Genomic DNA, 56,672 nt, shown 5'->3' with positions numbered 1-56,672 from the left:
GCCTTCGCCGAACTGACCGCCATCGTGGTGGTCGTCCTGTTGATCATCGGCTGCGGCTATGCCTGGCTGGCTTCGGCCGCCCGCGAAATGTTCAAGAGCCCCCGCGCCCTCGGCCGCCTCAACAAGACCGCCGGCGTCATGATGGCCACCGCCGCCGGCCTCGTCGTCTGGCAGCATTGATCTTTCTTCACCTCTCCCTTCGGAGGGAGAGGTCGGCGCGCAGCGCCGGGTGAGAGGGCATTCCCACCATCTTCGCCGCCGACCAGCCCAGCCTCAGCCGAAAATGGGCCTCACCTCGATTTCGCCCTCCCACCCCGGCCAGTGCTCGGTATGGAGGTTTGCAAACCGCACCGCCCAGTCCATCGCCGCGGCCATATCAGGCACCTCATAGACGGCATAGCCGCCCACCAGTTCCTTGCTCTCGGCAAACGGCCCGTCGGTAACGATCACCCTGCCGCTGCGAATATTGATGAAGGCGCTCTGCTCCTTGCCCATCAGCCCGCCCTGCGTCACCAGTACGCCGGCCGCCTCGGCATCCGCACCCAATTGCCCGATCGCCTGCATCAGCGCCATTGGCGGCGCGCCCGCCCCGGCCTTGGTCGTCTTGACCAGCGTCATGATTTGCATCGTCTTTCTCCTTCTCTCCCAGGCCCATCCGGCCCTGCCTCCGCGACGAAGCACACTGCGCGGATTCGACAGCGGTACAAACCGGCACCAAATTGCGCAATTGATGACCTATAGTACATCATCGCCTATTTTTTGCGCAGTTTGACGCCCGATTGGGCGCCCACTGCCTCCGTGCCTCGCCGGCCCCTCCGGTGAGACGCACCAGTAAACCGCTGCCCCGTAAGCCGAATTCTCCCGCCCATCGCCGTGGCACGCTTCCTGCTTTGTAGGGGCCATCGGTGCCCAATGGCGGGCGCCACACAGGCAAAGCTGCCAACTGACAGACGCTTCGGCTTTCGGGCCGGGCGGGTCGGTTGGCGGCTTTTTTGTTTTCACGGCTGCCCGGCAGCGAAGCGGGAGAAACAGATGACCGAACGTCTCGTCATCATTGGTGCCGGCATGGCCTCGGGCCGCACCCTCGAACATATCTTCGAGGATGCTCCCGGTCGTTTCGACGTCACCCTGTTCGGCGCCGAACCGCGCGGCAATTACAACCGCCTGATGCTCTCCCCGGTCCTGGCAGGCGAAAAGGACTACGAGCAGATCATCACCCACGACACCGCCTGGTATGAAGAGCGCGGCGTCCACACCCGGTTCGGAGAAACCGTCACAGCCATCGACCGCCAGCGCAAGCTGGTCATCTCGAAAAACGGCGAAACGCCCTATGACAAGCTGATCGTCGCCACCGGCTCGGCCCCCTTCATCATTCCCCTGCCCGGCAAGGATCTGCCCGGCGTCATGGCCTTCCGCGACCTCGACGACGTCAACCGCATGGTCGAGGTCTCCCGCCGCCCCGGCTCGAAAGCCGTAGTCATCGGCGGCGGCCTGCTCGGCCTCGAAGCGGCCGCCGCCTTGCGCGCCCGCGGCATGGATGTGGTGGTGCTCCATCTCATGGGCCATGTCATGGAGCGCCAGCTCGATCCAGCCGCCGGCTACCTCTTGCAGCGCGACCTCGAAGCGCGCGGCATCAAGGTTCACTGCAAGGCCCAGACCAAGGCCATTCTCGGCGAGAACAGTGTCGAAGCTGTCGCCCTCGAAGACGGCACCGTCTATGGCGCCGATATCGTAGTCATGGCCGTAGGCATCCGCCCCGAAGTCCGCATCGCCGTGGATGCGGGCCTGCATGTCGAGCGCGGCATCGTCGTCAACGACCAGATGGTCACCTCCGACCCCGATATTCTGGCTTTGGGCGAATGCGTCGAGCATGAGCGCATCGTCTATGGCCTCGTCGCCCCGCTCTATGACCAGGCCAAGGTGCTGGCGAAAACTCTGGCCAAGATCGACGCTGCCTTCCGCCCGGTCCAGACCGCCACCCAGCTCAAGGTCACCGGCGTCTCTGTCTATTCGGCCGGCGATTTCGCCGAGGCCGAAGACCGCAACGAGATCGTGCTGCGCGACGCCACATCAGGGGTCTACAAGCGCCTCGTGCTCAAGCAGGACAGGGTCATCGGCGCCGTGCTCTATGGCGAAACCGGCGACGGCCCGTGGTTCTTCGATATGATCCGCAAGGGCACCGATACCAGCGAAATGCGCGATACCCTGATCTTCGGCCAGGCCTATCAGGGCGGCTCCCCGCTCGATCCCATGGCCGCCGTCGCCGCCCTGCCCGACGATGCCGAGATTTGCGGCTGCAACGGCGTCTGCAAGGGCGCGATCACCGGCGCCATCGCCAGCAAGGGCCTCACCACGCTTGATGGTGTCCGCGCCCACACCAAGGCCTCGGCCTCCTGCGGTTCCTGCACGGGCCTCGTCGAACAGCTTCTCCACGCCACCTTGGGCGACGCCTACAATCCAGCCGCCGTGCAGCCCATCTGCCCCTGCACCGAATATGGCCACGACGATGTCCGCCGCCTCATCATCGCCAAGGGCCTCAAGTCCATCCCCGCCATCATGCAGGAGCTGGAATGGAAAACCTCCTGCGGCTGCGCCAAGTGCCGCCCCGCCCTCAATTATTACCTCGTCGCGGACTGGCCGGGCGAATACGAGGATGACGGCCAGTCCCGCTTCATCAACGAACGCGTCCACGCCAATATCCAGAAGGACGGCACCTATTCCGTCGTCCCCCGGATGTGGGGCGGCATGACCAATCCGAAAGAGCTGCGCGCCATCGCCGATGTGGCCGACAAGTTCGCCATTCCGGCCGTCAAGGTCACCGGCGGCCAGCGCATCGACCTGCTCGGCGTAAAAAAGGAAGACCTCCCCGCCGTCTGGGCCGATCTCAATGCCGCCGGCATGGTCTCGGGCGCCGCCTATGCCAAGGGCCTGCGCACGGTCAAGACCTGCGTCGGCTCTGACTGGTGCCGCTTCGGCACCCAGGATTCCACCGGCCTCGGCATCCGCCTCGAAAAGTTCATGTGGGGCGCCTGGACCCCGGCCAAGGTCAAGCTCGCCGTGTCAGGCTGCCCGCGCAACTGCGCCGAAGCCACCTGCAAGGATATCGGCGTCATCTGCGTCGACTCTGGCTACGACATCCACTTCGCCGGCGCCGCCGGCCTCGACATCAAACCCACCGAACTGCTCTGCCACGCCGATACCGAGGACGAGGCGCTCGAAATCATCGTCGCCCTCACCCAGCTCTACCGCGAGCAGGGCCGCTATCTCGAGCGCATTTACAAATGGGCCAAACGCGTCGGCACCCCGTCCATCCTCGCCAATGTCGTGACCGACAAGGACAAGCGCCGGCACTATTACGAGCGCTTCGTCCATGCCCAGACCTTCGCCCAGATCGATCCTTGGGAAGAACGCGTCAACGGCAAGGACGCCCACGAATTCGCTGCCCTGGCCGAATTCGGCATGCCCGTGGCCGCAGAATAGGGAGATCGCCCATGAGCGACTGGATCGAAATCGGCGCCATCGACGCCATCCCCCGCCGCGGCGCCCGCTGCGTCAACACCCCGGCCGGGCGGATAGCCGTGTTCCGCACCCAGCAAGACCAGGTTTTCGCCATCGAAAACCGCTGCCCCCACAAGCAGGGCCCGCTCAGCGAAGGCATCGTCCACGGCGCCTCCGTCACCTGCCCTCTGCATAACTGGGTCTTCGACCTCGCCACCGGCAAGGCGCTCGGCGCCGACGAGGGGCAGGTCCGGACCTATCCGATCGACCTCGTCGACGGCCGCATTTTCATGGCGCTCGAAGACGCCCTGGTCGCCGCCGAATAACCCCTCCCAACCCAGCAAGCCACCGCCCCCAAGGAGACGAAATGGCCTACGTCATACCCACCGAATTTGTGACCAAGATGATCGATGCCGGCGAGGCCAAGGTCTTCATGTCCACCCGCGATACGCTGATCCGTGCCTTCATGGCCGGCGCCATCCTGACCCTTGGCGCCGCCTTTGCCGTCACCATCACCGTCAATACCGGCCAGCCGCTGGCCGGCGCCATTCTCTTCCCCGTCGGCTTTTGCCTGCTCTACCTCATGGGCTTTGACCTGCTCACCGGCGTCATGACCCTGGTGCCCCTCGCCCTCATCGACAAGCGACCCGGCGTCACCCTGCAGGGCATGCTGCGGAACTGGGGCCTGGTATTCACCGGCAATTTCGCCGGCGCCTTCACCGTCGCCGTACTGATGGCCATCACCTTCACCTTCGGCTTCACCCAGGAGCCGAACGCGGTCGGCCAGGCCATCGGCCATATCGGCGAAGGCCGCACCGTCGGCTATGCCGCCCACGGCGCCGCCGGCATGCTGACCCTGTTCGTCCGCGGCGTGCTCTGCAACTGGATGGTCTCGACCGGCGTCGTCGGCGCCATGATGTCCACCTCGGTTTCCGGCAAGGTGCTGGCCATGTGGATGCCCGTAATGCTGTTCTTCTACATGGGCTTCGAGCATTCCGTCGTGAACATGTACCTCTTCCCCTCGGGCATCATGCTGGGCGGCCAGTTCTCGATCATGGACTACCTGATCTGGAACGAAATCCCCACCGTGCTCGGTAACCTGGTCGGCGGCTTCGCCTTTGTCGGCCTGGCGCTCTACGCCACGCACAGCGCGCGGGCAACGCAGCGCGCCGCCTCCGCCAAGTTCGCCCCCGCCGAATAGCCACACCGAACGCTCCGCTCCGGCGGAGCGTTCTCCCCATGGATCGCCCATGAGCGCCAGCCTCGCCATTTCCCTCGGCCAACATTCCGACAAGGGCCGCAAGCCGGCCAATCAGGATTTCTACGGTGCCCTGATCCCGGCCCAGCCCGCGCTCGATCTCAAAGGCATCGCCATCGCCCTGGCCGATGGCATTTCCAGCAGCGACGTCAGTTCCATCGCCGCCCAGACGGCCATAAAGAGCTTCCTCACCGACTATTACGGCACCTCCGACTCCTGGCCGGTCAAGACATCAGCCCACCGCGTCATCTCGGCCACCAATGCCTGGCTCCATGCCCAGACCCGCGCCCTGGGCGCCGACGACGCCGATAGCGGCTATGTCTGTACGCTCAGCGTCCTCGTGCTCAAGTCCCGCGCCGCCCATATCTTCCACATCGGAGATTCGCGGATTTATCGCCTCGCCGGCCGCGCCCTCGAACAGCTCACCACCGATCACCGCGTCCCCGCCGCCACCAATCGCTTCTATCTCGGCCGCGCCCTCGGCATCGGCAGCAATGTCGAGGTCGATTATCGCAGCGTCCCCGTTGGTGTTGGCGATGTCTTCGTACTCACCACCGATGGCGTCCACGAGCATGTCGATGGCGCCACCATCGCCGATGCCATCGCCGCCAGTCCCGACGATCTCGATGCCGCAGCCCGGCACATCGTCACAAGCGCCGTGGCCAATGACAGCCCCGACAACCTCACCATCCAGATCGTCCGCGTGGATGCCCTGCCCGGCGGCGAGGCCGCCGATTTCCTCGGCCAGTCCGCCGACCTGCCCTTGCCGCCCCCCATCGAACCCGGCATGGATTTCGACGGTTACCACATCCTGCGCCCGCTTCATGCCAATGCCCGCAGCCAGGTCTTCCTCGCCCAGGACCATACTGATGGCCGTCTCACCGTCATCAAGGTGCCCGGCTCGGACATGCGCGACAGCCCGGCCTTCCTGCGCCGCTTCATGATGGAAGAATGGATCGCCGCCCGCCTCAACACACCGCATGCCCTCGCCATCCACAATCAGGATCGCAAGCGGCACTATCTCTATCTCGCCACCGAATATGTCGACGGCCAGACACTCACCCAGTGGATGGTCGACCATCCCCGGCCCGATCTCAACGCCGTGCGTGACATCGTCGAGCAGGTCGCTCGCGGCCTCAACGCCTTCCATCGGCAGGAAATGGTCCATCAGGACCTGCGTCCCGACAACATCATGATCGACAAGGCCGGCACAGTGAAGATCATCGATTTCGGTTCCACCAAGGTCGCCGGCATCATCGAGGCCCAGCCCGTTGGCGACGATGCCGAGCTTGGCACCGTGCAATATGCCGCCCCCGAATATCGCATCGGCAATGCCGGCACCGACCGCTCCGACCAGTTTTCGCTCGGCGTCATCGCCTACCAGATGCTCACCGGCCAACTCCCCTACGGCCCCCACGCGGCCATGCTGCACGGTTCGGCTGATCTGGCCCGCCTATGCTACCAGCCGGCCTCCACCCCACAATTCGGCATCCCCGAATGGGTCGATCGGGCCCTCGAAAGAGCCGTTCACCCCGACCCCGCGCAGCGTTACGAGGCCCTGTCGGAGTTTACCTATGATCTTCGTCACCCAAACCCCGCTTTCGCCACGCTGCCGGCCCGTCCGCTGCTGGTGCGCAATCCCCTGCGTTTCTGGCAGTTGCTCTGCCTGATGCTTGCCGGCACGGTGGTCGTTCTCCTTGTGCTATTGCTCACCTAGCCGGAACCGCCAACTGCTTGGACGAAATAAGACTTCCGGCGGGATGGTGCGGCAAGGGCCGGGCGTGCAACAGTGGCCGCATCTGTTCGTCGGAAGCCAATCATGCACCCTTTCACCGCGCAATTGCAGCAAGCCCTCCAGCACGACAAACCGGTACCGCGTCGCGAGGCCGCTATCCCGTCAGCTTGGGCCGACACCATGGCGATCCAGGGGGAACTGATCGACAGTCTCGGCGGCGCTGGCGCCTGGAAAGTATCTCCTTGGTCCGAGGTTGCAGCGATGGTTGCCGCACCCATTCCTGCAGCATGGGTATACAGGTCCGGCCAGGGTATTTCGTTGCAACCCGGCCTGCGGCTCGAGGTTGAACTCGCCTTGGTCAGCATCGGGACAGGCGGTTTCACGATCGCGCCCGCTTTCGAGCTTGTCCGCTCGCGCCTGGAACCGGGAGCCGACTGGCCGGATCTCGCGAAGAAGGCTGACCTCATGTCGACTGCCGGCCTGGTCCTGGGGTCGACTCAGCCGCTCCCCGGCGGCGACGATCCGGATTGCTCCATTCACCTCACCGCCGGTGATGGTGCGACCCAGACCGTCACGACCCCGGTGCTGCTCGATCCCTTGCTGCGCGCAGCCGCCTGGGCGGCCGACTACGCCGAACGGCTGGGGTCGCCCTTTGTTGCCGGTACGGTTGTCATGACCGGGGCGCGCATTGGACCTGTCGATATTGCTGCCGGCACCACTATTGCCCGATTGGACGGCCTGGGCGCGGTGCAATTTCAAGCGCGCTAGCAGGCGGCGACGCATCTATCCATGCCGGGCAACCGCGGCCCTTGTCGCTGGAGGCGATGTGGCGCCTCTTGTGACAGAATGTTCACATGAACACGCATCGCCCTGCAAACAGGCGGGTATCCACAGCGAGATCCGTGGAATTTCGGTTGTCATAAAACTGCTAAACCCCTGATATAGAAGCGCCAACGGGCCGACGCAGATGCGAACGGCTGCCCGCCAATGTTCAAATGAACATTTTCTGTTTGCAAAGGAATACTCGATTGCTATCAAATGACGTCAAGCATGGGACGAGGAGGTCCCTGCGCAAAAACAAGGGAGTGAGCATGTTCAAGAACGTATTGCGCCTGTCGGTAGGGCTGGCTGCCATCCTCGCGGCAACCCCGACCTTTGCCCAGACCGAAATCGCCTGGTGGCACGCCATGGATGCCGAACTCGGCCAGAAGCTCGAGGCTATCGCCCAGGGTTTCAACGACAGCCAGGACGAATTCGTCGTGGTGCCGTCCTACAAGGGCACCTATCCCGAAACGCTGACCGCCGCTATCGCCGCCTTCCGCGCCAACGAGCAGCCGGCCATCGTGCAGGTCTACGAAGTGGGTACCGGCACGATGATGGCCGCCAAGGGCGCCATCAATCCGGTCTATCAGCTGATGGAAGCGGCCGGCGAACCCTGGGATCCGTCGGCGTTCCTTGCTCCGGTGACGGGCTACTATTCCGACACGGACGGCAACATCCTGTCCATGCCGTTCAATTCGTCCACGCCCATCATGTACTACAACAAGGACGTGTTCGAAAAAGCCGGACTCGATCCGGAAACCCCGCCCAAGACCTGGGCCGAACTGGAAGCCATGAGCCGCCAGATCATGGAATCGGGCGCCGCCCCCTGTGGCTTCACCAGCGGCTGGATCACCTGGATTCAGACCGAGAACCTCTCGGCCATCCACGACCAGCCCTATGGCACGCTCGAAAACGGCTTCGGCGGCCTCGGCTCCGAATTCACCTTCAACGGCCCGGTACAGGTCAAGCACTGGGGCAACCTGAAGAAATGGGCCGATGAAGGCCTGTTCGAATATGGCGGTCCGGTGGGCGGCGGCGATGCTCCGCCGAAGTTCTATGCGCAGGAATGCGCCATATACATGAACTCCTCGGGCTCGCGCGCTGGCGTCATTGCCAACTCCAAGGAATTTGAAGTCGGCTTCGCACCCCTGCCCTATTATGATGACGAGATCGACGAGCCGAAGAACTCCATCATCGGCGGCGCCACGCTGTGGGCGCTCAACGGCAAGGATCCCGAAGTCTACAAGGGCGTAGCCCAGTTCTTCACCTACCTGTCGAGCCCCGAAGTCCAGGCCGAGTGGCATCAGGGAACCGGCTACCTGCCGATCACCTACGCCGCCTACGATCTGGGCAAGGAACAGGGCTATTACGACGCCAATCCAGGCGCCGATATCGCCATCAACCAGATCACCCGCGGCACGCCGACGGCCAATTCCAAGGGCGTCCGCTTCGGTAACCTGACCCAGGCCCGTACCGTGGTCGACGAGGAATTCGAAGCCATGCTCTCGGGCAGCAAGACCGCCCAGGAGGCCCTGGACTCCGCCGTCGAGCGCGGCAACCAGATCCTGCGCGACTTCGAAGCCGCCAATAGCTGATCCTCCCGGCTCGTCCCCACCTGGTGGGTGGGGACGACCACTCCCGGACGGCTTCGGCCGCCCGGGACCTGCAGTCGTGACCGTCGGGAGACCCCATGCAGACCAAGCGCACAATCTTCCCCAACAAGCTGCTTCCCTACGCCCTGCTGGCGCCGCAGCTCGCGGTGACGCTGATCTTCTTCATCTGGCCGGCCGCCCAGGCCGTAAAGTCCTCTTTCGAGCGGCAAGACCCCTTCGGCTTTCGCACGACCTTCATCTGGCTCGAGAACTATACCCGGCTCTTTTCCGAGCCCGGCTATGTAAACTCGCTGAGCAAGACGGCCATTTTTGCGGTCTCGGTAACGCTGCTGTCGATGAGCCTGTCGCTGCTGCTCGCCGTGGCGGTGAACCGGGTTCTCAAGTCCAACCGCGTCTACACGACCTTGCTGGTCTGGCCCTATGCCGTGGCACCGGTGGTTGTGGGTATCCTGTGGTGGTTCATGTTTAATCCCACCATCGGCATCGGCCCCTACATGCTGCGCGGCCTCGGCATCGACTGGAACCATCGTATCGATGGCACCCAGGCCATGATCCTCGTGGTGATGGCCGCGAGCTGGAAGCAGATTTCCTACAATTTCCTGTTCTTTGTCGCCGGCCTGCAATCGGTGCCGCAATCGCTCACCGAGGCGGCGGCCATCGATGGTGCCGGACCGTTCAAGCGGTTCTGGACCATCGTCTTCCCGCTGCTGTCGCCCACCACCTTCTTCCTGCTGATCGTCAACATCAACTACGCCATGTTCGACACCTTCGGCCTCATCGACGCCACCACCAATGGCGGCCCCAACCAGGCCACCAATATCCTGGTCTACAAGGTTTATGCCGATGGCTTCCTGGGCCTCAATATCGGCTCCTCGGCGGCACAATCGGTGGTGCTGATGCTCATCGTCATCGTGCTCACCGCCATCCAGTTCCGCTATATCGAGCGGCGCGTACAGTACTGAGGAGCGCAGATAATGGTCGAAAATCGCCCCTGGCTCTCGTTCCTCACCCATCTGGTGCTGATCGTCGGCGTCGTCATCGTCGTCTTCCCGGTCTACCTGGCATTCGTCGCCTCGACCCATGGCAGCGGGGACTTTCTGCGCGGCCTGGTGCCGCTTCTGCCGGGGCCCCACCTGATCGAGAACTACGGCCGGATGCTGACCCAGGGCATCTCCACCGCCGGCGCACCACCGCTCTGGATCATGCTGATGAATTCCACGATCATCGCCATCATCATTGCGGTGGGCAAAATCAGCATTTCGCTGCTTTCGGCTTATGCGATCGTGTTCTTCAAGTTCCCCCTCCGCATGGTAGCCTTCTGGATCATCTTCATCACGCTGATGCTGCCCGTCGAGGTCCGCATCATCCCCACCTTTGCCGTGGTGGCCAATCTGGGCCTGCTCAATTCCTATGTCGGGCTGACCCTGCCGCTGATCGCTTCGGCCACCGCGACCTTCCTTTTCCGCCAGTTCTTCCTCACCATTCCCGATGAGCTGATGGAAGCGGCGCGGGTGGATGGCGCCGGGCCGATGAAGTTCTTCCGCGATATCCTGCTGCCACTCTCGCGCACCAATATCGCGGCGCTCTTCGTCATCCTCTTCATCTATGGCTGGGTGCAGTATCTCTGGCCGCTGCTGGTGACCACCGAAAGTCGCTACTACACGGTGGTCATGGGCATCAAGCGCCTCGCCGCCACGGCCGATACCGAACCGCTGTGGCACCTGGTCATGGCGTCGGTGATCCTGGCCATGCTGCCGCCCGTCCTTGTCGTCATCTTCATGCAGCGCCTGTTCGTCAAAGGCCTCGTGGAAACGGAGAAATAAGCCATGGCCACGATCAACCTCGTCGACCTGAAAAAAAGCTACGGCAACGTGCCGGCGGTGAAGGGCGTCAACCTCTCGGTGGCCGATGGCGAGCTTATCGTCCTGGTCGGCCCCTCCGGCTGCGGCAAGTCCACCTTGCTGCGCATGGTGGCCGGCCTTGAATCGGTGACCTCGGGTCATATCGAGATCGCCGGCCGCGACGTGGTCAAGGCCGAGCCGGCCGAGCGCGACATCGCCATGGTCTTCCAGAACTACGCGCTCTATCCGCATATGACGGTACGCGGGAACCTCGAATACGGCCTCAAGAACCGCGGCACGCCGCGGGTCGAGATCGATCGCCGGGTGAACGAGGCCGCCGATATCCTCGAAATCGGACAATTGCTCGATCGCAAGCCGCGCCAGCTTTCCGGCGGCCAGCGCCAGCGCGTCGCCATGGGCCGCGCCATCGTGCGCGAACCCGCCGCCTTCCTGTTCGACGAGCCGCTGTCGAACCTCGATGCCAAGCTGCGGGTGCAGATGCGGGTGGAAATCCGCAAGCTGCAGCGCCGTCTCAAGACCACCAGCCTCTACGTCACGCATGACCAGCTCGAAGCCATGACACTGGCCGACCGGCTGGTGGTGATGAATGGCGGCCTCGTCGAACAGATCGGCACGCCGACCGAGGTCTACGATCACCCGGCGACGCTGTTCGTGGCCGGCTTCATCGGCTCGCCCCCCATGAACCTCATCCCCGTATCGGCCCTCGGAGCCGACGGCGCCAATGGCCTGCCCGCCGGAACCGACATTGTCGGTGTTCGCCCCGACGCCCTGCTGATCGAGCGCTCGGAAGGGTCATCCATCGCCCTTGAGGCAACCGCCGACCTGCTGGAGCCGATCGGCGGCGAAAGCCACCTTCACGTCAAGCTCGACGGGTCGGGCCAGGCCATCATCCTCAGCGTTCCGGGCCGCCCCGACATTGCCGAGTCGGCGCGTCTCACCATCTATGCGCGGCCGTCCGACCTGCATCCCTTCAGCTCGCAGACCGGGCGCCGTACCGACGTCGTCACAAAATCGTAGCCGAGCTAGACGCACCATGACAGCCAATCCAGCAACCGGCCCCAGCCGGGATGAAGTTCAGGCCCATCGCGGCGCCTCGGCCATAGCGCCCGAGAACACGATCGCCGCCTTTCGGGCGGCGGCCGAACAGGGCGCCCGCTGGGTCGAACTGGATGTCGCCCTGCTGGCCGACGACACGCTGGTCGTGATCCATGACGACAGCATCGACCGCACCACCTCGGGCACCGGCAAGCTGGCGAGTTTGCGCCGTGCCGATCTCGACCGGCTCGACGCCGGCGCCTGGTTCGATCCCCACTTTGCCGGCGAGCGCCTGCCCACCCTGGCAGAAGTCATCACTGCGCTGGGCGCCCTGGGCATGGGCGCCAATATCGAGATCAAGCAGCATCCCCACCACAAGTCGCTGGACCAGTTGGTGCGAGCCGTCCAGCATGACCTGCACCAGCGCAAGCCGGGCATGCCGATCATGATTTCGAGCTTCGATCCCGAAGCGCTCCGCGCCATGCACACGCTGGAGCCGGACCTGGAAATGGCGATGCTCTGGTCGGAGCTGCCTGACGACTGGGAGGCCAGGCTGGCCGCCATTCCCGCCACCACCATCCATCTCAACTACAAGTCGCTGAGCATCGGCATGCTGGAGCGGGCACGGCAGCGCGGCATCAAGATTCGCGCCTGGACCAGCAACGATCCGATCGAGCTCAAATCGTTCTGGCCTGCGGGGCTGACCGGTGTGATCACCGACGACCCGAAGGTCTATCTGGGGTAGCGAGGCAATGGGGCAGGACAGGCTTTCGAGCCGCCAACGCGACATTCTTGCTTTGATCGAGGCCGAAGGCGCTCAATATATCGAGCACCTGGCGGCCCGCTACGGCATGACCACGCAGACCCTGCGGCGCGATATCAACGCCCTTTGCGATCTCGGCTACACGCGGCGGTTTCATGGCGGCGTCGACCTGCCCGTCGAAAGCCGCAACATTTCGGTCAATGTCCGCGCCGCCCTCAACAGCGGCGCCAAGCAGCGCATCGCCCGGCGCATCGCGGCCGTCATCGAGCCGAATTCGACCGTGTTCATGGGCATAGGCAGCACCGTGCAGTTCGTGGCTGCGGCCTTGCGCGAACATGAAGGGCTGCGTGTGGTCACCAACAATATCGACGTGGCGCTGACGCTGTCGGAGGCCCCGCAGGTGGAAGTCCACATGACGGGCGGCCTGCTGCGCCACGACGACCGCGACGTGGTCGGCGCCGATGCGCTGCGCTTCTTCGAGAAATTCTATGCCTCCTATGCGGTGATCGGCGCCGGCGCGCTCGACCCGACCAAGGGCGTGCTCGATTTCAGCTATAGCGAGGCGCAGACCACCACGACGCTGATCGAAAACTCGCGCACGCAGTTGCTGGCGGCCGACATCAGCAAGTGGACGCGGGACGCCTCCGTGCGCGTCGTGCCCTTCAAGCGCATCGACACCTTCTTCACCGATCGTCTCCCCGAGGATGGCGCGGCCATGCGGGCTCTGGCCGAGGCCGGAACCGAGGTCGTGCTCTGCGGCGAGGATCCGGCATGAGTTTTCGTGGCCCGGCCCCCCTGCCCGAACAGTTGCGTGCAGTCCGCTATCTCTTCACCGATATCGACGACACCCTGACCACCGAGGGGCGCCTGCTGCCCGAAACCTATCAGGCCCTATGGGACCTGCGCGCTGCCGGCATCGCCGTGATCCCGGTCACCGGCGGCTCGGCAGGCTGGTGCGAGCATATCGTGCGCGCCTGGCCGGTCGTCGCCGCCATCGGCGAAAGCGGTGCCCTGGCCATGACGCTCGAGGATGGCCAGGTCGCAATGGCCTTCTGGGACGGCGAGGTGATCCAGGCCGAACGGCAGGCCCGGCACCTGCATGCGATCGAACCCTTGCTGGGCGACTTTACCCTGGCGCGCGACCAGCGCTTCCGCCTGGCCGACGTGGCCATCGACATTTCCGGCCGCTCCCGACAGGAAGTCGATGCCCTGGCCGGCCAGCTCCGTGCCCTGGGGGCCCGGGTCGCCATCAGCTCGATCCACATCAACACCTGGATGGGCAGCTATGACAAGCAGACCATGAGCGAACGCCTGCTGCGCCAGTTCGACATCGCCCAGGACGAAATCGACGACCAGACCGCCTTTGTCGGGGACTCGCGCAACGACGCCCCCATGTTCGGCTATTTCAGGAACGCGTTCGGCGTCGCCAATATTCTGCCGGTGCTCGATGACATCGCCACCAAGCCCAGATGGATATCCAGCCGCCCCGCCGGCCTTGGTTTTGTCGACATCGCCCGCACCATGATTGCCGCCCGCAATCCGGCGGCGAGCGACTGACACTTCAGGGCCGGTCGCAGCTCGGCCCGGCCCACAGCCGCGCCACTTCGCCCGCCTTTTCCCCCAGCGCCAGGCACTGCCCATCGGGGGTACAAAGCGTCCAGGGGCTGGGCGTCATGCCCGAAGCGGCGAGGTTGAGGCTGGGCAGCGGCCCCAGGACCGGCTTGTAGCTCCAGCGTCCATCCGCCCAGACGGCGTCGGGGGGCACCGCAATGCCCGCCCCCGACCCTTCCACGCTGGCCTCCACCACTTGCAGCCGGTCGCCCTGGACCACCCAGCTTTCCCGCCATTGGGTGTGTTCCACCGAGTGGGTCCAGCTCAGCGTGAAGCTGGACGCCGCCAGGGCTGCGACAGCGCCGGCCGAAGCGATGCACAACATCAGCTCACCGCGCCGGGCACCGGCCCGCGCCGCATGCGCCACCACTGCTGTCCGATGAGCAATATGGCCAAAACGAAGCCAGCTTCATCGGTCAGCGGCAGCGCCAGCATCAACAGGATGGCGACGACGAAGGCCCCGATGCGCTCCGGCATATTCGCCGGCCCGAACAGATAGCCGACCACCGACACACCCAGCAGCCCGATCGCCAGCACCGTCTTGAACACGATGTAGACCACCTCCACCGGATAGCCGAACTGCGCGGCAATCGCCCCGCCATCCTGCAGCATCAGCGATGGCGTATAGACCGCCATGAACGGCACGATGAAGCCGGCCGCGGCCAGCTTGGTCGCCTGGATCGAGATTTTGAGCCCCGAGGTCTTGGCCATTGGCGCGGCCGCAAAGCAGGCCAGTGCCACCGGCGGGGTCAGGTCCGCCATGATGCCGAAGTAGAAGACGAACATATGGCTGACCATCAGCGGCACCCCCAGTTCCAGTAGGGCGGGCCCGGCCAGCGACGAGGTGATGATGTAGTTGGGAATGGTGGGAATGCCCATGCCCAGCACCAGGCAGGTAATCATCGTCAGCACCAGCGAGAGGAACAGGTTGTCCTCGCCGATGGCGATGACGGCGCCGATGAAGGTCGAGGCGATGCCGGTCAGCGTCAGCGTACCGATGACGATGCCGACAATGGCGCAGGCAATGCCCACCGGCAGCGCATTGCGGGCGCCCTCGGCCAGCGAGTCGCGCACGATGGCCAGGGTTTCCCGCCCGCCATTGACGAAGATGCAGGCCAGCACCAGCACACCGATGACCACCATCAGCAGGTTGACGCCGAAGCGCAGGAAGGCGGCCGAGGCCAGTCCCAGCGCCAGCCAGAACACGTAGCGGAAGACCTTGGGCCCGATGGCGGCGGCCAGCGGCGTGCCCAGGATGAGCACCACGACCAGCGCCAGGCCCATCGTGCCCGCAAAGATCGGCGTATAGCCGGCAAACAGCAGGTAGACCAGGGCCGCCAGCGGCAGCACCAGAGGCCAGTTCTCGCGCAGCGCCGTCCACGGATTGGGCAGGTCGGCCTTGTCCATGCCGCGCAACCCCGCCTTGCCGGCCTCCAGGTGAACGACCCAGAAGCAGGTGGCGAAGTAGAGGATGGCCGGGATGATCGCCGCCAGGACGATGGAGCTGTAGGGCACATCGAGCGTCTCGGCCATGATGAAGGCCACGGCCCCCATGATCGGAGGCATGATCTGCCCACCCATGGACGAAGTCGCCTCCACCCCGCCCGCAAAAGCCGAGCGGAACCCGAACCGCTTCATCAGCGGAATGGTGAACTGGCCGCTGGCCACCACATTGGCGACGCCGGAGCCCGAAATCGTGCCCATCAATGCCGAGGACAGCGTGCAGACCTGCGCCGGCCCGCCCCGCCATCCGCCGACCAGCCCCAGCGCGAAATCGTTGAACAGCCGGATCATACCTGCCCGTTCGAGAAAGGCGGCGAAGACCACGAAGATGAAGATATAGGCCGAGGACACATAGACCGGCGTGCCGTAGATGCCTTCCGTGCCGAAGCCGAAATGCTCGATGATCTGCGCGAAATCATAGCCCCGATGCACGAAGGCGCCGGGCATATACTGGCCAAAAAAGCAGTAGGCGAGGAACAGGCCGGCAATGATGGCCAGCGGCAGGCCCATCAGGCGCCGCGCCGCCTCGAATACCAGCACGATCATCACCGTCCCGACCGTCAGGTCGAATGGGCTCAGGAAACTGCTGCGTTTCAGCAGGTCGGCATAGAACACCCAGTTATAGATGCCGGTCAGGAAGCCGAGCACGGCCAGCGACCAGAAGAAAACACGGCCCCACATGGTCTTGGCGACAAGGTTGCCGACCAGGCCGAAGCCAAGCAGCAGCAGGAAGCCCACATGCATGGCGCGGACCACCTGGCTGGGCAGCGTGCCATAGGCCGCCGTCCACAGCTGGAACAGCGCGAAGGCGATGGCAATGCCGAAGGCGATGCGGCCCATCAGGCCGGGGCCGAAGCCGGGCGGCAGACCCTCTACGGCCTCCTCGGCGGTAGTGACTTCAGGCGTTATCGCCGCAGATGCGGTAGACATCGAGTTTCCTCCCCAGGACTCGCAGGAATGGACGTCCGGGAGCCGCTGCTCCCGGACGCATATCGGTTAGAGCAGGCCGGCTTCCTTGTAGTAGCGCTCGGCGCCCGGATGCAGCGGAATGCTGAGACCCTGCAACGCCGTTGCCGGATCGATGCCATTCGCCGCCGAGTGCGACGCCTTCAGCCGGTCGAGATTTTCGAACAGCAGCTTGGTCATCTGGTAGGCGGTCTCGTCGCTGACGCCGGCATGGGTCACCAGGATATTGCCGATGGCGGCCGTGCTGACATCCTCGTCCTGGCCGTCATAGGTACCGGCCGGAATGACCGTCGCCACGTAGGGCGCGCCAATGCTGTCCACCACCTCGGCGGGAATGCTGACGATGGTGATGTCCATGGTTGCCGCCAGATCCTTGATGAAGGCGACGCCCAGGCCCGACGATTGCAGCGTGGCGTCGAGCTGGCGGTTCTTGATCAGCTCGGCCGATTCCGCATAGGGCAGGAATTCGACCTTGCCCAGATCGTCATAGCTCATGCCGGCGGCCGCGAAGATGGCCCGTGCATTGAGTTCGGTGCCCGAAGCCGGCGCACCCACCGAGATGGACTTGCCCTTGAGGTCTGCGAGCGTCTTGATGCCGCTTTCGGCGCTGGCGACGATCTGCACATAGTTGGGATAGATGGCGGCGACGGCCCGCAGGTCCGTCAGCGGCTGCGGGAACCCCGCCTCCTGCAAACCATCCCAGCCGGATTTGACCGAGTCGCCCAAGGCAAAGGCGAGTTCGCCCTTGTGCTGCTGCAGCAGGTTCAGGTTTTCGACCGACGCCTTGGTCGCCTGCACCTGGGTACGGACACCCTCGATCTCCTCGGCATAGATTTCCGACAGCGCGACGCCAAGCGGATAATAGACACCGGATGTGCCGCCGGTGAGGATGTTGATGAATTCCTGGGCGTTGACGGCAGCGCTGCCGCTTATGGCCAGGACAGCGCCGGCAACCAGGCCCGCTACGCGGCGGACGGGAACGAAAGACATGCGATATTCCTCCCTGCATGTTCGATGTTTCTGCCCCGACGCCTCCACGCGCAGGGACTGCCCGCCACATTGCAAAGGGCATGCCAATCGGGAGAAGCCAGCAAATCGGGCCTTTTGAATGCTGCGCGCGGCCAGCCCGAGCGCCGATCCGCCAGGCGATCCCCTGCCCTGGCGGAAATCCGCCAGCTAGCGCACGCTCGCGCCCGGCACCCTCAGGCCATAGCGCGCAATCTTCTCGTTGAGCGTGCGACGCGCCAGCCCGAGCCGTTCGGCGGCATCGGCCGTGGAGCCATTGGCCGCGCGCAGCGCCTGCTCGATGGCCGCGGCCTCGAAGCGGGCGACACGATCGGCAAGGCTGCCGCCTGCCCCCCCGTCGCTCGGACCCATGCCGCGCTGCACCATGCCCAGCACCGTCCGCTCGGCCAGCGCCCTGAGTTCGCGTACATTGCCCCGCCAGTCCGACGTTTCGAGCCCCGGCGGCAGGCAGTAAGTGCCCGTATCGGGCAGGCGGAACCGCCGTGCCGCATCGGCGGCGAACAGGTTGAACAGCAGCGCCACGTCTTCGCGGCGCTGGCGCAGCGGCGGCACGGCCAGTTCCACCGTGGCGAGCCGGAAATAGAGGTCCGGCCGAAAACGGCCTGCCTCGCTTTCGGCCTTGAGGTCTGCCTTGCTGGCAGCAATGAAGCGCACGTCGATGGGCCGGGACATATTGGTCCCCAGCGGCTCGACGCTTCGCTCCTGGATGGCCCGCAGCACCTTGGCCTGTAGCGATAGCGGCATCGACTCGATCTCGTCGAGAAACACGGTGCCGCCCTTGGCATATTCGAGCTTGCCGATGCGCTCGCCCGCGGCTCCGGTAAAGGCTCCGCGGGCATGGCCGAACATCTCGCTCTCGAACACCGTCTCGGGAATGGCGGCGCAGTTGATGGCCACGAACTGCCCCTTGGCGCGACCGCCGAAATCATGCAGCGCGCGGGCCACAACCTCCTTGCCGGTGCCGGTTTCTCCGTTCACCAGCACGTCCACGTCGATATTGGCCAGTTGCAGGATGGACCGGCGCAGCGCAACCATGGCCGGCGCCAGTCCGACCAGCCGATCCTCGATCTCGACGCCCCCTGCGGCCTGGCGCAGCCGGGCAAGCTCGCGTCCGAGCCTCCGGCGCTCGGTGGCCCGGTCGAGGATCGCCACCAGATGCTCGGCATCATAGGGCTTTTCGATGAAGTCATGGGCGCCGCTCCGCATCGCATCGACGGCAAGGGCCACATCGCCATGGCCGGTGAGCAGGACGACCGGCAGGTCCGGCGCCACCGCGCGATAGTGGTCGAGCACCTCGATACCCCCCAGCCCCGGCATGCGGACGTCGGTGACCACGCAGTCTATGTCGGCCGGCTCCACCCGTTCCAGCGCCCTCTGTGGCGCGGTGAAGCTGGAGACACTGAAGCCGGAAACACCCAGCCATTCCTCCGCCGCGGCGCAAAGCTCGGCCTCGTCGTCGATGAATACGATGCTTCCCCTGCTCATGCCGGCGCCAGCCTCTTGCGCACCGGTTCGGCCTGATAGAGCGGCAGCACCACGCTGACCAGCGTGCCCCCACCCGGTCGCACATCGAAACGCAGCGCGCCGCCGAATTCCTCGACCAGCGTTCGGGATATGGAGAGGCCCAGCCCCAGGCTCTCTCCGGTGCTCTTGGTGGTGAAGAACGGCTCGAACAGGCGTTCCCGAACCGTTTGGGGAATGCCGGGGCCGGTATCGGCAATCTCCACCGACACCCCCCGTTCGTCGCTCCGGGCCGTGACCCGGACCTCCCGATTCTCGGCCTCGGCCGTCGCCTCTATGGCGTTGAGCACGAGGTTGATGAACACCTGCTCCAGCCGCACCGCATTGCCGGCCACACGCGGCAGCTCGGGTCCCAGCGCCTTTTCCACGCGCACCGCCCCGTCCCGCGCCTGTGGCGCGACGATATCGAGCGCCGCTTCAAGCACCGTGGCGATATTGACCGCCTCGGGCGGCCCCGGCTCGCGGCGCGAGGAGAAGGTGCGCAGGTGCTTGACCGTGCGCTGCATGCGGCGCAGCAGGTTGCGGGCATTGCCGAGATTGCGGTGAACTTCGGCCGGCGCATCGCGCTGGGCATGCAGGTCCGCCGCCGCCAGCGTATTGTCGAGGGCCGAGAGCGGCTGGCTCACTTCATGCACGATGGCCGCCGACATGCGGCCAAGCGCCGCCAGCTTGGCGGCATGGATGAGATTTTCCTGCGTCGCCCGCAGCTCGGCCTCGGTGCGCCGCCGCTCCTCCACCTCGTGGGCCAGCGCCTGGGTGCGTTCGGCAACCCGCCGCTCCAGGATGACATTCTGTTCCAGCTTCAGCCGGACGATCTGCCGGCGCTGGTTGGCAAAGACCAGCGCGCCCAGCCCCAATATGGCGATGAGCGCAGCCAGGCCGCCTACCAGCCGGGCTTCACGCTCCACCGGCTCCAGCGGCAATGCCGACAGCAATTGCCAGCCATCCGGCTCGATGGCGCGCCGGCCCAATAGATAAGTGTCGTCGGGCAGATTGATAAGCAGACTCCCCGCCGCCGCCTCGGCCGGAGCCAACGGCGCCGCGGCGGCGATGTCTATGCCGTCATAGCGCCGTTCCGCTTGCAGCAATTCGATCGTATCGCCCGCCAGCGTCTGCAATGGCCGGTAGTTCCAGCGCGGATCGCCGGAGAGAAACACGATCCCGTCGCGATCCGCGACCGCACTCATTTCGCCTGCTGCTGCCCAGGTCATGGCCAACGGCCCCATATCGACCTTGGCGACCACGACGCCGATGGGCTCGCCGCCGATATCCACCCGACCCGACAGGAAATAGCCCGGCTTGCCTGTCGTTACGCCCACCGCATAAAAGCGGCCGCTGCCCGTCGCCATGGCATCGAGGAAATACGGCCGGAACGCATAATTGTGGCCCACGAAGCTGCCGGGCTCATCCCAGTTGCTGGCAGCGATGGTCTGCCCGGCAAGATTGAGGACGTAAAGCTCGTCCGCCCCCGACATGCCTCTGACAGCCTGCAGATAGCCGTTGGCGGCGCCTGACGATGTCATCGATCCCGGCTGCTGCAGTGCCGCCACCACGCGCCCGTCCTGTCCGATGACGCCCGGCAGGTAGCGGAAGCGTTCGATTTCGCTCTCGACCGAGCGCAGGTTGATGGTGAGGCGGTCCTGCACCTGCCGTTCCACCTCGCCGAACTGCCGCAGATAGGCCAGTCGCCAGCAACCCAGCGCAACGCCGGCGACCACGAAAACGGCCACCAGCCCCAGCCAGACGCGACGGCGTTGGATCGATTGCAACCCGGCATATCCTCCCGGCCCGCCGGTTCGCTCCGGCGATGCTCGCCCGCCAAGTTGAGCCCAGTTCCGCCCGCCATGCAATGGCAGGGGAGAGTCAAGCTCGCCGCGGCACGCCATGTCGCCTCAAGAGACATTTCGGATGGACAGGCCACCAAGTGCAGTATAAATTTTTGGACAGATGTCCAACCCGTTCTAATTTTGATCCCGGTCATGAATTACGAGACAACTGCAAACGCTTCCGTCTCCTCTCCGGTATCCATGCCGTTCTGGACGCGTTTCGCGACAGCATCGCGCGATCTGTCACCGTTCTGCCTGGGTGTGGATCCATCGCGCGAAGTGCTCGCCGGCTGGGGTCTCGATGCCGATATCGACGGGTTGCGCCGGTTCTGCGACGAGGTTCTCGCATGCGCCCGTGAGCATGTTGCCGTCGTCAAGCCGCAGGTCGCCTTCTTCGAGGCGTTCGGTCCCGCCGGCATGGAAACGCTGCAGTCATTCATGCGCGATGCGCGCGCCGCGGGCCTGCTGGTCATTGCCGATGCCAAGCGCGGTGACGTCGGCTCCACCATGGATGCCTATGGCCAGGCCTGGCTTGGCGACGACGCCCCCTTTGCTTGCGACGCCGTCACCATCAGCCCCTATCTGGGCCTGGGCGCCTATACCGGCTTTCTCGAACGCGCTGCCGATAGCGGCACCGGCGTCTTCGTCGTCGTGCGCTCTTCCAATCCCGAAGCGGCCGAACTGCAGGACGCGCTGATAAACGGCAAGACCATTGCCGACCATCTGGCCGTTCAGATTTCCGCCTTCAACCAGCACCGCCTCGACCGATTCGGCAATGGCCCGGTCGGTGCCGTGGTGGGGGCCACGCTTGGTGCCGGCGCCGCACAGACCATTGCCGCCCTGCCGACCTCGCTCTTCCTCGTTCCCGGCCTCGGGGCACAAGGCGCTACTTTCGCCGATGTCGCCGCCCAGTTTGGTGACGCCGTCAATCGCGCCGTTCCGTCCGCCTCCCGCTCGATTCTGTCGCTCGGCAAAAACCCGCAGGCGTTTCGTGGCGCACTGGAACGCCACGTCGAGGATGCGCGCCGGATAATGCGGCTCGCCTGACCAGCCGCGACTATCGCGCGCCACTCGGCAAAGGGCATCAGTCCAAAAATTGATACGATAGCCGGCGCATCTATGAGCCGTGATGACCAGGACCGGCTATTAAGCCGGCCAGCAGGTCACGCGGCCGCCGCCCGAGTGGCCTGCGACGAGTCTCGATTTATAGTCATCCCGTGATTCACCAGCCTGCTCTGGCCTGCAACGGCACTTGGCTGCTCCGACCACGCGAGTCGGGAAGCACCTGTGCCAACGCGGCTGCAGTACGAATGCCCCTTTCGCGGGCGAACTGCTGCCCCGCTACCCACTCGATCGCCTAAACCTTAGCCAGTTTTGCGTTCTGTCTATTTTTTTAGATTAATCCTTGACTCCATCCCGACAGGGCACGTTTACTCGGCATCGGTTCGCATGAAAGTTACCCCTCGGAGGACGTTATGACTGTCAACAGACTCGCCTTTGCCATTTTCGGCGTCGCCCTTGCTCTGGGCACGACGCCGCTGGCAGCCCAGGAATTTACCGCCCGCATCGGGCACCTGGAATCCGACCAGCAGCCGCGCCATGCCGGCCTCGTCATGGTCGCCGACCTGGTCAAGGAGCGCACTGGCGGTGCCGTGGCGTTCGAACTCTTCCCGGCCGGCCAGTTGGGTCAGGCTCGCGAAATGAACGAAGGCGTCCAGCTCGGCCTCATCGAGGGCACCGTCTCGCCGGCGGCATTCCTTGCTGGCTTCAACCCCGCCGTCTCCATTCTCGACGTCCCCTTCCTCTATCCGTCGGATCGTGAAAAGGCCGCGGCCCTGCGCGGCGGTGCCTTCGGCGATGCCGTGCTGGCCAGCTTCGAGCCGCTCGGCTTCCACGCCGTGGCCCTGTGGCCCAACGGGCGCAAGGCCATGACCTCGAACAACGAGATCGCCAATGTCGAGGATTTCGCCGGCCAGCGCTTCCGGGTCATGGACTCGGCCGTGTTGATCGAGCAGTTCAACGCGGTGGGCGCCTCGGCCATCGCCCTGCCCTTCGGTGAACTCTACACCGCCCTGCAGACCGGCGTTGTCGACGGCCAGGAAAACGCGCTCGATACCATCGCCACCATGAAGTATCAGGAAGTGCAGCAGCATCTGCTGATCTCCGAGCACGGTGCCAATGAGGACGTGGTCCTGTTCAACCCCGGCTGGTGGAATTCCCTGCCGGCCGAATACCAGGACATCATCGTCGCGGCGTTTGACGAAGTCCGCCCGCAGGTCGAACAGATCAAGGAAGCCGCCCAGGCGACCGCTCTCGAAACCATCAAGCAGAGCGGCATCGATATCGTCGAACTCGACGACGCCCAGCGTGCCGCCTTCCGCGAAGTGATGTATGGTCCTGCCCGCGACGCCTACCTGGCCGGTGCTGGCGATGCCGGCAAGACCATCGTGGACGTCTACGAAGCTCAATATGCCGAGATCGTCGGCCAGTAATCGACCACGGTCGGCGCCTCCCGCGAGGCGCCGACACATTTGGAATGGACCATGAATGGCTGCTTTGCTGCGCTTCCTACGCTCGCTTGAACACACGCTGCTTGCCGGCGTGATGCTGGTCATGGTGCTGATGTATAGCGGGTCCATCGCCGTCCGGGAAATCGCCCCGCCCTACGCGCGCTATGTCGTCTGGGTCGACGAGGCCACCCGTTATTTGATGGTCTGGCTGGTTTTCCTGGCCCTCGGCATTGCCCTTGAGCGCGGCCGGCAGATTGCCATGACCAGCTACCTCGAAATGATGCCCTCGCGCGTGCAGTTCGTGCTGCGCAAGATCATCGACCTCACGGGTTTGCTCTTCAGCCTCTACATCACCTGGGTAGGTATCGAGATGACCATGATCATCGCCAATACCGGGCAACGCAGCCCGACGCTGGGTATTTCCACCGCCTATCTCTATCTGGCGCTCCCGGCGGGCTTTGCCCTGTTGGCGCTCCGCTACGCGCTGAGCCTTGCCGGCGTCATCGATCGCTGGTCAAACAGCACCCACGAAGGGGCCGTCTGAGCCATGATTGTCATTGCCTTGTTTATCGGTGCTCTGGCGCTGCTGTTCCTCGGATTCGAAATGTTGCTGGTGCTCGGCCTGCCCGGCATCCTCACCAAGGAAATTTTCTATTCGGCCGTGCCCGAAGTGCTCTATGGCCAGAAGCTGGTGGGGGGCATCAACCACTCCACTCTCATGGCCATTCCATTCTTCATCCTGGCTGCCGAGATCATGGCGCGCGGCAATATCGCCCGCCAGTTGACCAATGTGGTCAAGGCTTTTCTCGGGCATCACGCCGGCGGCCTTGGCCTCAGCATGGTGGCCGCCTCCGCCGCTTTCGGCTCGGTCTCGGGTTCGGCTCCCGCCACGGTGGCCGCTTTGGGCCGCATTCTCTATCCGCAGATGCGCGAACAGGGCTACAGCGACAAGTTCTCGCTGGGCCTCCTCATCTCCTCGGCCGAAGTCGCCCTGCTCATCCCCCCCTCCATCACGCTGATCATCTATGCCTGGCTCACCGGTACATCGGTGGCGGCCCTGTTCGCCGCCGGCCTTGTCATCGGGCTCTTCCTGTCGGCGGCCTTCGCGGTCTATGTGCTGATCTATGCCCGCCGCCACGGCCTCGGCGGCACCGCGCGGCTGCCCTTCCGCGAACGATGGCATGCGGTGCGCAAAGGCATGTGGGCGCTGGGATTGCCCGTTGTGCTGCTGGGGGGCATCTATTCTGGCTTTTTCACGCCCACCGAGGCGGCTGCCGCCAGCGTCGTCTACGCCCTGCTGATCGAATTGCTGGTCTATCGCGAGATGAAGTTTCCCGATGTGGCCCGCATAGCCACCAGTGCCGCGATCACCACCGCGTCCATCTTCGTGCTGTTGGCCGTGGGCAGCCTTGTCGCCTACTTCATCACGCTGGCGCAGGTGCCCAACATGGTGATCGGCTTCATGGAGAGCATCGAGGCCAACTGGATCGTCTTCCTCTTGATCGTCAACCTGCTGTTCCTGGTGGCCGGCATGTTCATCGATCCCAACTCGACCCTGCTGATCTTGGTGCCGGCGCTCTACCCCGTTGCCGTCAGCTTCGGCATCGACCCGATCCATTTCGGCATCATCGTCTGCCTCAATACCTGTATCGGCATGATTACGCCGCCCTTCGGCCTCGACATCTTCGTGGCGTCCTCGACGCTGAACGAGTCCGTCGCCAAGATCATCAGCGGCGTCACTCCGTTCATCGTGGTCAACCTGCTGACACTGGTGGTGGTGACCTACGTGCCCGACCTGTCGATGTTCCTGCCGCGCCTGCTGGCACCATAGCCGAACCAGACAAAAAAGAGGCGGCCGCTGGGCCGCCTCTTTGCCTGTGCCCCCGTCTCAGGAAGCGGTCGGCGCGAATTCGGCGATCCCGCCATGGGCCGACGACCAGGCCGCTGGATTGTTCAGGAAGCTCTCGACTTCATCGAGCGTATTCTTGTCGAAGTGCTGCATCTCGCGCGCCACTTCCAGCACATCCCACCAGGTCGCCAGGTAGTGCAGCTCGACGCCGAGCTCCTTCATCAGCTCGGCACTATTGGGAAAGATGTCGTAGTAGAACACCACGAAGCAGTGATCGACCTTGGCACCTGCCCGCCGCAGCGCATCGGCGAACATCACCTTGGACCGGCCGTCCGTCGCCAGGTCCTCGACCAGCAGCGTGCGCGCATCGGCCACCACTTCGCCTTCAATCTGGGCATTGCGGCCGAAGCCCTTGGCCTTCTTGCGCACATACTGCATCGGCAGCATCAGCTTGTCGGCGATCCAGGCCGCGAAGGGAATGCCGGCTGTCTCGCCACCGGTAATCACGTCGATCGATTCGAAGCCGATTTCCGCCGTGATGGTCTGGGCCGCCATGTCCATCAGGGCCGACCGCAGCCGGGGATAGGAAATCAGCTTGCGGCAGTCGACATAGACCGGGCTCGCCCAGCCGGAGGTGAAAACGAATGGCTGGCTCGCGTTGAAATGAACCGCGTTGATTTCCAGCATCATGCGGGCGGTCTGGCGCGCGATTGCCTTCTTCTCTCCGCTCAGGCGTAATGTGCTCACTGTAGGTATCCTCATCATGGGGGCCACAACAGGTCGCGCCAAGGACCAGCCGTCGGACGCTAACGCCGCGGTGCAACTGGTTCGAGTTTGAGTGCAACCGCCTCGCTATAGCTGCTGCTGCAAAGTCCAGTCAACGGAAGTGCCGCCGAAGAGCGGGATTATTTCGTCGTTTTCGACAGCAATGGACGCCTCGACCACATGCGGCGCCTTGCTATACGTCACGCGGGTCTCGCTCGGAGCGAAACCATAGAAGGCCGGGCCGTTGAGCGAGGCGAAAGCCTCGAAGCGGTCGAGCGCACCATCCTCGTCGAACACCTTCAGATAGGCTTCCACCGCCACCGGCGCGCTGAACACGCCCGCGCAGCCGCAATCGGCTTCCTTCAGCCGTTTCACATGCGGCGCCGTGTCCGTACCGAGGAAATAATGCGCCGACCCGCTGGTCGCCGCCGCGCGCAAAGCCACCTGGTGGCGCGCCCGCTTCAGCACCGGCAGGCAATAAAGATGCGGCCGCAACCCACCCTCGAACAGCGCATTGCGGTTGTAGAGCAGATGCTGAGGCGTGATCGTTGCCGCGACATTGGCGCCACGGCTGGCAACGAATTCGGCGCCCTCCTGGGTGGTGATGTGCTCCATCACCAGCCGCAATTGTGGAAACCGCTCCAGCACCGGGATCAGCACCTGGTCGATGAACAGCTTTTCGCGGTCGAAGATATCCACATGCGGCCCCACCAGCTCGCCATGCGTCAGCAGCGGGATGCCATGCTCGCTCATCGCCGCGAAGACCGGGTCGAGCCTGTCGATCGAACTGACCCCGTGCTGCGCATTGGTCGTGGCATGTGCCGGATAGAGCTTTGCCGCCACGAAGATGCCGTCCCGATATCCGGCCACCAGATCGGCAGGATCGGTATGGTCGGTCAAGTAGCAGGTCATCATCGGCACGAAATCCTGCCCCTCCGGCACCGCCGCCAGGATGCGGCTGCGATAGTCCGCGGCCATTTTCGCCGTGGTGACCGGTGGCACCAGGTTGGGCATGACGATGGCCCGGGCAAACTGCCGCGCCGTATAGGGCACCACCTGCCGCAGCACGGCCCCGTCGCGAAAATGCACATGCAGGTCGACGGGGCGGCGGATCGTAAGTGAGGTCATGTCAGTTTCCAGCGGTAACCAGCCCATGCAGCACATCGACTCCCTTGAGGAAGTCGGCAATTTCCATGGCTTCATCAGGATTATGCGATCCGTTGCGATTACGCACGAAAATCATGCCCGACGGCACCCCGGCATTGGCGAATACCGCTGCATCGTGTCCCGCGCCGCTGGGCAGCACCTCCAGCGGCAGCCCGCAGCGCTCGGTCATCTCGCTCAGCCGGGCGATGATCCCGTCATCCATCCGCGCCGGTTCGGCGACCACCCGCTCGTCGAACTCAAACCGCACGCCCCTCTGCGCCGCCACGGCGCGGCACTCGCTGCGGAACAGTTCATAGAACGCCTCCAACGTGTCCCGGCTCTGGCTGCGAATTTCGAAGCTGAAGCCGATCTCGCCCGGAATCCGGCTGATGGCATGGTCGGCCGCGTCGGTGCTGACCACCCCGCTGGTGACGACCAGGTCCAGCCCGCGCTCCAGCAGCGTGCGCCAATGCTCGTCCAGCCGGCCGATCAGTTCGGCAAAGGCGAATACTGGATCCTTGCGCAGCCAGCGCGGAATGGCGCCCGAATGGCCTGCTTCGCCCCGGCACACCACCTTGCGATGCCGGATATTGCCGCGAATCCCGCTCACCACGCTGGTCGGCAGGTCCCGCGCCACCATCACCGGTCCCTGCTCGATATGCAGTTCAAGATAGCTCAGCGCCCCCTTGGCATCGAACAGCACTTCCCCCTCGCGGATCGGCCCAAGGTCGATGCCCGTGGCTTCCATCGCCTCGCCCAGCGTGCGGCCCTTGCCGCGCGAGCGCGCCTCAAGATCCGACGGATCGAGCAGCCCGAACAGCACGCGCGAACCGATATTGGCCCGCCCGTAAAACGCGCTCTCCTCGCCGCGCAGCATGATGACGCGCACCGGCTGGGTCAGTGTCCGGCCCGATTGGCGGATGCGCGCCAGGCACAGCAGCCCGGCAATGATCCCCGCCGCCCCGTCGAAATTGCCACCCTGCGGTACCGAGTCGGCATGGCTGCCGATATAGTGGGCCGGCACCGTGCCATCATCCTCGGGCAGCCGCACGATCAGGTTGGCGACACTGTCCGCCTCCACCACCAGCCCCAGGTCTTCGGCCGCCTCCCGGAAAATGGCCAAAGCCGCATCCTCGCCTTCGCCATAGCATTCTCGCGTAATGCCGACGCCATCGCCGGTGACGGCCGCCAGGCGGTCGAAAAGCTGCGTGGCCAGCGCTTCGCTGTCGAGTACCGGAGCCGCTGTCATGGCAGGATTTCGCTATCGCCGAGCCGCAGCCCCGCATCGCTGACGGCGCCGGTCAGGTCGGCGACGCGGTCGACCCCCTTTCGCGCGCAATAGGCCGCCAGGCCGTCGATCACCTGGGTCATGGCATGTGGCTGCACGAAGGTCGCCGTGCCCACCTGCACCGCGCTGGCACCCGCCAGCATGAATTCCACCGCGTCATTCGCGTCTGCGATCCCGCCGCAGCCGATGACCGGAATCGTGACGGCGCGGGCGCATTGATAGGTCATGCGGACAATGATCGGCTTGACCGCCGGTCCCGACAATCCGCCCATGATATTGCCCAGCGTCGGCCGCCGCGTTTCGGTATCGATCGACATGGCCAGGATCGTATTGGCCACGACCAGCGCATCGGCGCCGGCATCCTCGGCCGCCCGCGCCACCGCTACCACGTCGCCGGTATTGGGCGTCAGCTTGGCCCAGAGCGGCAGGCTGCTCGCCGCGCGCAGCTTGCGCATCACCTGGCTCGTCGAGGATGCCGACATGGCGAAGGCATGCCCGTCCTCCTCGATATTGGGACAGGAGATATTGGCCTCGATCGCCGCTATTCCCGGCAATTGGAGCCGGCCGGCCAGTTCGGCAAAGGCATCAGCCGTCGGTGCCGAAATCGACACCACCAACGGGCTCTCGAATTGCCGATAGAATGGCAGCGTTTCGCTAAGGAAATAGTCCAGCCCCTTGGAGGGAATGCCGATGGAGTTGAGCAGCCCATTGCTGATCTCGGCGACGCGTGGCACCCGGTTGCCGCTGCGCAGCTCGGCCGTGATGGTCTTGGTCACCATCGCCCCCAGCCGGTTGAAATCCACCACATCCGCCAGCCCCTCGGCAAACGTGCCCGAAGCCGGCATCACCGGATTGGCCAGCGCCAGCCCGCCGATCTGCACGCCCATATCTACCATGACGTGGCCTCGGCCAATGCGAAGACCGGCCCGTCCCAGCAGACGCGCCGGCTCACCGTTTCACCCGCCACCCGGAAGTCGCGGACACAGCAATGGCACATGCCCAGGCCACAGGCCATCTGCTGCTCCATGGCCACCTGCCCGGCAATACCCAGCTCGTCGCCGAGGCGCTGCATCAGCAGCATCAGCCGGTTGGAGCCGCAGGTAAAGAAAGCGTCGGCATGACCCTCCGCATGGCAGCGCCGCAGCAGGCGCTCGACATTGTCGACGCTGCTGCTGCCATCGCTGTCCAGCACGATCTCGACATGTGCGCCGATATCCGCGAAACGCGGCACCGACAACACCTGGTCCTGGTCGCGCGCGCTGATCACGGCGGTAACGCCGATATTCCGCGCGGCCGCCATTTCGGCCAGCGGCGCCAGGGTCGCCAGGCCCACGCCGCGCCCCAGCACCACGATATGGCGCCAGTCCGGCTCCAGCGCGAAGCCGACGCCAAGCGGCCCCAGCATCGAGAGATAATCCCCGGCCTCCAGGCTGGCGAGACCGCGCGTACCGGCCCCATTGACCTTGTAGAGGAACTCGACGACGCCGCTCTGCGGTTCGGCGCGATAGGTGCTCATCGGCCGCCGCAGATAGGGCGCATCCCTGTCGGTCGTCGGGCATTGCAGGTGAAAGAATTGTCCGGCCACGGCACGGCTGGCTGGCCCCGGCGCTGCGACCACCAGCAGGTTGTAGGTATCGTTGACCCTCTCGTTGGAGAGGACCTGCGCACGAACATCGTCCACGCCGCTGCCGGGAAGCCTCAGGACGCTGCCGGCAGTATTGGCGGCCATTGCTCCGGCCGCAGTCATCGCAATCTGTCTCATTTTTGAGACGATCCCAGAAGGCAAGACCTTTGTCAATCCGCCTGGCGTTTGTCAGCCCGGCTCGACCGTGCTGTCCAGGATATTGCGCAGCATCTGGGCGCCATCCGACCCCTTATGCGCCGTCTCCCACTGCTGCGTCAGGGTGTCCTTGAAATAGCTCACGGCCTCCGGGGCCGATGTGACCAGCGCTATGCCCGAGGACACATTGGGCTGGTCGCCCAGGCGATAGGGACTAAGGGTGACCGCCGAAGTGTCCTGCCGGTCATAGACCTGGAAGGTCTGGGTCGGCGGCTGCCCGTCGACGATGCCGACCTGCACGCCGATGGGCTGGCGCAGCATGGTCTGGTACAGCATTTCCAGTTCCCGCCGGGCGGCCGCCCGCCGCTCCCGCTGCACGTCCGGCGGCAGGTCGAACCGGCCGATCAGCCCGAGTCGCAGAAATCGCTCCAGGTCCTGCGACCCCACGATACTCACTACCGGCACGCCACGACGCGTCGCGGTGGAGCGGCGCTCCTCCAGCAGGTCGATGATCTTGCCGACGAAATCCACCTGCCGGGCCCGGTCCGGCGCCCCGTCGGGAATGGCCTCGACCAGCATGGTGCGCAAATGCGCCATATAGTCCTCGGACAGCAGCAGCGACGACACCGGCGAGAAATTGCCCAGCACCTGCACCGCGTTCTCCTCGAGCTGCCGCATGCGTTCGAAGAAGGCGATGGCGTTGTTGTAATATTCGACCCCCACCCCCAGCAGCGATGGCAGCGACACGCCCAGCAGGGTCGAGAGAGCGCCCAGAATTTGGATTTTGACGATCTCGCCCTTTTCCAGCCGGTACACCGCGGCCCGTGAAATACCCAGGCGCTCGGCAACATCCTCCGCACTCAGTTCCTTGCCCAGCCGATAGGCCCGCAGGCGCTGGCCGACCTCCTCATACTGAATGTTCATTCCGCCACCCTTGGAATTTCGTCTAATTTTTGATATTGTCGACCTTTGATCATCTTGTGTCCATTGCTGACGCAGCAGGGAGAGTGGTTCATGGAGCAGCTGTGTTCCTGGCTTGAAAGCCAAAGCGGCGGGGTTCGAACCTATATCGAATTTCAGAAGAAATCTGCCTATCTGGCGCAGAAAGATCAGGCCAACGGCTCGCTCTACATCCTGTTGGGCATGGTCGCGCAACGCTTCAGCAATCGTTACGACGGCGAACCTCTTCCCGTCGACACCGCGACGGCCGCACTCCAGGAATTTGCAGTCCTGCTGCGGCGCGCCAGCGACCTGGCCAACAAGGACGCCAATCTGCAGCTGCGTTTTCTCAATGAAATCGCCACGCTCGACCTGACGGCTCAACAGCTTAGCTAAGCCCGCCTGGTCCCGTGCCGCATGCGCCGTGGGCTTCACGCCCCTACGCCGGTCAGGCATGCGCCCAACAGCTGGAATACATTCGTCCGGATCGTCTCACTATTGAGACGATCCGCCCCGGCCGTCAGCGCTAGCCCGCCAGGTGCCCGCCCAGCCGGTCCAGCATGTCGAGGCACGCATCCATCTGCGACAACTCGATATATTCGTCCGGCTTGTGCGCCTGCGCGATGGATCCTGGGCCGCAGATAACCGTCGAAATGCCGTGCTGCTGAAACAGCCCCGCTTCGGTTCCGAAGGAGACGCAGGTGGCCGGATTGCGGTTACCCGTCAGGCTGCGCACCAACGCATCGGCTTCCGAATTGCTCATCGGCTCCAATCCAGCGACCTCGCCGATGATCTGCGTGATCACGCCCGCCTCGGGCGAGACACGCCGCATCCTGGGCAGCAGGTCGGTTTCGACATAGGCCTCGATCTGGCTGCGGGCATAGGCAAAGTCGCCGGCCGAGACCGGGCGCAGTTCCCAATCCACCGAACAGGCGCCGGCAATGACATTGCGCGCGATGCCGCCCGCCATCCGCCCGACCTGGATGGTCGACCACGGCGGATCGAACCGCGACTCCGCCGGGGCGCGCGTCTTCAGCACCTCCCCGATTTCGAGCAGCCGCGTCACGAAGCGCACCGCATATTCGACCGCGTTCACGCCAAGGTCGGGCTGCGAGGCATGCCCCTCGGCCCCGGTGAAGCTGGTCGTATATTCGCAGCACCCCTTGTGCCCCTCGATGATCTGCATGTCGGTAGGCTCCCCGACAATGCAGACCGCGGGCTTCCGCCCGACGCTGGCCAACTGGTCCAGCATCACCTGCGCCCCGAGACATCCCACCTCTTCGTCGTAGGTGAAGGCCATGTGGATGGGACGCTTGAGATCGGCCGCGGCAAAGCGCGGCCCGAAGGCAAGGGCGCAGGCCAGGAACCCCTTCATGTCGCAGGTGCCGCGACCATAGATACGGTCGCCGCGCCGGTCGGCCAGGAACGGGTCGCTGGTCCAGTCCTGGCCCTCGATGGGCACCACATCGGTATGTCCCGACAGCACGATGCCGCCATCCATGTCCGGCGGGCCGAGCGTCGCGAACAGGTTGGCCTTGGTGCCGTCGGGATCGAGCGTCAGGGTGGTGCGCGCCCCGATCTGGTCCAGCCGCTGGTTGATATAGGCGATCAGTTCGAGATTGCTGTCTTGCGACACGCTGCGAAAGGCGACGAGATTCGCCATGATCGCCAGCGTGTCGTCGAGCAGGGCATGGGCCAAGACCAGACCTCCCGGTCAGCGTTTGATGACGAGTTCGCGCGACACGTCGGCCAGGCATTCCGCATCGGCGCCGGCGCGGATGCGGATGGTCTCCGAAGTCTCGAAGCCCCAATCGTCGGTCCAGATGGCGGGCATGAAGTGGAACGTCATGTTCTCCTCGAGCACCGAGGGGTCGCCGGCCCGGATGGACATGGTGCGCTCGCCCCAGTCGGGCGGATAGGAGATACCCACCGGGTAGCCGGCACGCGAGGATTTCTCGACGCCATGCCGGCGCAGTACGCCGAAAAAGGCATCGGCAACCTGGCCGCAGGTATTGCCCGGCCGCGCTGCCGCCAGGCCCGCAGCCAGCCCTTCGAGCACCGCATCCTGCGCCTTGCGCATGGCCGCCGGCGGCTCGCCCAGATAGAGCGTCCGCGACAGTGGCGCATGATAGCGCCGATAGCAGCCGGCAATCTCGAAATAGGTGCCCTCGCCGGCTTTCAGCACCCGGTCGTCCCAGGTCAGGTGCGCCGCCGCCGCATCCTTGCCCGATGGCGTCAGTGGCACGATGGCGGCGTAGTCGCCGCCGAATTCGGGGGTTCCGCGCAGGCCGGCATCATAGATTTCCGCGATCAGGTCGCACTTGCGCACGCCCGGCTCGGCCACGGCGCGAATGCGCTCATGCATGATTTCGACCAGCCGTGCCGCGCGGCGCATATAGCCCAGTTCAGCCTCCGACTTGACGGCGCGCTGCCAGTTCACCAGGGCAGTCGCGTCGCCGATCCTGGCATCGGGCAGCTCGGCGCGCAGCGTTTCGAGGCATTTCGCCGAGAAATAGTAATTGTCCATCTCGACGCCCAGCCGCGCGGCGCCGTGCCCCTTGTCGCGCAGCACGCCGGCCAGCACCTGATAGGGGTGGATGTCGGGATTTTGCACGTAGTGATCGGGGTAGGAAAACATCGAGCCCTTGTCGAGGAACGTCGTCAGGCGAGCCCCGGCCTGGTCCTGCGGTCGCCCGAACCATAGCGGCTCACCCTCGGGCAGCACGATCACCGCTTGGTGGACATAGAAGGACCAGCCGTCATAGCCGGTCAGCCAACCCATATTGGATGGATCGGTGACAACAAGGACGTCGATGGCCGCCGCGCTCATCGAGCGGCGAACCTTGGCGAGGCGCTGCGCATATTCCGTTGCGGCAAAGGCAGGCGAGGTCTCGGTCAATCACGATCTCCGAAAAACTGCAGTCAGGTTGAAAATATCTGCCCGGCGCCATCGGCCAGAGCCCGCTGGCGCGCCAGGGTGGCAATGGCGGTGTCCTGCACGCCCATCCCGGTCAGGTCCGCCATGGTGATTTCGTCCGCCCGCACCCGTCCGGGCGCCTGCCCCGCGACAACGGCGCCCAGCTCGGCGAAATCGGCGGTTTCCGCCACCAGTCCAGCCGCGATAGCATGGTGCAATTCGCCCAGCACGCGGGTCTGCGCCAGCCGGTCAGGCACATAGCGATCGACGCGCGCCAGCACCGCGGGGGCAATCTCGTTCTTGTGCTCGGCATCCGAGCCCATGGCCGTCAGATGCTGGCCCGGCGCCAGCCATTCCGCCTCGATGATCGGACTCGCCGATGGCGTGGTGGTCACGACGATATCCGCGCCCGCGATTGCGGCCTGCGGATCGGCCATCGCCGTCACCGCAAAGCCGAGTTCGACCGACAGGTCCGTGGCGAGAGCGGTGGCTCTGGCAATGTCGCGGGCCCAAATCCGGGCCTCCGAAATCGGCCGCACCAGTGTCAGCGCCCGCAACTGCAGCCGCGCCTGCACGCCGGCGCCGAAGATGGCGGCGCAGGATGCGTCCCGGCGCGCCAGGTGGTTGGCCGCCACCGCTCCGGCCGCCGCCGTGCGGATGTCGGTCAGATAGCCATTGTCGAACAGGGCGGCTTCGAGCAGGCCGGTCCGGGCGCTGAGCAGCACCATGAGGCCGTTGACCGATGGCAGGCCGAGCATGGGATTGTCGAAGAATCCCGGACTGATCTTGATGGCGAAGCTGTCGAGGCCGGGAATATAGGCCGTCTTGATATCGACTTCGCCATTGGCTTCCACCATGTCCAGCCGCAGGATTGGCGGCATGACCACCGCCTTGGTGGCCAGCGCCATGAACGCATCCTCGACGCAGGCAACGGCCGCCGCGTCGAGCGGCACCAGCCCGCGCAGGTCGGCTTCGGTGAGGATGGTGACATCAGCCATGGCCGGCTCCCGCCAGGTCCGGATTTTCGCCCATGACGATCCGCCGATGCAGCGCCATGTCGATATTGCGGCCGCTCAGCACGATCCCGACCGGTCCGCGCAAGGCGATCCTGCCCGCCGCCAATGCGGCCATGCCGACGGCGGCCGCCCCCTCGATGACCTCGCCAAGCTCCATATAGGCCAGACGGATCGCCTCGGCGATTTCCACCTCGCTGACCAGCACGACATCGTCGACCAGCCGCTGCACCATGGAGAAGGTGAACCGGTTGTCGAGGCCGATGCCGCCGCCCAGCGAGTCGGCCAGGCTGGGGACCTCCGTCACCTCCACCGGTCTCCCGCTGGCGAGGCTGGCATACATTGCCGCGCCCCGCTCCATCGTCACGCCGATCACCCGCACCGCCGGGTTGAGGGCTTTCGCGGCCAGCGCCACCCCGGCCAGCAGGCCGCCGCCCGACAGTGGCACCAGCAGGGCTTCGGTATCGGGCGCGTCCTCGATCATTTCGAGCCCAAGCGTCCCCTGCCCGGCAATGGTCCCCGCCATGTCGAACGGCGCGACATTGGTCATGCCCTCGTCGCGGACCAGCCGATCGACCTCCAGTTGCGCATCGTCCTGGCTGACGCCCACGATCCGAACATCGGCGCCCAGCGCCCTGACGGCCTCGACCTTGTTGGCGGGCACAAGGCTGGACATGCAGATCACGGCGCGTATGCCGGCCGCCTTGGCGGCGTAGGCCAAAGCCCGGCCATGGTTGCCGGTGGACGCGGCGGCCACCCCCGCCTCGCGCTGCGCCTGTGAAAGACCCAGCACCGTATTGGTCGCGCCCCGCGCCTTGAAGCTGCCGGTGATCTGTTGATGTTCGCATTTGAGGCGCACGGGAACGCCGTGGCGAGTGCTCAGCGCCAGCGCCTCGATCATGGGCGTGCGCCTCACATGGCCGGCGAGGCGCTGCCGCGCCGCCGCCACGTCGACAATCCCGATATCAGTGTCTCGCGCGGCGTTTCGATCTGGCATGTCCGCCCCTTGCCGATTGCGCTGCCGATGCGGCCCAAATCGCTCAAATACTATGCCTACGTCCGAGATAGTCGATCCTTCCAATCTGATGGAGAGGCGCAGCCGATCCGACTGCAAACTTCCATCACAAATAGATGTATCCTCCCTCGACTCGGAACCCCCTCTCCGCAACCCTGAATACTGCGATGCGACGTCTTGAGGGGGACACCAGCAGACTGCAGTTTTCGGGCCATTTATCGCTTCCGGTCCAGGTCCGACCGCCGCTTACGTCCACTCGGCCCACTGCCCCGCAACACCCCCGGCGACATCGAAATGGTTGCTTTCAGCATACCGACCACAGGGACACAGGAGTCACGATATGCGCAGAACTTTCAGCAAACACGCCACGCCAGTCTTCGCCGCCATCACTGCCCTCGCACTGGCATCCACCGCGGCCAGCGCCGTCACGCTCGAGGAAATCAAGGAGCGCGGCTATATCCGCATCGCCGTCGCCAATGAAATTCCCTACGGCTATCTCGATCCCAACGGCGACCCCAAGGGCGCAGGGCCCGACGTGGCCGTCCAGGTGGTCAAGGCCCTCGGCATGGAAGCCGACGACATCCAGTGGGTGGTGACCAATTTCAGCTCGCTCATTCCTGGTCTCCAGGCCAACCGCTTCGACCTGACCGCCTCGGAAATGGCCATCCGCCCCGAGCGCTGCCAGCAGGTCATCTATTCGGAGCCGAACACCTCCTATGGTGAAGGGCTGCTGGTCATGGCGGGCGATCCCAAGGGCATCAAGGAATATTCCGACTTCGCCGGTTCCGACCTGAAAGTGGCCGTCATGGCCGGTGCCGACCAGCTCAACATGATGCAGGCGCTCGGCGTTCCCGAGGAAAACATCGTCATCATCGCCGCCAATGCCGACGCCATTTCGACCGTCGCCAATGGCCGCGCCGACGCCTATGCCGCCACCGGCCTCACCGCCAGCGATCTTGCCAGCAAGAGCGACAAGGTGGAGCTGGCGCCCGATTTCGTCGATCCGGTGATCGATGGCAAGGTCGCCCGCAGCTGGGGCGGCTTCAACTTCAACAGTGACTCGGTGGCCCTGCGCGACGCGTTCAACGCCGAACTGGCCACTTTCAAGCAAACCGATGCCTGGGCGGAAATCCTCGCCAGCTACGGCTTTACCCCGGAAGACATTGCCGGCTCCACGGCAACGACCACCGAGGCCCTTTGCGCCGAATAGGCTCGTGACGCCATGGCCGGATGATCCGGCCATGGCTCCTTTCTGAGAGACTGCCAGAGTTTTTCAAACAGTCTCTGAGCGCGAGAGGACCACCCGCCATGCCCTGGTTTGACTATCTCAAACCGCTTGCCGACGGCGCCTGGATTACCGTGCAGCTCACGGTGTTTTCGACCATTCTCGGCGCCCTGCTGTCCTTCATCTTCGGCATAGGAAAGCTCAGTGACAACTGGGCCATTCGCGCCGTCTCGATTGCCTATATCGAGATCTTCCGCGGCACCTCGCTGCTGGTGCAGCTGTTCTGGCTCTATTTCGCCCTGCCCATTGCCGGCGATGCGATCGGGCTCGATCTGCGCCTGCCGCCCGTCGTGGCGGGCGTGGCGGCGCTTGGGCTCAATATCGGCGCCTATGGTGCCGAAGTGGTGCGGGGCGCCATCCAGGCCGTCACCCCCAGCCAGTATGAGGCGGCCACCGCCCTCAATTTCACCCGCCGCCAGACCCTGTGGAAGATCAGCCTGCCCCAGGCGATCCCCGAAATGATGCCGTCCTTCGGCAACCTGGCGGTGCAGAACCTCAAGGACACGGCGCTGGCCTCGCTGATCAGCCTGGGCGACCTGGCATTCCGGGCCGAACAGTTGCGCAACTACACCCAGGACAGCACCACCATCTACACCATCGTCCTGCTGATGTATTTCGGCATGGCTCTGGTGCTGACCGCCATGATGCGCGTGCTGGAGGCCTCGGTCGGCCGCTGGCGCGGGGCGAGGAGCTAGCCATGCTGTTCGGAATCACCTGGGACACCAGCAATGGCGACCTGGCCTTCGCCCTGTCGATCCTGCCCATCCTGCTGCGCGGCATGGTGGTCACCATCCAGGCCACCATTGCCGGCTTTGCCATCGCCATGGTCCTTGGCCTCATCTTCGCGGTGCTCAAGAGCGTGCCGCTCAAGATCGTCTCCTGGCCGACCATCGTCATCACCGAGTTTTTCCGCGATACGCCGCTGCTGGTGCAGTTGTTCTTCCTCTATTACGTGCTGGCCGACTACAATATCATCCTGCCTGCTTTCGCCACCGGCGCCCTGGCGCTGGGCGTCCAGTACAGCGCCTATATGGCCGAGGTCTACCGGGCCGGCATCGAGGCCGTGGCCAAGGGCCAGCGCGAGGCGGCCAAGGCACTCGACCTTTCGGCCTCCCGCACCTTCACCCACATCATCCTGCCCCAGGCGGTGCCGCGCGTGGTTCCGGCGCTCGGCAATTACCTGGTGTCGATCATGAAGGACGTGCCGGTGCTTTCGGTGGTCACCGTGCTCGAAATGCTGGGCGTGGCCCGCATCATCGGCGACCAGACCTTCAACTACCTGGTGCCCCTGTCCATGGTGGGCGGCCTTTACCTGATCATGACCCTTGTCGCCTCGGCGCTGGTGCGCTTCGTCGATGCCAAACTCCCCAAGAGAGGGCTGCCCTTCAAATGAGCGAGCCAATCATCAAGTTCGAAAAGGTCGTCAAGAGCTACGGCAATTACCGCGTGCTCAACGACCTCGATTTCGAGGTGGCGCGAGGTGAGAAAGTCACCATCATCGGCCCCTCCGGATCAGGCAAGTCCACCGTGCTGCGCATCCTGATGACGCTTGAAAAGATCAATGGCGGCGTGGTCTCGGTCGGCAATGAACCGCTGTGGCACGAGCAGGGGCCGAACGGCCTGGTCCCCGCGCGCGAGGCCCATCTGCGCAAGATGCGCAAGCAGCTCGGCATGGTGTTCCAGCAGTTCAACCTGTTCCCGCACATGACCGTGCTGCGCAATCTCACCGAAGCGCCGATGTCGGTGCTGGGCCTGTCCAAGCAGGACGCTCGCGAACGCGCCGAGGAATTGCTGCAACTGGTCGGATTGGCCGATCAGTTGCAGAAATTTCCCAATCAGCTTTCGGGCGGCCAGCAGCAGCGCGTCGGCATCGCCCGCGCCCTCGCCATGCGCCCGAAAGTGATGCTGTTCGACGAGCCGACCTCGGCGCTCGATCCCGAACTGGTGGGCGAGGTGCTCAATGTCATCGCCAAGCTGGCCGAGGAGCATGACCTGACCATGCTGCTGGTCACCCATGAAATGCGCTTCGCCCGCGAAGTATCCGACCGGGTGTGCTTCTTCGACCAGGGCAACATCAAGGAACAGGGCACGCCCGACGAGCTGTTCACCAACCCCAAGGAGGAGCGCACCCGGGCCTTCCTCAAGGCCGTGCTCGAAGGATGATCCGGCCTGGCGCAATTCACGCAAGCAGTTGATATGACAGGAGCCATCTGGACGCCCACCACGGAACAGCATTATGGTTCGCCGGCATCAAACGGATACCGGTCTGGCGTGAACTCATCCAAGTCCGAAACACAGAGGCTGGATGACCGGGATATAAAAATCCTGAGCATTCTGCAGCGCGAAGGCAGAATTCCCAAGGCGGCCCTGGCCGAGCGGGTCAATCTGTCGGCAACGCCATGCTGGGAGCGGCTGCGCCGTCTCGAGGAAGCCGGCATCATCGAAAGCTACGGCGCCCGCGTGTCGCTGAAGGCCTTCGGCCCCACCACCATGGTCTTCGTCCAGGTCGAGTTGGAAAGCCACCGCGCCGAGGACTTCGCCCGCTTCGAGGCCCGGATCAAGACGCTGCCCGAAGTCATCGAATGCTGGGCGGTCGGCGGCGGCGTCGACTATTTCTGCAAGATCGTGGTGCGCCTGCTGAGCGACTATCAGGCGCTGATCGACAGCCTGCTGGCGCAACAGATCGGCATCAAGCGCTACTACACCTATGTCGTGACCATGCCGGTCAAGAACGAGCCGGTCCCCGTCGAACTGCTGGCGCAACCGTCCCAATAGACGAAATGCCTCGCCGCCTCGCGGCAAACAGGTCAACCATCCTTTTTCCTCCTCCAGTTTGGCGAACGCCTCTGGCCCCGTCCCGATAGTGTCAGCGGGCAGGAGGCAATTGGCCATGTCCGTTTTTTCCCCCGTAATCACCGCTGACAGCCTCGCCGGCCTGGCTGATGCCGAGTTGTTCTGCCGCGCCGCCTATATCGGCGGGCAAAGCGTCACCACCGGCGCTAGTGGCCACATCGCCGTGCTCAATCCCGCCACCGGCGGCGAAATCGGCCGCGTTCCGGCGCTCGACGCCGCCCAGGCGCGGCAGGCCGTCGATGCCGCCACCGCCGCCTTTCCCCTGTGGTCCGGCCTGCTGCCGCAGGAGCGCGCCGCCATCCTGCGCGCCTGGTTCGAGGCCATTCGCGACGCCCGCGAGGATTTGGCGCTGCTAATGACCCTGGAGCAGGGCAAGCCGCTTTCGGAGGCGCGTGGGGAAATCGACTATGCCGCCTCCTTCGTCGAATTCTACGCCGAAGAGACCAAGCGCCCCAATATCGAGAGTGTCACGTCACACCTCCCCGATGCCGAAGTCGAGGTGTGGCGCGAACCGGCCGGCGTCGCCGCCCTCATAACGCCGTGGAATTTTCCCAGCGCCATGCTGACCCGCAAGGCGGCGGCCGCGCTGGCAGCCGGCTGCACCTGCGTCGCCCATCCCTCCTCGGAAACGCCATTCTCGGCGCTGGCTTTGGCTGTCCTTGCCGAGCGCGCCGGCATGCCGCCCGGTGTTTTCAACATCGTCACCGGCCATGCCGCCGAAATCGTCGGCGCCTGGACTGCAGACAAGCGCATCCGCGTGCTGAGCTTCACCGGCTCCACCGAAATCGGCCGCCTGCTGTACCGCCAGAGCGCCGATACCATCAAGCACCTGGTGCTCGAACTGGGCGGCCATGCGCCCTTCATCGTCTTCGCCGATGCCGATCTCGACCAGGCTGTGGAAGAGGCCATCAAGGCCAAGTTCGCCACCTCGGGGCAGGACTGCCTGGGGGCCAACCGCTTCTTCATCGAGCGTCCGGTCTATGCCGAGTTCTGCGAGCGCTTCGCCGCCGCCACCGCTTCCTTGTCTATCGGCCCCGGCCTTGAAGACTGCGACCTCGGTCCGCTCACCAACCGGAAGGCCGTCGACAAGCAGGTGAGCCATGTCGACGACGCCATCGCCCGCGGCGCCCGTTGCCTCACCGGCGGCAAGGTCCATCCGGCCGGCCCGCTCTTCTACGAGCCGACCGTATTGGTCGACGTGCCGCCCGATGCCCTCGTCATGCACGAGGAGACGTTCGGACCGGTGGCCGCCATTGCCCCCTTCGATGACGAAGCCGCCGTGCTCGCTGTCGCCAACGACACCGATTATGGCCTCATCGCCTATCTCCACACCAACGATCCGCGCCGCATCTATCGCGCCAGCCGCGCCCTGCAATTCGGCATGGTCGCCGTGAACCGCACCAAGGTCACCGGCGCGCCCATCCCCTTCGGCGGCATGAAGCAATCCGGCCTTGGCCGCGAGGGCGCGCGCCTCGGCCTCGAGGTCTTCACCGAAGTCAAATACGTCTGCCGCGACTGGCGTTGAAATAACCACCCCGAAAGGACCCACCCATGCTCACCAATGACCAACTCGGCCAGTGGGATCGCGAAAGCTTCTTCCACCCGTCCACCCATCTGGGCCAGCATGCCCGCGGCGAAGCGCCGACGCGGATCGTCACCGGCGGCTCTGGGGTCTATATCGAGGATCGCGACGGCAACCGGCTGCTCGATGCCTTTGCCGGCCTCTATTGCGTCAACGTCGGATATGGCCGGCAGGAAGTGGCCGAGGCCATCGCCGAGCAGGCGCGCCAACTGTCCTACTACCATGCCTATGTGGGGCACGGCACCGAGAGCTCGATTACACTGGCCAAGATGGTCCTCGACCGCGCGCCCAAAAACATGTCCAAGGTCTATTTCGGCCTTGGCGGATCGGACGCCAACGAGACCAACATCAAGATGGTCTGGTACTACAACAACATCCTGGGCCGCCCGCAGAAAAAGAAGATCATCTCCCGCTGGCGCGGCTATCACGGCTCGGGCCTGATGACCGGCTCGCTGACTGGGCTGAGTGGCTTCCACAACAAGTTCGACCTGCCCCTGTCGCCGGTCCTGCACACCGAGGCGCCCTATTATTACCGCCGCGCCGACCTGGCCATGAGCGAAGCCCAGTTCGTCGCCCATTGCGTCAGCGAACTCGAAGCCATGATCGAGCGCGAAGGCGCAGATACCATCGCCGCTTTCATCGGCGAACCGGCGCTCGGCACCGGCGGCCTGGTGCCACCGCCCCAGGGCTACTGGCCCGCCATCCAGGCCGTGCTCGACAAGCACGATATCCTGCTGATCGTCGACGAGGTCGTGACCGCCTTCGGCCGCCTCGGCAGCATGTTCGGCTCCGACAAGTATGGCCTCAAGCCCGACATCATCACCATCGCCAAGGGGCTGACCTCGGCCTATGCACCGCTGTCGGGCTCCATCTTCTCCGAACGCATGTGGGATGTGCTGGTGCGCGGCACCGACGAAAACGGCGCCATCGGCCACGGCTGGACCTACTCCGCCCACCCCATCGGCGCAGCCGCCGGCATTGCCAACCTCAAGCTGGTGGATTCGATGGGCCTGGTTGAAAATGCCGGTACCGTCGGCGCCTATTTCAAGGCGGCGATGAGTGATGCGCTGGCTGCCCATCCCAATGTCGGCGATATCCGTGGCGTCGGCCTGCTCTGCGCCGTCGAATTCGTCAAGGATCGCGACAGCCGCACCTTCTTCGATGCCGGCGAGAAAGTCGGCCCGCGCCTGGCTGCGGCCCTATTGGCCCGCGGTGTCATCGCCCGCGCCATGCCGCAGGGCGACATCATCGGCTTCGCTCCGCCACTCTGCCTTACCCGCGAGGAAGCCGACATCGTCGTCGGCAGCTTCGCCCAGGCCGTCAAGGACGTGCTCGGCTAACCTTGGCCGGATTTCTCCGGAGTGTTCCTGCCTTCGCGGCAATACTCCGGAGGACCTAGCCCGCCACCGGCGGGATCAGCCCAACCCGCATGTCCCGCGCGGTATAGACACATTGCCCGTCGGCAAAGACCCTGCCATCGGCAATGCCAAGCGCCAGCCGGCCTCGCCGCACCTGCCGCATGCTGACCTCATACCGCACCAGCCCGGTCTCGGGCGTGATGTGCCCCTTGAACTTGACCTCACCCACGCCCACCGCCCGCCCCTTGCCGGGCGAGCCCGACCACCCCAGCCAATAGCCGATCATCTGCCACATGGCGTCGAGCCCAAGGCATCCCGGCATCACCGGATCGCCCGGAAAGTGGCAGTTGAAAAACCACAGAGTGGGCGAGATATCCAACTCGCCGACGATAAGCCCATTGCCATATTCGCCGCCATCCAGGCTGATCGCGGTGATGCGATCCATCATCAGCATCGGGGGCGCCGGCAGCTGCGCATTGCCGGGACCGAAATACCCGCCCGCGCTTGATCTGAGCAGGTCTTCTTTCGAGTAGGAGGACTGGGGCGTGTGAACGTCGTGTGGGTTGGACAAGGCAAACCTATGAGGATGAGGGGTGGGGCAGCCGCAGCGCGGCAGCGATGAAGCGCCAGATATCGTCGGTCAGTTTTTCCGGGTCGGGGCGGGTCTCGCTGGCAAGGGCGCCAATCAGCGCCTGACGAATCCCACCGATCATCAGCGCAATGGTCAGCCGGGGATCGATATCGTCGGGCAACAGGCCATCGCGCTGCGCCGCCTGCAGCATGCGCGCGCCCGAAGCGAGCTGCCGCCCGGTAAACTCGGCCTCCACCGCCAGCACTTCAGGCGCCCGGCTCAAGGCACCCATCACAATGGGCGCAAATGGATGGGTGTAGTGAAAGTCGAGATAGACGCCGATCCGCTCCCGCTCCCTGTCGGTAAAGCTGCTCGAAACCAGCTTTGCCCCCGCAAAAGCGACGTCATCGAGGCGGGCGTAGAAGTCTTCAACCACGGCTGCAATCAGGCCTGCCTTCGAGCCGAAATGGTGATAGGCCAGCCCGACCGAGACCCTCGCCCGCCTGGCCACGCCCTGCATTTCCAGCTGCCCGCCGCCCTCGATAAGCTCCTGCTGCGCCGCCGCAATCAGCGTCTTGCGCGTTCCACCCGCCATCAATTCATCCAGTCTAAATTGAATTCAATTCAACATCAGACTCGAAAATTGTCAACCGGGCGGACGCGTCAGCTCAGCTTGTAGCTCGGTCTGGCGGCCACCTTGCCGGCCGCAGCGCCTGCGGCGATTGTCCGAGCACCCGCAGGAACGCGCGCCGCATCCGGGCGGCATCATTGAAGCCGGCGCCCCGCGCGATCTGCTCCAGGCTTCCCGTGCCGGTCTCCACGGCATGGCGCGCCGCCTCGATCCGCAGATGCTCCACCGCCTTTGCCGGCGTCGTGCCGGTATCCCGCAGGAACGCGCGTGCAAAATTGCGCGGGCTCATGATCGCGCGTTCGGCCAGCCGCTCGACCGTCAGCGGTTCGGTTAGGTTGGCCTTGATCCACTCGACCAGCGTCTCGAAGCGACCCGACAGTCCGCCCAGTTCCAGCAGGCCGGAAAATTGCGACTGCCCGCCCGGCCGGCGGCTATGCACCACAAGCTGCTGCGCCGTGCGGCGGACGATTGCCTGCCCGAGATCGTCCTCGATCAGGGCCAGTGCGAGATCGATGCCGGCCGAGATTCCGGCCGAAGTCCAGACGTCCCCATCGCGGGTAAAGATTCGATCCGGTTCGAGGCGAATTTTCGGATAGCGCCGCCGGAAGCGCTCGGCGCTTTCCCAATGGGTGGTGGCGGCACGGCCATCGAGCCGCCCTGCTTCGGCCAGCAGGAACGCGCCGGAACACACGCTGGCAAGCCGGCGCGGGCGAACATCCCGCAACCACGCGACGATACTGCGGAACGCCCCCATGTCCGTCACCAGTTGCCCGCCGGAAACGACGATCGTGTCGAACCCGTCCGCATCGAGCGGCAAGGCCGCGAGGGCCAGGCCCGAGGAACTGACCATGCTTCCGGCTTGCGGGGCCAGGATGTCGATGCCGTAGCCGTCGGGAACATAGCGCGACGCAATCTCGAATGCGGCCACCGGCCCCACCACGTCGAGGAACTGGAATCCGGGATGAATGACAAAGCCGATCCGTCTGGTCATGGCAGTATTCGCCCGATTTATGTCATTTCGGACAGGATCGCCGCTGGGTAATCTGGCGTCAACAGACAATGCGCACCAAGGAGGGGAGCATGAAGAAACGTGCCATGGCCGGTTTGGGCCTGCTCGGCGTGGCCGTCCTGGCCCTCGGCGGCTTCGGGATCTGGCTGGCAACGCTGCCTGCCGACATTGCCGCATCCCCTGCCCCGCTGGCAGCGGAGGAAGCGGCGGCCGTCGTCGATGGGTTGCGCCCGCGTTTGCGCGAGCGCCCGGTCATCGCGATCATCGGCATCAATGACGCAACCGAGACCACTGACTATCTGATGCCGGCGGGCATCCTGCGCCGCGCCGATATCGCCGACGTGTTCCTGCTGGCGACCGGGGCAGGCGCCGTAAAGCTCTATCCGGCGCTCACGGTCGACCCCGACATGACGATTGCCGCCTTCGACCAAGCCTATCCCGACGGCGCCGACTACGTCATCGTGCCAGCGATGAGCCGCGACGATGACCCCGCGGTCATGGACTGGCTGCGCCGGCAGGCGGAAAAAGGCAGCATGGTCGTGGCCGTCTGCGCCGGCGCCAAGGTCGTTGCCGCCGCGGGGCTTCTCGACGGCAAGCGCGGCACCACCCACTGGTTCTACCTCAAGGAACTGCTGCGGGAGCACCCCTCGATCACCTACGTCCCCGACCGCCGCTTCGTCATCGATGGCAAGGTCGCCACCACCACCGGTATCACCGCATCCATGCCGATAGCGCTCACCCTCATCGAGGCGATCGCCGGTCGCGCCAAGGCGCAGGCGGTCGCCAGCGAAATCGGACTCGATCATTGGGATGGGTCCCACGACAGCGTCGCCTTCCGCCTGTCGCGGCCTTTCGCCACCACGGTCATGGGCAATGTCATGCAGTTCTGGCAGCGCGAACAGCTCGCCCTGCCGCTCGAACCCGGCTTCGATACCGTCTCGCTCGCCTTGGTGGCCGATGCCTGGTCGCGAACCTATCGTTCCCGGGCCCTGACCATGGCGCCTGCCGGCGAAGCCGTCACCGGCAGCGACGGCATTGCCGTCCACCCCGACACGGCCGCGCCGGAGCCGGGCATGGCGGCCCTGACGCCGCCCGGCCTCACCCGGCCCGTCCTGGCGCTCGAAGCGGCCCTCGACGACATCGCCACGCGCTACGGGGCGCCGACGGCACATGTCGTGGCCATGCAACTGGAATATCCCGGCCGCTGACCCGCAAACACCAGCGGGCGCCCCGATCCCTCGGAGCGCCCGCAAATTATGGTGGGCCCACCAGGACTCGAACCTGGAACCAGACCGTTATGAGCGGTCGGCTCTAACCATTGAGCTATAGGCCCGCGCCCGCGTCTTAGCATTGTCCTGCCCGCTGGCAAGGGGGAACCTGAAACCGGGGTCAGGATGCGCGGCTTTTGTCACCCGTGCGCCCAACGATATTTGTTCGCAACCCGCCCATCTGTTATGACCAATCCGGCACAGCACGGTGGAGCTTCCATGCGCGAAGGCGATATCATCAACGGCCTGGTCAAGGGCCTCTCGGTCATCGAATGCTTCGACGAGGAACATGCCAGCCAGTCGATCACCGATGTCGCCAATCGTACCGGGCTCGAGCGCGCCACTGCGCGCCGCTGCCTGCTGACTCTCGTTCATCTCGGCTATGCCAGCTATGATGGCAAGTTTTTTCGCCTTACGCCACGGGTACTTAACCTGGGCCATTCCTATCTTGCCGCCACGCCGCTGCCCCGGTTGATCCAGCCCTTCCTCGAAGAACTGTCCGGCCAGATCAACGAAAGCTCCTCTGCCGCCGTGCTCGACAATACCGAAATCCTCTATATCGCCCGCGCCTCCTATCGCCGGGTCATGTCGATCAACCTCGGGGCCGGAGCGAGATTGCCTGCTTATTGCACGTCGATGGGTCGCATCCTGCTCGCGTCTCTCCCGCCCGCTGCCGCCCGCGAAGTGCTCAACCGCTCCGAGCTCATCGCCTATACCGCCAAGACCAAGGCCGACCTGCCCTCGATCACCACCGAACTGGCCGTCATCGCGGCGCAGGGCTTCGCCGTCATCGACGAGGAACTGGAGCTGGGCCTCTGCTCCATCGCCGTGCCGCTGTTCAATGCCCAGGGCCACACGGTTGCCGCGCTCAATATCGGCGCCCAGTCCGCCCGTGCCTCCACCTCGCACATGATCGCCAATTTCCTGCCCCTGATGCGGAAAGTCCAATCCGAGGTGCGCCCCCTGCTGCGCTGACCCTTGCCATCCATATTAGCGCTAACCTACGATCACGCCGACTCGCGGAGAATCCAATGCAGAAGAACAAACACGGCATGCCCCTGATGGGCCTCGGCACCTATGGCCGCCGCGGCGCCGAGGGCGTGGCCGCCATGCTGGCCGCCATCGAGATCGGCTACCGCCACCTCGACACCGCCCAGAGCTACGACACCGAGCGCGAATGTGGCGAGGCCCTGCGCCAGTCCCGCCTGCCGCGCGCCGACATGTTCATCACCACCAAGATCGACATGCCCAATTTCGGACCCGGCAAGCTCATCCCCTCGCTGCGCCGCAGCCTCGACACCATCGGCGTCGACCAGGTCGACCTGACCCTGATTCACTGGCCGTCCCCCCACGACCAGGTGCCGCTCCCGGTCTATGTGGAACAGCTCGCCGAAGCCCAGGCGCTCGGCCTCACCAGAACCATCGGCGTATCCAATTTCACCATCGCACTGCTGCAGCAGACGCGAACCATTCTCGGCGCCGTCCCCATCGCCAACAACCAGGTCGAGTGCCACCCCTATCTGCAGAATCGCAAGCTGGTGGATTTCTGCGCCAGCGCCGGCATTCCGGTCACCGCCTACCAGCCCATCGCCAAGGGCACCCTCGCCGGCGATCCGGTGCTGGAACCACTGGCGGCCGGCAAGGGCTGCACCGTCGCCCAGCTCGCCATCGCCTATGCCTTTGCCCGCGGCCTGGCCGCCATCCCTACCTCCGGCAAGCCCGAACGTCTCGCCAGCAACTTCGCCGCGCAGGACGTCATCCTAACGCCGGAAGATATGGCCACCATCGCCACCGTCGATCGCGGCACGCGCCGCATCAACCCGACCACCGCCCCGGCCTGGGATTGATCGCATCAGTGTCACACTGATGGTCTAGAGGTCGGAGCAAGGAACACCCGGAAGCTCGCTCAACCCACCGACCGCTTGAGCCGAGAACCACTCTCGACCCGGCACAAGCGGCCATGGTTCGAGCCGGGGGCGGCACTGGTCGCCCAGGGCATCGCAGGCGCGTGAGAGTCGTGGAAATCTGTCACATTCAATCGTCACAGATTCTGCGCGGCCACGGATTGTTCCAAAAATTCTATAGCGAAATCATGCGCTTGACCTGTCACAAACGCGTCACGCAACCGCAATAAAACCGTCGTGCACCGCCCATATGGTCCCCCTCGTCAAAGGGCGGCGCCGGGGAATGAACTGCCGGATCGGCCAGCCAGGTTTTGAACTGAATTCCGAAAGGGAAGTCCCCATGAGAAACGCACTCTACGCCAGCGCCGCCGTTATCGCGCTTGCCGCCTTCGGCACCACTGCCGCCTTCGCCCAGTCGCGCGACACCATCCAGGTTGCCGGCTCCTCGACCGTCCTGCCCTTCGCCTCCATCGTGGCCGAGGAATTCGGCGCCGCCTTCCCCGAATTCAAGACCCCCGTCGTCGGTTCGGGCGGCACGGGCGGCGGCTTCAGCCAGTTCTGCGCCGGCGTGGGCGACAACACCATCGACATCGCCAATGCCTCCCGCCCGATCAAGGCCGGCGAGACCGAAGCCTGCACCGCCGCCGGCGTCACCGATATCCGCGAGGTCCAGTTCGGCTATGACGGCATCGTCTTCGCCTCGGCCGCTTCGGGTCCCGATTTCGCCCTGACCCCGATCCAGGTCTACAAGGCCATTGCCGCCAACGTCGTTGTCGATGGCGCCCTGGTTCCGAACCCCTATACCAGCTGGGCCGAGGTTGACGCCTCCCTGCCCGACCAGCCGATCGCGCTGGCCGTTCCGGCCTCCAACCACGGCACCCGTGAAGTCTTCCAGGAACGCGTCGTGACCGCCGGTTGCGAAGAAGCTGGCCTGCCCGAAGGCGCTCCGGAAGATGCCTGCACTGCCTTCCGTCAGGACGTTGTGGTCGAGATTTCGGGCGACTACACCGAAACCCTGGCTCGCCTGAACTCCGATCCCAACACGGTCGGCGTGTTCGGCCTCTCCTTCTACGAGCAGAACACCGACACCCTCAAGGTCGCGACCGTCAATGGCGTCGTCCCCTCCAAGGAATCGGTCGTTGCCGGTGAATACCCGGTCAGCCGTCCGCTGTTCTTCTACGTCAAGGGCCAGCACATCGGCACCATCCCCGGCATCGAGGAATATGTTCAGTTCTTCCTCTCCGAGCAGATGGCTGGCGACGGTGGCATTCTCGAAGCTGCCGGCCTGATCCCGCAGACCGCCGAAAAGACCGCTGAAATCCTCGCCGCTTTCGAAGCCGGCGCTCAGTAAAACCGACCCTGGGCCGCGCCACCGAGGCGCGGCCCGCTTCATTCCGTCCGGGGAGCCGTCCCATGAATGCCTTGATCGTCGCCGGCCTGCTGCTGGTTCTGCTGGGCGTGGCCTACCAGTCCGGCTGGTCCCGCAGCCGGGGCCTCGTCACCGCCGATGGCGTCAATATCCACTCCCGCCCGCAATATCATGGCTCCTTCGTCGCCATCTGGGCCATGGTCCCGGCCCTCGTTATCCTCGGCCTCTGGGCCTGGTTCGGCGGCGGCCTTACCCGCGACTACACCGTGTCGCTGATCCCCACCGACATCATGACGTCGCTCGACCAGGTCGGCCTCAACGCCGCCATCGCCCGCATCGGCGCCCTGGCGTCCGGCTACGGTGTCACCGGCGAAAGCCCGGCCTGGGAACAGGCGGCGGGTGGCGCCCTGCGCTCCTTCCAGATGCTGACCTTTGTCGGCGTGCTGGTGCTGGCCCTGGTGGCCGGCGGCGCGGCGCTGATCTACGCCCGCAGCCGCATCGATGCCCGCCTGCGGGCCCGTAACGCCGTGGAGCGCGTCGTCAATCTCGCGCTGCTCGCCTGCTCCGCCGTTGCCATCCTGACCACCGTGGGCATCGTCGCCTCTTTGGTCACCGAAGCCTTCCGCTTCTTCACCTTCATCCACCCGTTCGATTTCTTCTTCGGCACGGTGTGGAATCCCAATAATGCCGGCTCCGCTGGCAATTGGGGCAGCTACGGCCTGCTGCCCTTGCTGGTCGGCACGCTGATGATCACCGCCATCGCCATGCTGGTGGCCGTGCCTGTCGGCCTCATGGCCGCGATCTATCTCAGCCAGTATGCCCCGCCCCAGCTGCGCGCCGTCGCCAAGCCGATGATCGAAATCCTCGCCGGCATTCCCACCATCGTCTTCGGCTTCTTCGCTCTGGTCACGGTCGGCCCCTTCCTGCGCGACATGGGCAATCTGGTCGGCCTCTCCATCAATGCCACCAGCGCCCTTACCGCCGGCATCGTCATGGGCATCATGATCATCCCCTTCGTGTCGTCCCTGTCCGACGACATTCTCAACCAGGTTCCGCGCACCCTGCGCGATGGCGCCTATGGCCTGGGCGCCACCCAGTCCGAAACCATCCGCAACGTGCTGCTGCCCGCCGCCCTGCCCGGCATTGTCGGCGCCTTCCTGCTCGCCGTCAGCCGCGCCATCGGCGAAACCATGATCGTGGTGCTGGCCGCCGGCAATGCCCCGGTCCTGCGCGGCAATCCCTTCGAGCCGGTCGCCACCATCACCGTTTCCATCGTCAACCAGCTCACCGGCGATACCGATTTCACCGGGCCGCAATCGCTGGTCGGCTTCGCGCTGGGCCTCACGCTCTTCGTCATCACGCTCGGCCTCAATATCGTCGCCCTCTACATCGTCCGCCGCTTCCGGGAGCAGTACGAATAATCATGACCGATACGCTCTCCACCACCCGCCAGGCTTCCCTCGATCGCACGCAGCGCATCCGCGCCGGCCTGCGCCGCCGCCATTTGGGCGAAACCATCTTCCGCGGCCTCGGCCTCGCGGCCATCGTGCTGGCTCTGGGCTTCGTCGCCCTGTTGTTTGTCGATGTGGTGCGCAAGGGCGTGCCCGCCTTCACCCAGTCCAACCTGCATCTGGCGGTCACCTTCGATCCCGAACTGCTCAAGGTCGATCCGGCCCCGGTCCGCGACGCCTTTGCCTCCCAGGCCGAATACACCGCAGCCAGCCTCAAATGGCAGCGCGACGTCGCCATGCTGAACTGGAACAAGGTGGTCGAGGCTTCGCTTCGCGCCGCCGCCCCCGCCGATGTCGAGATCGACAGCCGCCAGATTCTCACCATCGCCGAAACCGACGCCCGCCACGATATCCGTGAAATGTTCGTCGCCGATCCATCCCTGCTCGGCCAGACGGTCGAGGTCGACGTGCTCGCCTCGGCCAATGCCGCCAACTGGATCAAGGGCAATATCGACCGCTCGCTGGGCGATGCCCAGCAGCAGCTTTCGGCCCCGGCCCGCGCCCTCATCGACGCTTTCGTCGAAAACGGCACCATCTCCAACGGCTTCGCCTGGTCCATCTTCACCAATGTCGATAGCCGCGCTGCCCCCGCTTCGGCAGGCCTGCTTGGCGCCTTTGTCGGCACTGTGTGGATGATGCTGATCGTCATCATCCTCGCCGTGCCGATCGGCGTCGCCGCGGCCGTCTATCTCGAAGAATTCGCGCCCCGCTCGCGCTGGACCGATCTCATCGAGGTCAATATCAACAATCTCGCCGCCGTGCCCTCCATCGTCTTCGGCCTGCTCGGCGCCGCCGTGTTCATCAACTACTTGCACCTGCCCATTTCCGCCCCCATTGTCGGCGGCCTGGTGCTGACCCTGATGACCCTGCCCACCATCATCATCGCCACCCGCGGTGCGCTGCAGGGCGTTTCCCCCGCTTTGCGCCAGGCCGCGCTGGGCATGGGCGCCTCGCGCACCCAGATGGTGTTCCACCACGTCCTGCCGGTGACCTTTCCCTCCATCCTCACCGCCACCATCATCGGCGTGGCGCAGGCCCTGGGCGAAACCGCGCCGCTGCTGCTCATTGGCATGAAGGCCTTCGTCGCCTCGGTCCCCCTGACCCCGCTCGATCAGGCCACCGCCTTGCCCGTCCAGATCTATCTCTGGCAGGGCAATGAAAACCGCAATTTCTTCGAACCGCGCACCGCCGCCGCCATCATGGTCCTGCTTGCCGTGATGATCCTGCTCAACGGCGTCGCCATCTACCTGCGCTCGCGCCTCGAAAAGCGCGCCTAGCGAACGACAAGGATGAGTCAAATGGATATGGTCGCCGGCAAGGTTAAGATGACCCAGCAATCAGTGAAATCAGCCATGAACCCGACCGACATGCTCGAACGCCCCATCCGGCTCACCGCCCGCGACGTCACCGTCCACTACGGCGCCAAGCAGGCTTTGCACGGCATTTCGATCGACATTCCCGACCGCGCCGTTACCTCCTTCATTGGACCCTCGGGCTGCGGCAAGTCCACCTTCCTGCGCTGCATCAACCGCATGAACGACACGATCGAGGGCGCCAAGGTCGGCGGTACGATCAAACTCGACGGCGAGGACATCTACGATCCCTCCCTCGACGTGGTCGAGCTGCGCGCCCGCATCGGCATGGTGTTCCAGAAGCCCAATCCCTTCCCCAAGTCGATCTACGAGAACGTCGCCTATGGCCCCCGCATCCACGGCCTGGCCCGCTCCAAGGCCGACATGGACGAGATCGTCGTTTCCTCGCTGCGCAAGGCGGGCCTCTTCGAAGAGGTCAAGGATCGCCTCAACGAGCCCGGCACCGGCCTCTCCGGCGGCCAGCAGCAGCGCCTCTGCATCGCCCGCGCCATCGCCGTCGGTCCCGAAGTCATCCTGATGGACGAGCCCTGCTCGGCGCTCGACCCCATCGCCACCGCCATCATCGAGGAACTGATCGACGAGCTGCGCGAGAACTACACCATCGTCATCGTCACCCACTCGATGCAGCAGGCCGCCCGCGTGTCGCAGAAAACGGCCTTCTTCCACCTGGGCAACCTGATCGAGGAAGGCGTCACCGAAGACATCTTCACCAACCCGGTCAACAAGCAGACCCAGGACTACATCATGGGCCGCATCGGCTAACCCTGCGCCTCAAGAGGAAAAATCCATGTCCCCGACTGGCACCGACCACATCGTCACCGCCTATAGCGACGAGCTGACCCTTCTGGCCCAATCCATTGCCGAAATGGGCGGCCTGGTCGAAGTCGCTATCGAAAACGGCACCAAGGCCCTGCTCAAGCTTGACCGCGAACTGGCCGATCTCACCATCATCGCCGACCAGCGCATCGACGACATGCAGCGCCGCATCGACGAAATGGCCGTCTCCATGATCGCCCGCCGCCAGCCCATGGCCTCCGACCTGCGCGCCATCATCACCTCCATCCACGTCGCCAACGACCTGGAGCGGGTCGGCGACATGGCCAAGCAACTGGCCCGCCGCTCGCTCAAGCTCGAAGGCATGAGCCTGCAGCCCACCTTCTACAACGGCGTCAAGAACATGACCGCCCTGGTCCTCCGCCAGATCAAGGAAGCACTGGATTCCTACGCCAACCGCGACTCCGCCCGCGCCATCGAAGTCTGCAACCGCGACGACGAGGTCGATGCCATGCACACCTCGCTGTTCCGCGAACTTCTCACCTACATGATGGAAGATCCGCGCAACATCACGCCCTGCACCCATTTGCTGTTCTGCGCCAAGAACCTGGAACGCATCGGCGACCACGCCACCAACATCGCCGAGCGCGCCTACTATCTCCAGACCGGCAAGCAGCTCACCAGCGAAGTCCAGGAACTGCAACGCACCCAGATCAAGGCTTGATACGGAAGCCACTGTTCATCGCCTCCCTCCCCCTTGAGGGGAGGGAATGAGGGTGGGGGTCCCTCAACAGACCACGGAGCCACCCCCTCCCCGACCCTCCCCTTCAAGGGGGAGGGAGGCCACCATTGAACTATCGGATCCAAACGGATCCAATCGACGGAGCATCCGCCCCATGCCTGCCACCATTCTCGTGGTCGAAGACGAAGGCGATATCGCCATCCTGCTGCGCTACAATCTCGAGGCCGAGGGCTTCCGCGTCGTCACCGCGGAATCCGGCGACGAGGCCCAGCATGCCATCCAGGACAAGCTGCCCGACCTGATCCTGCTCGATTGGATGCTGCCCGAAATATCCGGCATCGAACTCTGCCGGCGCCTGCGCGCCCGCGAGGAAACCGCCCGCGTGCCGATCATCATGCTCACCGCCCGCGGCGAGGAAGAAGAGCGTGTCCGGGGCCTGGCCACGGGCGCCGACGACTATGTCGTCAAGCCCTTCTCCGTCCCCGAACTCGTCGCCCGCATCCATGCCCTGCTGCGCCGCGCCAATCCCAATCTCGTCACCGCCGCCCTCAAGGTCGGCGATCTCGAGCTCGACCGCACCACCCACCGCGTCCGCCGCGCCAATCGCGACGTGCATCTCGGCCCCACCGAATACCGCCTGCTCGAATACCTGATGCGCCATCCCGGCCGCGTCTATTCCCGCGAGCAACTGCTCGACGGCGTCTGGGGCAATGACGTCTATGTCGACGAGCGCACCGTCGACGTCCATATCGGCCGCCTCCGCCGCGCCATCAACCGCGGCCGCGAAACCGACCCCATCCGCACCGTCCGCGGCGCCGGCTACGCCTTCGACGAACGCTTCGCCCAGGTCGCCTGAGCCCTCTTCACCTCTCCCTTCGGGGGAGAGGTCGACACGTCTTCGGGTCGGGTGAGGGGGCCTTCCCACATACTCGTAAGAGACGACGTTCGTTCACCGGCCAGGATGGCACCAAGGACCGGTCGAGATTCAGCTCAGGCTGAGTCGAAAATGCTGGTTTGCGAGAACCGGACCGGAGCGTACTCCCGTACGTGAGGACCGGAAGCGCAGCACACCGGCATTTGCAGACCAGCATCAGCTGAATATCGGCCGTTCCTAAATCTCGGGCCCCTCCCGCAACGGCGTATCATCCCGCAGCGGCACGGTTTGCCGTTCGATCATCCGCCGCACCTTGGGCAATCCCTCGCCCCGATGCAGCGCCCGGATCAGGTCGGTATTCTCCGAATCCGCCTTGGTCCGCCGCAGGTTGTGCCGCAGGTAATCGATCCAGGTCGGCACATGATAGGATTCGGTCCAGATATCGGGATGTTCCAGGTCGCGAAGCACCGCCCATTGCCGTGCCCCGTCCCGGATGCGGATATGCCGCCGCTCCGCCATCAGCGCCAGGAAGCGCGGAATGTCCTCCTGGTCGATTGAATAGTCGATCATCACCATGATCGGCCCGCTACGCGGCCTGAGGTCGAGCCGCAGGATCGGTTCGTTGAACGTATCGAGCGGGTTGAGGTCGCGCGCGTTGAATTGCGGCAGCCGCAGCCGGAATCCCACCAGCGCACAGGCCAGCAATACCCATCCGGCCAGCGCCAGCGCCCAGCCCGGCCCCACCGCATCGGCCGAAAGACCCCAGATCCAGCTGCCCACGGCCATGCCGCCGAAGGTCGCCGTCTGGTAGAGCGACAATGCCCGCCCCACCACCCAGCGCGGCGATGACAGCTGGATCGACACATTGAACAGCGACAGTGACAGCACCCAGCAGGCCCCGGCCGGCAACAGGGCAAAATGGCTCAGCACTGGATCGCGGCTGAACCCCAGCACCGCGCAGCTCACCGCAAAACCCACGCAGGCCGCCCGCACGATCACTTCATTGCTCAGGCGCTCGCGCGCCCGCCCATTGAGGAAGCCTCCGCCAATGGCGCCCAGCCCGAAACTGCCCAGCAGCGTGCCATAGACCAGCGCCCCGCCGCCTACATATTCGCTCGCCACCGACGGCAGCAGCGCCAGCACGGAAATGGCGCCGAACCCGAACAGGAACGCGCGCAGCAACACCGTCATCAGGTTGGGCGACAGCGACACATAGCGAATGCCGGCCCACATGGCGCTGGCGAAATTCTCGCGCGGCAGCCGGTTGGCCACCCGCTCCGGCTTCCACCGCCCCAGCGCCACCAGCA

Annotated in this window: 54 protein-coding genes and 1 tRNA gene (2 of these 55 cut by a window edge); 34 read left to right on the top strand and 21 right to left on the bottom strand. The window is 64.7% G+C overall.

The features are described 5' to 3' along the window. Positions 1–180 carry the final stretch of a LysE family translocator gene (locus ASD80_RS18170; protein ID WP_056236166.1) on the top strand. It extends 432 nt beyond the left edge of the window, so only the last 180 of its 612 coding nucleotides appear in the window; its start codon lies beyond the left edge, outside the window; its stop codon occupies positions 178–180. A gap of 93 nt (positions 181–273) precedes the next feature. On the opposite strand, the gene ASD80_RS18165 is transcribed toward ASD80_RS18170, so the two are convergent. Beyond that, positions 274–627 (bottom strand): YciI family protein, encoded by a 354-nt coding sequence (locus ASD80_RS18165; protein WP_056236164.1) that lies wholly within the window; start codon positions 625–627, stop codon positions 274–276. 405 nt (positions 628–1,032) lie between these two features. Here ASD80_RS18165 and nirB point away from each other — a divergent pair, with 405 nt between their 5' ends. The 12 genes from nirB to ASD80_RS18105 all read left to right on the top strand — a co-directional run bounded on the left by nirB (position 1,033) and on the right by ASD80_RS18105 (position 14,143). Further along, positions 1,033–3,480 (top strand): nitrite reductase large subunit NirB, encoded by a 2,448-nt coding sequence (gene nirB, locus ASD80_RS18160; RefSeq protein WP_056236160.1) that lies wholly within the window; start codon positions 1,033–1,035, stop codon positions 3,478–3,480. 11 nt (positions 3,481–3,491) lie between these two features. Continuing rightward, positions 3,492–3,824: a nitrite reductase small subunit NirD gene (gene nirD / locus ASD80_RS18155; RefSeq protein ID WP_056236158.1), complete on the top strand. Its 333-nt coding sequence runs from the start codon at positions 3,492–3,494 to the stop codon at positions 3,822–3,824. Positions 3,825–3,865: 41 nt separating this feature from the next. Next, complete coding sequence (locus ASD80_RS18150; RefSeq protein WP_056236155.1) at positions 3,866–4,699, top strand: formate/nitrite transporter family protein; 834 nt, start codon at positions 3,866–3,868, stop codon at positions 4,697–4,699. A 49-nt stretch (positions 4,700–4,748) separates the two neighbouring features. Further along, positions 4,749–6,473 carry a bifunctional protein-serine/threonine kinase/phosphatase gene (locus ASD80_RS18145; RefSeq protein WP_056236152.1) on the top strand — a complete coding sequence of 575 codons (1,725 nt, stop codon included), beginning with the start codon at positions 4,749–4,751 and terminating at the stop codon, positions 6,471–6,473. Positions 6,474–6,575: 102 nt separating this feature from the next. Beyond that, positions 6,576–7,259 (top strand): hypothetical protein, encoded by a 684-nt coding sequence (locus ASD80_RS18140; RefSeq protein WP_056236151.1) that lies wholly within the window; start codon positions 6,576–6,578, stop codon positions 7,257–7,259. 323 nt (positions 7,260–7,582) lie between these two features. Then, on the top strand, positions 7,583–8,908 hold the full coding sequence (ugpB, locus tag ASD80_RS18135; RefSeq protein WP_056236287.1) for a sn-glycerol-3-phosphate ABC transporter substrate-binding protein UgpB: 1,326 nt from the start codon (positions 7,583–7,585) through the stop codon (positions 8,906–8,908). Positions 8,909–9,003: 95 nt separating this feature from the next. After that, on the top strand, positions 9,004–9,888 hold the full coding sequence (gene ugpA / locus ASD80_RS18130; protein WP_056236149.1) for a sn-glycerol-3-phosphate ABC transporter permease UgpA: 885 nt from the start codon (positions 9,004–9,006) through the stop codon (positions 9,886–9,888). Between the two features lie 12 nt (positions 9,889–9,900). Beyond that, positions 9,901–10,749 carry a sn-glycerol-3-phosphate ABC transporter permease UgpE gene (gene ugpE / locus ASD80_RS18125; protein ID WP_056236146.1) on the top strand — a complete coding sequence of 283 codons (849 nt, stop codon included), beginning with the start codon at positions 9,901–9,903 and terminating at the stop codon, positions 10,747–10,749. A gap of 3 nt (positions 10,750–10,752) precedes the next feature. Beyond that, complete coding sequence (locus ASD80_RS18120; RefSeq protein ID WP_056236143.1) at positions 10,753–11,805, top strand: sn-glycerol-3-phosphate import ATP-binding protein UgpC; 1,053 nt, start codon at positions 10,753–10,755, stop codon at positions 11,803–11,805. Positions 11,806–11,821: 16 nt separating this feature from the next. Further along, on the top strand, positions 11,822–12,568 hold the full coding sequence (locus ASD80_RS18115; RefSeq protein WP_056236141.1) for a glycerophosphoryl diester phosphodiesterase: 747 nt from the start codon (positions 11,822–11,824) through the stop codon (positions 12,566–12,568). Between the two features lie 7 nt (positions 12,569–12,575). After that, a complete protein-coding gene (locus ASD80_RS18110; protein ID WP_056236139.1) occupies positions 12,576–13,361 on the top strand; it encodes a DeoR/GlpR family DNA-binding transcription regulator in 786 nt (261 codons plus the stop codon). After that, positions 13,358–14,143: an HAD-IIB family hydrolase gene (locus ASD80_RS18105; RefSeq protein WP_056236135.1), complete on the top strand. Its 786-nt coding sequence runs from the start codon at positions 13,358–13,360 to the stop codon at positions 14,141–14,143. Before ASD80_RS18110 ends, ASD80_RS18105 begins: the two co-directional genes overlap by 4 nt. 4 nt (positions 14,144–14,147) lie before the next feature. Here the strand turns inward: ASD80_RS18105 and ASD80_RS18100 are convergent, their stop codons facing one another. The 5 genes from ASD80_RS18100 to ASD80_RS18080 all read right to left on the bottom strand — a co-directional run bounded on the left by ASD80_RS18100 (position 14,148) and on the right by ASD80_RS18080 (position 20,982). Continuing rightward, entirely contained in the window at positions 14,148–14,522 is a 375-nt protein-coding gene (locus ASD80_RS18100; protein WP_320410363.1) for a DUF1850 domain-containing protein, read from the bottom strand. Continuing rightward, positions 14,522–16,630, bottom strand: a complete 2,109-nt coding sequence (locus ASD80_RS18095) for a TRAP transporter permease (protein WP_056236132.1) — start codon at positions 16,628–16,630, stop codon at positions 14,522–14,524. The genes ASD80_RS18100 and ASD80_RS18095 overlap by 1 nt, the downstream gene beginning before the upstream one ends. Positions 16,631–16,696: 66 nt before the next feature. Continuing rightward, positions 16,697–17,656 (bottom strand): TAXI family TRAP transporter solute-binding subunit, encoded by a 960-nt coding sequence (locus ASD80_RS18090; protein ID WP_056236128.1) that lies wholly within the window; start codon positions 17,654–17,656, stop codon positions 16,697–16,699. Between the two features lie 186 nt (positions 17,657–17,842). Then, on the bottom strand, positions 17,843–19,177 hold the full coding sequence (locus ASD80_RS18085; RefSeq protein ID WP_056236125.1) for a sigma-54-dependent transcriptional regulator: 1,335 nt from the start codon (positions 19,175–19,177) through the stop codon (positions 17,843–17,845). Further along, positions 19,174–20,982, bottom strand: a complete 1,809-nt coding sequence (locus tag ASD80_RS18080; protein ID WP_056236122.1) for a sensor histidine kinase — start codon at positions 20,980–20,982, stop codon at positions 19,174–19,176. The genes ASD80_RS18085 and ASD80_RS18080 overlap by 4 nt, the downstream gene beginning before the upstream one ends. 210 nt (positions 20,983–21,192) lie before the next feature. Here ASD80_RS18080 and pyrF point away from each other — a divergent pair, with 210 nt between their 5' ends. The 4 genes from pyrF to ASD80_RS18060 all read left to right on the top strand — a co-directional run bounded on the left by pyrF (position 21,193) and on the right by ASD80_RS18060 (position 25,380). Next, positions 21,193–22,086 carry an orotidine-5'-phosphate decarboxylase gene (gene pyrF, locus ASD80_RS18075; RefSeq protein ID WP_162247394.1) on the top strand — a complete coding sequence of 298 codons (894 nt, stop codon included), beginning with the start codon at positions 21,193–21,195 and terminating at the stop codon, positions 22,084–22,086. A 428-nt stretch (positions 22,087–22,514) separates the two neighbouring features. Next, positions 22,515–23,531: a TRAP transporter substrate-binding protein gene (locus ASD80_RS18070; protein ID WP_056236116.1), complete on the top strand. Its 1,017-nt coding sequence runs from the start codon at positions 22,515–22,517 to the stop codon at positions 23,529–23,531. A gap of 55 nt (positions 23,532–23,586) precedes the next feature. Continuing rightward, a complete protein-coding gene (locus ASD80_RS18065; RefSeq protein WP_056236113.1) occupies positions 23,587–24,093 on the top strand; it encodes a TRAP transporter small permease in 507 nt (168 codons plus the stop codon). Positions 24,094–24,096: 3 nt separating this feature from the next. Then, on the top strand, positions 24,097–25,380 hold the full coding sequence (locus ASD80_RS18060; protein ID WP_056236110.1) for a TRAP transporter large permease: 1,284 nt from the start codon (positions 24,097–24,099) through the stop codon (positions 25,378–25,380). A 57-nt stretch (positions 25,381–25,437) separates the two neighbouring features. Here the strand turns inward: ASD80_RS18060 and ASD80_RS18055 are convergent, their stop codons facing one another. The 6 genes from ASD80_RS18055 to ASD80_RS18030 all read right to left on the bottom strand — a co-directional run bounded on the left by ASD80_RS18055 (position 25,438) and on the right by ASD80_RS18030 (position 31,301). Beyond that, positions 25,438–26,145 carry an orotate phosphoribosyltransferase gene (locus tag ASD80_RS18055; RefSeq protein WP_200950355.1) on the bottom strand — a complete coding sequence of 236 codons (708 nt, stop codon included), beginning with the start codon at positions 26,143–26,145 and terminating at the stop codon, positions 25,438–25,440. Positions 26,146–26,250: 105 nt separating this feature from the next. Continuing rightward, positions 26,251–27,291 carry a dihydroorotase gene (gene pyrC / locus ASD80_RS18050; RefSeq protein ID WP_056236107.1) on the bottom strand — a complete coding sequence of 347 codons (1,041 nt, stop codon included), beginning with the start codon at positions 27,289–27,291 and terminating at the stop codon, positions 26,251–26,253. A gap of 1 nt (position 27,292) precedes the next feature. Next, positions 27,293–28,558, bottom strand: coding sequence for a hydantoinase/carbamoylase family amidase (locus tag ASD80_RS18045; RefSeq protein ID WP_056236105.1), 1,266 nt, complete (start codon positions 28,556–28,558; stop codon positions 27,293–27,295). Further along, complete coding sequence (locus ASD80_RS18040) at positions 28,555–29,493, bottom strand: dihydroorotate dehydrogenase (RefSeq protein WP_056236103.1); 939 nt, start codon at positions 29,491–29,493, stop codon at positions 28,555–28,557. The genes ASD80_RS18045 and ASD80_RS18040 overlap by 4 nt, the downstream gene beginning before the upstream one ends. Next, positions 29,487–30,359, bottom strand: a complete 873-nt coding sequence (locus tag ASD80_RS18035; RefSeq protein ID WP_244489044.1) for a dihydroorotate dehydrogenase electron transfer subunit — start codon at positions 30,357–30,359, stop codon at positions 29,487–29,489. Before ASD80_RS18035 ends, ASD80_RS18040 begins: the two co-directional genes overlap by 7 nt. Before the next feature lie 51 nt (positions 30,360–30,410). Continuing rightward, entirely contained in the window at positions 30,411–31,301 is an 891-nt protein-coding gene (locus ASD80_RS18030; RefSeq protein ID WP_056236098.1) for a helix-turn-helix domain-containing protein, read from the bottom strand. A 90-nt stretch (positions 31,302–31,391) separates the two neighbouring features. Here ASD80_RS18030 and ASD80_RS18025 point away from each other — a divergent pair, with 90 nt between their 5' ends. After that, on the top strand, positions 31,392–31,712 hold the full coding sequence (locus ASD80_RS18025) for a hypothetical protein (RefSeq protein ID WP_056236095.1): 321 nt from the start codon (positions 31,392–31,394) through the stop codon (positions 31,710–31,712). Between the two features lie 130 nt (positions 31,713–31,842). On the opposite strand, the gene argE is transcribed toward ASD80_RS18025, so the two are convergent. From argE to eutB, 4 genes are read right to left on the bottom strand one after another with little or no spacing between them, the layout of a single operon-like run. After that, entirely contained in the window at positions 31,843–33,015 is a 1,173-nt protein-coding gene (argE, locus tag ASD80_RS18020) for an acetylornithine deacetylase (RefSeq protein ID WP_211197743.1), read from the bottom strand. Positions 33,016–33,030: 15 nt separating this feature from the next. After that, entirely contained in the window at positions 33,031–34,215 is a 1,185-nt protein-coding gene (gene doeA / locus ASD80_RS18015; RefSeq protein ID WP_056236092.1) for an ectoine hydrolase DoeA, read from the bottom strand. A 23-nt stretch (positions 34,216–34,238) separates the two neighbouring features. Continuing rightward, positions 34,239–35,231, bottom strand: a complete 993-nt coding sequence (gene eutC / locus ASD80_RS18010) for an ectoine utilization protein EutC (RefSeq protein WP_056236089.1) — start codon at positions 35,229–35,231, stop codon at positions 34,239–34,241. After that, complete coding sequence (gene eutB, locus ASD80_RS18005) at positions 35,224–36,243, bottom strand: hydroxyectoine utilization dehydratase EutB (RefSeq protein WP_056236085.1); 1,020 nt, start codon at positions 36,241–36,243, stop codon at positions 35,224–35,226. The genes eutC and eutB overlap by 8 nt, the downstream gene beginning before the upstream one ends. A gap of 358 nt (positions 36,244–36,601) precedes the next feature. Between eutB and ehuB the strand changes: the two genes are divergently transcribed. From ehuB to ASD80_RS17970, 7 genes are all read left to right on the top strand, one after another. Then, positions 36,602–37,471, top strand: a complete 870-nt coding sequence (ehuB, locus tag ASD80_RS18000; protein WP_056236082.1) for an ectoine/hydroxyectoine ABC transporter substrate-binding protein EhuB — start codon at positions 36,602–36,604, stop codon at positions 37,469–37,471. 98 nt (positions 37,472–37,569) lie between these two features. Next, positions 37,570–38,241, top strand: coding sequence for an ectoine/hydroxyectoine ABC transporter permease subunit EhuC (gene ehuC, locus ASD80_RS17995; protein WP_056236078.1), 672 nt, complete (start codon positions 37,570–37,572; stop codon positions 38,239–38,241). A gap of 2 nt (positions 38,242–38,243) precedes the next feature. Further along, positions 38,244–38,939 (top strand): ectoine/hydroxyectoine ABC transporter permease subunit EhuD, encoded by a 696-nt coding sequence (gene ehuD / locus ASD80_RS17990; RefSeq protein WP_056236075.1) that lies wholly within the window; start codon positions 38,244–38,246, stop codon positions 38,937–38,939. Continuing rightward, entirely contained in the window at positions 38,936–39,709 is a 774-nt protein-coding gene (ehuA, locus tag ASD80_RS17985) for an ectoine/hydroxyectoine ABC transporter ATP-binding protein EhuA (protein ID WP_056236073.1), read from the top strand. The genes ehuD and ehuA overlap by 4 nt, the downstream gene beginning before the upstream one ends. A 108-nt stretch (positions 39,710–39,817) precedes the next feature. Then, positions 39,818–40,321 (top strand): Lrp/AsnC family transcriptional regulator, encoded by a 504-nt coding sequence (locus ASD80_RS17980; RefSeq protein WP_056236071.1) that lies wholly within the window; start codon positions 39,818–39,820, stop codon positions 40,319–40,321. Between the two features lie 115 nt (positions 40,322–40,436). Next, entirely contained in the window at positions 40,437–41,924 is a 1,488-nt protein-coding gene (locus ASD80_RS17975) for an NAD-dependent succinate-semialdehyde dehydrogenase (protein ID WP_056236067.1), read from the top strand. 26 nt (positions 41,925–41,950) lie between these two features. Then, positions 41,951–43,321 (top strand): aspartate aminotransferase family protein, encoded by a 1,371-nt coding sequence (locus tag ASD80_RS17970; RefSeq protein ID WP_056236064.1) that lies wholly within the window; start codon positions 41,951–41,953, stop codon positions 43,319–43,321. Positions 43,322–43,376: 55 nt separating this feature from the next. Here ASD80_RS17970 and fabA read toward each other — a convergent pair whose 3' ends face one another. From fabA to ASD80_RS17955, 3 genes are all read right to left on the bottom strand, one after another. Continuing rightward, a complete protein-coding gene (fabA, locus tag ASD80_RS17965; protein ID WP_056236062.1) occupies positions 43,377–43,910 on the bottom strand; it encodes a bifunctional 3-hydroxydecanoyl-ACP dehydratase/trans-2-decenoyl-ACP isomerase in 534 nt (177 codons plus the stop codon). A gap of 7 nt (positions 43,911–43,917) precedes the next feature. Beyond that, on the bottom strand, positions 43,918–44,505 hold the full coding sequence (locus ASD80_RS17960) for a TetR/AcrR family transcriptional regulator (protein ID WP_056236060.1): 588 nt from the start codon (positions 44,503–44,505) through the stop codon (positions 43,918–43,920). A gap of 73 nt (positions 44,506–44,578) precedes the next feature. Further along, on the bottom strand, positions 44,579–45,532 hold the full coding sequence (locus tag ASD80_RS17955; protein WP_056236058.1) for a GlxA family transcriptional regulator: 954 nt from the start codon (positions 45,530–45,532) through the stop codon (positions 44,579–44,581). An 89-nt stretch (positions 45,533–45,621) separates the two neighbouring features. On the opposite strand from ASD80_RS17955, the gene ASD80_RS17950 reads away from it, so the two are divergent. After that, positions 45,622–46,758: a DJ-1/PfpI family protein gene (locus ASD80_RS17950; RefSeq protein ID WP_056236277.1), complete on the top strand. Its 1,137-nt coding sequence runs from the start codon at positions 45,622–45,624 to the stop codon at positions 46,756–46,758. A 49-nt stretch (positions 46,759–46,807) separates the two neighbouring features. Here ASD80_RS17950 and ASD80_RS17945 read toward each other — a convergent pair. Further along, positions 46,808–46,883, bottom strand: a tRNA-Ile gene (locus ASD80_RS17945). Between the two features lie 154 nt (positions 46,884–47,037). Between ASD80_RS17945 and ASD80_RS17940 the strand changes: the two genes are divergently transcribed. From ASD80_RS17940 to phoB, 8 genes are all read left to right on the top strand, one after another. Then, positions 47,038–47,793 carry an IclR family transcriptional regulator C-terminal domain-containing protein gene (locus ASD80_RS17940; RefSeq protein ID WP_056236054.1) on the top strand — a complete coding sequence of 252 codons (756 nt, stop codon included), beginning with the start codon at positions 47,038–47,040 and terminating at the stop codon, positions 47,791–47,793. Between the two features lie 56 nt (positions 47,794–47,849). Further along, a complete protein-coding gene (locus ASD80_RS17935) occupies positions 47,850–48,665 on the top strand; it encodes an aldo/keto reductase (RefSeq protein ID WP_244489043.1) in 816 nt (271 codons plus the stop codon). 397 nt (positions 48,666–49,062) lie between these two features. Further along, entirely contained in the window at positions 49,063–50,073 is a 1,011-nt protein-coding gene (locus ASD80_RS17930) for a substrate-binding domain-containing protein (RefSeq protein WP_056236273.1), read from the top strand. A 62-nt stretch (positions 50,074–50,135) separates the two neighbouring features. Further along, complete coding sequence (pstC, locus tag ASD80_RS17925) at positions 50,136–51,512, top strand: phosphate ABC transporter permease subunit PstC (RefSeq protein ID WP_056236051.1); 1,377 nt, start codon at positions 50,136–50,138, stop codon at positions 51,510–51,512. Between the two features lie 2 nt (positions 51,513–51,514). Then, on the top strand, positions 51,515–52,879 hold the full coding sequence (pstA, locus tag ASD80_RS17920; RefSeq protein WP_056236050.1) for a phosphate ABC transporter permease PstA: 1,365 nt from the start codon (positions 51,515–51,517) through the stop codon (positions 52,877–52,879). A gap of 75 nt (positions 52,880–52,954) precedes the next feature. Further along, positions 52,955–53,737 carry a phosphate ABC transporter ATP-binding protein PstB gene (gene pstB, locus ASD80_RS17915; RefSeq protein WP_244489049.1) on the top strand — a complete coding sequence of 261 codons (783 nt, stop codon included), beginning with the start codon at positions 52,955–52,957 and terminating at the stop codon, positions 53,735–53,737. Between the two features lie 25 nt (positions 53,738–53,762). After that, positions 53,763–54,473 carry a phosphate signaling complex protein PhoU gene (gene phoU / locus ASD80_RS17910; protein WP_056236046.1) on the top strand — a complete coding sequence of 237 codons (711 nt, stop codon included), beginning with the start codon at positions 53,763–53,765 and terminating at the stop codon, positions 54,471–54,473. 172 nt (positions 54,474–54,645) lie between these two features. Then, the gene (gene phoB, locus ASD80_RS17905; RefSeq protein WP_056236042.1) at positions 54,646–55,347 is read left to right on the top strand and encodes a phosphate regulon transcriptional regulator PhoB; all 702 of its coding nucleotides are present in this window, start codon (positions 54,646–54,648) and stop codon (positions 55,345–55,347) included. A gap of 255 nt (positions 55,348–55,602) precedes the next feature. Here phoB and ASD80_RS17900 read toward each other — a convergent pair whose 3' ends face one another. Next, positions 55,603–56,672, bottom strand: the 3' portion of a protein-coding gene (locus tag ASD80_RS17900) for an MFS transporter (RefSeq protein WP_056236040.1). Its footprint extends 556 nt past the window's final position; only the last 1,070 of its 1,626 coding nucleotides appear in the window; its start codon lies beyond the right edge, outside the window; the stop codon is at positions 55,603–55,605.

Source organism: Devosia sp. Root635, assembly GCF_001427605.1.
In the GTDB taxonomy this organism is placed as follows: domain Bacteria; phylum Pseudomonadota; class Alphaproteobacteria; order Rhizobiales; family Devosiaceae; genus Devosia.
The sequence above is the reverse complement of the archived record's forward strand: the minus strand, read 5'-3'. Positions and strand labels throughout refer to the sequence as shown.

Excerpts from the sequence above, each read along its gene's own strand:
- ASD80_RS18165 (WP_056236164.1), bottom strand. The coding sequence starts at position 627 with ATGCAAATCATGACGCTGGTCAAGACGACCAAGGCCGGGGCGGGCGCG.
- nirB (WP_056236160.1), top strand. The coding sequence starts at position 1,033 with ATGACCGAACGTCTCGTCATCATTGGTGCCGGCATGGCCTCGGGCCGC.
- nirD (WP_056236158.1), top strand. The coding sequence starts at position 3,492 with ATGAGCGACTGGATCGAAATCGGCGCCATCGACGCCATCCCCCGCCGC.
- ASD80_RS18150 (WP_056236155.1), top strand. The coding sequence starts at position 3,866 with ATGGCCTACGTCATACCCACCGAATTTGTGACCAAGATGATCGATGCC.
- ASD80_RS18145 (WP_056236152.1), top strand. The coding sequence starts at position 4,749 with ATGAGCGCCAGCCTCGCCATTTCCCTCGGCCAACATTCCGACAAGGGC.
- ASD80_RS18140 (WP_056236151.1), top strand. The coding sequence starts at position 6,576 with ATGCACCCTTTCACCGCGCAATTGCAGCAAGCCCTCCAGCACGACAAA.
- ugpB (WP_056236287.1), top strand. The coding sequence starts at position 7,583 with ATGTTCAAGAACGTATTGCGCCTGTCGGTAGGGCTGGCTGCCATCCTC.
- ugpA (WP_056236149.1), top strand. The coding sequence starts at position 9,004 with ATGCAGACCAAGCGCACAATCTTCCCCAACAAGCTGCTTCCCTACGCC.
- ugpE (WP_056236146.1), top strand. The coding sequence starts at position 9,901 with ATGGTCGAAAATCGCCCCTGGCTCTCGTTCCTCACCCATCTGGTGCTG.
- ASD80_RS18120 (WP_056236143.1), top strand. The coding sequence starts at position 10,753 with ATGGCCACGATCAACCTCGTCGACCTGAAAAAAAGCTACGGCAACGTG.
- ASD80_RS18115 (WP_056236141.1), top strand. The coding sequence starts at position 11,822 with ATGACAGCCAATCCAGCAACCGGCCCCAGCCGGGATGAAGTTCAGGCC.
- ASD80_RS18110 (WP_056236139.1), top strand. The coding sequence starts at position 12,576 with ATGGGGCAGGACAGGCTTTCGAGCCGCCAACGCGACATTCTTGCTTTG.
- ASD80_RS18105 (WP_056236135.1), top strand. The coding sequence starts at position 13,358 with ATGAGTTTTCGTGGCCCGGCCCCCCTGCCCGAACAGTTGCGTGCAGTC.
- ASD80_RS18100 (WP_320410363.1), bottom strand. The coding sequence starts at position 14,522 with ATGTTGTGCATCGCTTCGGCCGGCGCTGTCGCAGCCCTGGCGGCGTCC.
- ASD80_RS18095 (WP_056236132.1), bottom strand. The coding sequence starts at position 16,630 with ATGTCTACCGCATCTGCGGCGATAACGCCTGAAGTCACTACCGCCGAG.
- ASD80_RS18090 (WP_056236128.1), bottom strand. The coding sequence starts at position 17,656 with ATGTCTTTCGTTCCCGTCCGCCGCGTAGCGGGCCTGGTTGCCGGCGCT.
- ASD80_RS18085 (WP_056236125.1), bottom strand. The coding sequence starts at position 19,177 with ATGAGCAGGGGAAGCATCGTATTCATCGACGACGAGGCCGAGCTTTGC.
- pyrF (WP_162247394.1), top strand. The coding sequence starts at position 21,193 with ATGAATTACGAGACAACTGCAAACGCTTCCGTCTCCTCTCCGGTATCC.
- ASD80_RS18070 (WP_056236116.1), top strand. The coding sequence starts at position 22,515 with ATGACTGTCAACAGACTCGCCTTTGCCATTTTCGGCGTCGCCCTTGCT.
- ASD80_RS18065 (WP_056236113.1), top strand. The coding sequence starts at position 23,587 with ATGGCTGCTTTGCTGCGCTTCCTACGCTCGCTTGAACACACGCTGCTT.
- ASD80_RS18060 (WP_056236110.1), top strand. The coding sequence starts at position 24,097 with ATGATTGTCATTGCCTTGTTTATCGGTGCTCTGGCGCTGCTGTTCCTC.
- pyrC (WP_056236107.1), bottom strand. The coding sequence starts at position 27,291 with ATGACCTCACTTACGATCCGCCGCCCCGTCGACCTGCATGTGCATTTT.
- ASD80_RS18045 (WP_056236105.1), bottom strand. The coding sequence starts at position 28,558 with ATGACAGCGGCTCCGGTACTCGACAGCGAAGCGCTGGCCACGCAGCTT.
- ASD80_RS18040 (WP_056236103.1), bottom strand. The coding sequence starts at position 29,493 with ATGGTAGATATGGGCGTGCAGATCGGCGGGCTGGCGCTGGCCAATCCG.
- ASD80_RS18035 (WP_244489044.1), bottom strand. The coding sequence starts at position 30,359 with ATGAGACAGATTGCGATGACTGCGGCCGGAGCAATGGCCGCCAATACT.
- ASD80_RS18030 (WP_056236098.1), bottom strand. The coding sequence starts at position 31,301 with ATGAACATTCAGTATGAGGAGGTCGGCCAGCGCCTGCGGGCCTATCGG.
- ASD80_RS18025 (WP_056236095.1), top strand. The coding sequence starts at position 31,392 with ATGGAGCAGCTGTGTTCCTGGCTTGAAAGCCAAAGCGGCGGGGTTCGA.
- eutC (WP_056236089.1), bottom strand. The coding sequence starts at position 35,231 with ATGGCTGATGTCACCATCCTCACCGAAGCCGACCTGCGCGGGCTGGTG.
- eutB (WP_056236085.1), bottom strand. The coding sequence starts at position 36,243 with ATGCCAGATCGAAACGCCGCGCGAGACACTGATATCGGGATTGTCGAC.
- ehuB (WP_056236082.1), top strand. The coding sequence starts at position 36,602 with ATGCGCAGAACTTTCAGCAAACACGCCACGCCAGTCTTCGCCGCCATC.
- ehuC (WP_056236078.1), top strand. The coding sequence starts at position 37,570 with ATGCCCTGGTTTGACTATCTCAAACCGCTTGCCGACGGCGCCTGGATT.
- ehuD (WP_056236075.1), top strand. The coding sequence starts at position 38,244 with ATGCTGTTCGGAATCACCTGGGACACCAGCAATGGCGACCTGGCCTTC.
- ehuA (WP_056236073.1), top strand. The coding sequence starts at position 38,936 with ATGAGCGAGCCAATCATCAAGTTCGAAAAGGTCGTCAAGAGCTACGGC.
- ASD80_RS17975 (WP_056236067.1), top strand. The coding sequence starts at position 40,437 with ATGTCCGTTTTTTCCCCCGTAATCACCGCTGACAGCCTCGCCGGCCTG.
- ASD80_RS17970 (WP_056236064.1), top strand. The coding sequence starts at position 41,951 with ATGCTCACCAATGACCAACTCGGCCAGTGGGATCGCGAAAGCTTCTTC.
- ASD80_RS17960 (WP_056236060.1), bottom strand. The coding sequence starts at position 44,505 with ATGGCGGGTGGAACGCGCAAGACGCTGATTGCGGCGGCGCAGCAGGAG.
- ASD80_RS17955 (WP_056236058.1), bottom strand. The coding sequence starts at position 45,532 with ATGACCAGACGGATCGGCTTTGTCATTCATCCCGGATTCCAGTTCCTC.
- ASD80_RS17950 (WP_056236277.1), top strand. The coding sequence starts at position 45,622 with ATGAAGAAACGTGCCATGGCCGGTTTGGGCCTGCTCGGCGTGGCCGTC.
- ASD80_RS17940 (WP_056236054.1), top strand. The coding sequence starts at position 47,038 with ATGCGCGAAGGCGATATCATCAACGGCCTGGTCAAGGGCCTCTCGGTC.
- ASD80_RS17935 (WP_244489043.1), top strand. The coding sequence starts at position 47,850 with ATGCAGAAGAACAAACACGGCATGCCCCTGATGGGCCTCGGCACCTAT.
- ASD80_RS17930 (WP_056236273.1), top strand. The coding sequence starts at position 49,063 with ATGAGAAACGCACTCTACGCCAGCGCCGCCGTTATCGCGCTTGCCGCC.
- pstC (WP_056236051.1), top strand. The coding sequence starts at position 50,136 with ATGAATGCCTTGATCGTCGCCGGCCTGCTGCTGGTTCTGCTGGGCGTG.
- pstA (WP_056236050.1), top strand. The coding sequence starts at position 51,515 with ATGACCGATACGCTCTCCACCACCCGCCAGGCTTCCCTCGATCGCACG.
- pstB (WP_244489049.1), top strand. The coding sequence starts at position 52,955 with ATGAACCCGACCGACATGCTCGAACGCCCCATCCGGCTCACCGCCCGC.
- phoU (WP_056236046.1), top strand. The coding sequence starts at position 53,763 with ATGTCCCCGACTGGCACCGACCACATCGTCACCGCCTATAGCGACGAG.
- phoB (WP_056236042.1), top strand. The coding sequence starts at position 54,646 with ATGCCTGCCACCATTCTCGTGGTCGAAGACGAAGGCGATATCGCCATC.